At 67.5% G+C, this 57671-nt stretch carries 47 protein-coding genes and 3 pseudogenes (1 of these 50 running past the window's edge); 25 read left to right on the top strand and 25 right to left on the bottom strand.

Going from position 1 to position 57671, the window contains the following annotated elements; genetic code table 11:
* Positions 1 to 125: the 5' end (the start) of a tyrosine-type recombinase/integrase gene (locus tag ACIBF5_RS02850; protein ID WP_396808251.1), read on the bottom strand. It extends 313 nt beyond the left edge of the window; only the first 125 of its 438 coding nucleotides appear in the window; it begins with the start codon at positions 123 to 125; the stop codon falls past the left edge of the window.
* Between the two features lie 130 nt (positions 126 to 255).
* The gene (locus ACIBF5_RS02845) at positions 256 to 1491 is read right to left on the bottom strand and encodes an IS256 family transposase (RefSeq protein ID WP_396808249.1); all 1236 of its coding nucleotides are present in this window, start codon (positions 1489 to 1491) and stop codon (positions 256 to 258) included.
* A 165-nt stretch (positions 1492 to 1656) separates the two neighbouring features.
* Here ACIBF5_RS02845 and ACIBF5_RS02840 point away from each other — a divergent pair, with 165 nt between their 5' ends.
* From ACIBF5_RS02840 to ACIBF5_RS02810, 7 genes and pseudogenes are all read left to right on the top strand, one after another.
* Positions 1657 to 2409 carry a hypothetical protein gene (locus ACIBF5_RS02840; RefSeq protein WP_396807470.1) on the top strand — a complete coding sequence of 251 codons (753 nt, stop codon included), beginning with the start codon at positions 1657 to 1659 and terminating at the stop codon, positions 2407 to 2409.
* Complete coding sequence (locus ACIBF5_RS02835; protein ID WP_396807468.1) at positions 2402 to 2848, top strand: hypothetical protein; 447 nt, start codon at positions 2402 to 2404, stop codon at positions 2846 to 2848. The genes ACIBF5_RS02840 and ACIBF5_RS02835 overlap by 8 nt, the downstream gene beginning before the upstream one ends.
* 394 nt (positions 2849 to 3242) lie before the next feature.
* Positions 3243 to 4985: a DUF4365 domain-containing protein gene (locus tag ACIBF5_RS02830; RefSeq protein ID WP_396807466.1), complete on the top strand. Its 1743-nt coding sequence runs from the start codon at positions 3243 to 3245 to the stop codon at positions 4983 to 4985.
* Positions 4986 to 5153: 168 nt separating this feature from the next.
* Complete coding sequence (locus ACIBF5_RS02825) at positions 5154 to 5969, top strand: tetratricopeptide repeat protein (protein ID WP_396807464.1); 816 nt, start codon at positions 5154 to 5156, stop codon at positions 5967 to 5969.
* Positions 5970 to 6098: 129 nt separating this feature from the next.
* Positions 6099 to 6566, top strand: a complete 468-nt coding sequence (locus tag ACIBF5_RS02820) for a winged helix-turn-helix domain-containing protein (protein ID WP_396807462.1) — start codon at positions 6099 to 6101, stop codon at positions 6564 to 6566.
* Positions 6545 to 7150 carry a transposase gene (locus tag ACIBF5_RS02815; RefSeq protein WP_396807460.1) on the top strand — a complete coding sequence of 202 codons (606 nt, stop codon included), beginning with the start codon at positions 6545 to 6547 and terminating at the stop codon, positions 7148 to 7150. The genes ACIBF5_RS02820 and ACIBF5_RS02815 overlap by 22 nt, the downstream gene beginning before the upstream one ends.
* A gap of 821 nt (positions 7151 to 7971) precedes the next feature.
* Positions 7972 to 8115: pseudogene (locus tag ACIBF5_RS02810) on the top strand (transposase); the annotation flags it as partial.
* Between the two features lie 254 nt (positions 8116 to 8369).
* Here the strand turns inward: ACIBF5_RS02810 and ACIBF5_RS02805 are convergent.
* From ACIBF5_RS02805 to ACIBF5_RS02790, 4 genes are all read right to left on the bottom strand, one after another.
* Positions 8370 to 9389: an endonuclease NucS domain-containing protein gene (locus tag ACIBF5_RS02805; protein WP_396807458.1), complete on the bottom strand. Its 1020-nt coding sequence runs from the start codon at positions 9387 to 9389 to the stop codon at positions 8370 to 8372.
* A 961-nt stretch (positions 9390 to 10350) separates the two neighbouring features.
* Positions 10351 to 12678: a hypothetical protein gene (locus ACIBF5_RS02800; RefSeq protein WP_396807457.1), complete on the bottom strand. Its 2328-nt coding sequence runs from the start codon at positions 12676 to 12678 to the stop codon at positions 10351 to 10353.
* Positions 12675 to 13334 carry an ABC transporter ATP-binding protein gene (locus tag ACIBF5_RS02795; RefSeq protein ID WP_396807456.1) on the bottom strand — a complete coding sequence of 220 codons (660 nt, stop codon included), beginning with the start codon at positions 13332 to 13334 and terminating at the stop codon, positions 12675 to 12677. Before ACIBF5_RS02795 ends, ACIBF5_RS02800 begins: the two co-directional genes overlap by 4 nt.
* A 122-nt stretch (positions 13335 to 13456) precedes the next feature.
* The gene (locus tag ACIBF5_RS02790) at positions 13457 to 13801 is read right to left on the bottom strand and encodes a hypothetical protein (protein WP_396807454.1); all 345 of its coding nucleotides are present in this window, start codon (positions 13799 to 13801) and stop codon (positions 13457 to 13459) included.
* Positions 13802 to 14084: 283 nt separating this feature from the next.
* On the opposite strand from ACIBF5_RS02790, the gene ACIBF5_RS02785 reads away from it, so the two are divergent.
* Positions 14085 to 14618 carry a hypothetical protein gene (locus tag ACIBF5_RS02785; protein ID WP_396807453.1) on the top strand — a complete coding sequence of 178 codons (534 nt, stop codon included), beginning with the start codon at positions 14085 to 14087 and terminating at the stop codon, positions 14616 to 14618.
* A gap of 218 nt (positions 14619 to 14836) precedes the next feature.
* Positions 14837 to 15157, top strand: a complete 321-nt coding sequence (locus ACIBF5_RS02780) for a hypothetical protein (RefSeq protein ID WP_396807451.1) — start codon at positions 14837 to 14839, stop codon at positions 15155 to 15157.
* Positions 15158 to 15243: 86 nt separating this feature from the next.
* On the opposite strand, the gene ACIBF5_RS02775 is transcribed toward ACIBF5_RS02780, so the two are convergent.
* Together ACIBF5_RS02775 and ACIBF5_RS02770 are read right to left on the bottom strand one after the other, a co-directional pair.
* Positions 15244 to 15606 (bottom strand): hypothetical protein, encoded by a 363-nt coding sequence (locus ACIBF5_RS02775; protein WP_396807449.1) that lies wholly within the window; start codon positions 15604 to 15606, stop codon positions 15244 to 15246.
* Positions 15607 to 16002: 396 nt separating this feature from the next.
* Positions 16003 to 16934 (bottom strand): annotated as a pseudogene (locus ACIBF5_RS02770) (transposase); the annotation flags it as partial.
* Positions 16935 to 17701: 767 nt separating this feature from the next.
* On the opposite strand from ACIBF5_RS02770, the pseudogene ACIBF5_RS02765 reads away from it, so the two are divergent.
* Positions 17702 to 18723 (top strand): annotated as a pseudogene (locus ACIBF5_RS02765) (SDR family oxidoreductase).
* A gap of 42 nt (positions 18724 to 18765) precedes the next feature.
* On the opposite strand, the gene ACIBF5_RS02760 reads toward ACIBF5_RS02765, so the two are convergent.
* From ACIBF5_RS02760 to ACIBF5_RS02730, 7 genes are read right to left on the bottom strand one after another with little or no spacing between them, the layout of a single operon-like run.
* A complete protein-coding gene (locus ACIBF5_RS02760; RefSeq protein ID WP_396807447.1) occupies positions 18766 to 19767 on the bottom strand; it encodes a phosphotransferase family protein in 1002 nt (333 codons plus the stop codon).
* A 22-nt stretch (positions 19768 to 19789) separates the two neighbouring features.
* Positions 19790 to 20722, bottom strand: a complete 933-nt coding sequence (locus tag ACIBF5_RS02755) for an LnmK family bifunctional acyltransferase/decarboxylase (RefSeq protein ID WP_396807445.1) — start codon at positions 20720 to 20722, stop codon at positions 19790 to 19792.
* Positions 20719 to 21975: a beta-ketoacyl-[acyl-carrier-protein] synthase family protein gene (locus ACIBF5_RS02750; protein WP_396807443.1), complete on the bottom strand. Its 1257-nt coding sequence runs from the start codon at positions 21973 to 21975 to the stop codon at positions 20719 to 20721. Before ACIBF5_RS02750 ends, ACIBF5_RS02755 begins: the two co-directional genes overlap by 4 nt.
* Entirely contained in the window at positions 21972 to 22229 is a 258-nt protein-coding gene (locus tag ACIBF5_RS02745) for an acyl carrier protein (RefSeq protein WP_396807441.1), read from the bottom strand. The genes ACIBF5_RS02750 and ACIBF5_RS02745 overlap by 4 nt, the downstream gene beginning before the upstream one ends.
* Before the next feature lie 35 nt (positions 22230 to 22264).
* Entirely contained in the window at positions 22265 to 23218 is a 954-nt protein-coding gene (locus ACIBF5_RS02740) for a ketoacyl-ACP synthase III (protein WP_396807439.1), read from the bottom strand.
* Entirely contained in the window at positions 23215 to 24489 is a 1275-nt protein-coding gene (locus ACIBF5_RS02735; protein WP_396807437.1) for a beta-ketoacyl-[acyl-carrier-protein] synthase family protein, read from the bottom strand. Before ACIBF5_RS02735 ends, ACIBF5_RS02740 begins: the two co-directional genes overlap by 4 nt.
* The gene (locus ACIBF5_RS02730; RefSeq protein ID WP_396807436.1) at positions 24486 to 26246 is read right to left on the bottom strand and encodes a CoA-transferase; all 1761 of its coding nucleotides are present in this window, start codon (positions 26244 to 26246) and stop codon (positions 24486 to 24488) included. Before ACIBF5_RS02730 ends, ACIBF5_RS02735 begins: the two co-directional genes overlap by 4 nt.
* A gap of 712 nt (positions 26247 to 26958) precedes the next feature.
* On the opposite strand from ACIBF5_RS02730, the gene ACIBF5_RS02725 reads away from it, so the two are divergent.
* Both ACIBF5_RS02725 and ACIBF5_RS02720 read left to right on the top strand, forming a co-directional pair.
* Entirely contained in the window at positions 26959 to 28224 is a 1266-nt protein-coding gene (locus ACIBF5_RS02725; RefSeq protein ID WP_396807434.1) for an acyl-CoA dehydrogenase family protein, read from the top strand.
* Between the two features lie 465 nt (positions 28225 to 28689).
* On the top strand, positions 28690 to 30237 hold the full coding sequence (locus ACIBF5_RS02720) for an IMP dehydrogenase (protein ID WP_396807432.1): 1548 nt from the start codon (positions 28690 to 28692) through the stop codon (positions 30235 to 30237).
* A 97-nt stretch (positions 30238 to 30334) separates the two neighbouring features.
* Here the strand turns inward: ACIBF5_RS02720 and ACIBF5_RS02715 are convergent, their stop codons facing one another.
* The 3 genes from ACIBF5_RS02715 to ACIBF5_RS02705 form a co-directional block, all read right to left on the bottom strand.
* Entirely contained in the window at positions 30335 to 30775 is a 441-nt protein-coding gene (locus tag ACIBF5_RS02715) for a carboxypeptidase-like regulatory domain-containing protein (protein ID WP_396807430.1), read from the bottom strand.
* A gap of 511 nt (positions 30776 to 31286) precedes the next feature.
* The gene (locus ACIBF5_RS02710) at positions 31287 to 32282 is read right to left on the bottom strand and encodes a glycoside hydrolase family 11 protein (RefSeq protein ID WP_396807428.1); all 996 of its coding nucleotides are present in this window, start codon (positions 32280 to 32282) and stop codon (positions 31287 to 31289) included.
* Positions 32283 to 32737: 455 nt separating this feature from the next.
* Positions 32738 to 33409 carry a hypothetical protein gene (locus ACIBF5_RS02705; protein WP_396807426.1) on the bottom strand — a complete coding sequence of 224 codons (672 nt, stop codon included), beginning with the start codon at positions 33407 to 33409 and terminating at the stop codon, positions 32738 to 32740.
* 154 nt (positions 33410 to 33563) lie between these two features.
* Between ACIBF5_RS02705 and ACIBF5_RS02700 the strand changes: the two genes are divergently transcribed.
* From ACIBF5_RS02700 to ACIBF5_RS02685, 4 genes are all read left to right on the top strand, one after another.
* The gene (locus ACIBF5_RS02700; protein ID WP_396807424.1) at positions 33564 to 34808 is read left to right on the top strand and encodes a HupE/UreJ family protein; all 1245 of its coding nucleotides are present in this window, start codon (positions 33564 to 33566) and stop codon (positions 34806 to 34808) included.
* 147 nt (positions 34809 to 34955) lie between these two features.
* Positions 34956 to 36881 (top strand): fibronectin type III domain-containing protein, encoded by a 1926-nt coding sequence (locus ACIBF5_RS02695; RefSeq protein WP_396807422.1) that lies wholly within the window; start codon positions 34956 to 34958, stop codon positions 36879 to 36881.
* A gap of 93 nt (positions 36882 to 36974) precedes the next feature.
* Complete coding sequence (locus ACIBF5_RS02690) at positions 36975 to 38054, top strand: WxL protein peptidoglycan domain-containing protein (protein WP_396807420.1); 1080 nt, start codon at positions 36975 to 36977, stop codon at positions 38052 to 38054.
* A 137-nt stretch (positions 38055 to 38191) separates the two neighbouring features.
* Positions 38192 to 39205 carry a D-cysteine desulfhydrase family protein gene (locus tag ACIBF5_RS02685; protein ID WP_396807418.1) on the top strand — a complete coding sequence of 338 codons (1014 nt, stop codon included), beginning with the start codon at positions 38192 to 38194 and terminating at the stop codon, positions 39203 to 39205.
* A gap of 2 nt (positions 39206 to 39207) precedes the next feature.
* On the opposite strand, the gene rho is transcribed toward ACIBF5_RS02685, so the two are convergent.
* Positions 39208 to 40587 (bottom strand): transcription termination factor Rho, encoded by a 1380-nt coding sequence (gene rho / locus ACIBF5_RS02680; protein WP_396807416.1) that lies wholly within the window; start codon positions 40585 to 40587, stop codon positions 39208 to 39210.
* A gap of 464 nt (positions 40588 to 41051) precedes the next feature.
* Between rho and ACIBF5_RS02675 the strand changes: the two genes are divergently transcribed.
* Complete coding sequence (locus ACIBF5_RS02675; protein WP_396807414.1) at positions 41052 to 41975, top strand: DUF6282 family protein; 924 nt, start codon at positions 41052 to 41054, stop codon at positions 41973 to 41975.
* Here the strand turns inward: ACIBF5_RS02675 and ACIBF5_RS02670 are convergent.
* Positions 41951 to 42904, bottom strand: a complete 954-nt coding sequence (locus ACIBF5_RS02670; protein WP_396807412.1) for a LysR family transcriptional regulator — start codon at positions 42902 to 42904, stop codon at positions 41951 to 41953. The two genes, ACIBF5_RS02675 and ACIBF5_RS02670, sit on opposite strands and share 25 nt — an antisense overlap.
* Before the next feature lie 77 nt (positions 42905 to 42981).
* Here ACIBF5_RS02670 and ACIBF5_RS02665 point away from each other — a divergent pair, with 77 nt between their 5' ends.
* From ACIBF5_RS02665 to ACIBF5_RS02655, 3 genes are all read left to right on the top strand, one after another.
* The gene (locus ACIBF5_RS02665) at positions 42982 to 43902 is read left to right on the top strand and encodes an EamA family transporter (RefSeq protein ID WP_396808247.1); all 921 of its coding nucleotides are present in this window, start codon (positions 42982 to 42984) and stop codon (positions 43900 to 43902) included.
* 139 nt (positions 43903 to 44041) lie between these two features.
* Entirely contained in the window at positions 44042 to 45169 is a 1128-nt protein-coding gene (locus tag ACIBF5_RS02660; protein WP_396807410.1) for an LLM class flavin-dependent oxidoreductase, read from the top strand.
* The gene (locus tag ACIBF5_RS02655) at positions 45166 to 45780 is read left to right on the top strand and encodes an FMN reductase (protein WP_396807408.1); all 615 of its coding nucleotides are present in this window, start codon (positions 45166 to 45168) and stop codon (positions 45778 to 45780) included. The genes ACIBF5_RS02660 and ACIBF5_RS02655 overlap by 4 nt, the downstream gene beginning before the upstream one ends.
* A gap of 68 nt (positions 45781 to 45848) precedes the next feature.
* On the opposite strand, the gene ACIBF5_RS02650 is transcribed toward ACIBF5_RS02655, so the two are convergent.
* On the bottom strand, positions 45849 to 47168 hold the full coding sequence (locus tag ACIBF5_RS02650) for a multidrug effflux MFS transporter (RefSeq protein ID WP_396807406.1): 1320 nt from the start codon (positions 47166 to 47168) through the stop codon (positions 45849 to 45851).
* Between the two features lie 275 nt (positions 47169 to 47443).
* On the opposite strand from ACIBF5_RS02650, the gene ACIBF5_RS02645 reads away from it, so the two are divergent.
* The 3 genes from ACIBF5_RS02645 to ACIBF5_RS02635 all read left to right on the top strand — a co-directional run bounded on the left by ACIBF5_RS02645 (position 47444) and on the right by ACIBF5_RS02635 (position 51357).
* Positions 47444 to 47812 carry a TcmI family type II polyketide cyclase gene (locus ACIBF5_RS02645; protein ID WP_396807405.1) on the top strand — a complete coding sequence of 123 codons (369 nt, stop codon included), beginning with the start codon at positions 47444 to 47446 and terminating at the stop codon, positions 47810 to 47812.
* Between the two features lie 7 nt (positions 47813 to 47819).
* The gene (locus ACIBF5_RS02640; RefSeq protein ID WP_396807403.1) at positions 47820 to 49175 is read left to right on the top strand and encodes an FAD-dependent oxidoreductase; all 1356 of its coding nucleotides are present in this window, start codon (positions 47820 to 47822) and stop codon (positions 49173 to 49175) included.
* A 64-nt stretch (positions 49176 to 49239) separates the two neighbouring features.
* A complete protein-coding gene (locus ACIBF5_RS02635) occupies positions 49240 to 51357 on the top strand; it encodes a prolyl oligopeptidase family protein (RefSeq protein WP_396807401.1) in 2118 nt (705 codons plus the stop codon).
* A 75-nt stretch (positions 51358 to 51432) separates the two neighbouring features.
* On the opposite strand, the gene ACIBF5_RS02630 is transcribed toward ACIBF5_RS02635, so the two are convergent.
* From ACIBF5_RS02630 to rfbB, 4 genes are all read right to left on the bottom strand, one after another.
* Complete coding sequence (locus ACIBF5_RS02630) at positions 51433 to 53697, bottom strand: heavy metal translocating P-type ATPase (protein WP_396807399.1); 2265 nt, start codon at positions 53695 to 53697, stop codon at positions 51433 to 51435.
* Positions 53698 to 53708: 11 nt separating this feature from the next.
* Entirely contained in the window at positions 53709 to 54683 is a 975-nt protein-coding gene (locus ACIBF5_RS02625; RefSeq protein WP_396807397.1) for a hypothetical protein, read from the bottom strand.
* 6 nt (positions 54684 to 54689) lie between these two features.
* Positions 54690 to 54893, bottom strand: a complete 204-nt coding sequence (locus ACIBF5_RS02620) for a heavy-metal-associated domain-containing protein (protein WP_396807395.1) — start codon at positions 54891 to 54893, stop codon at positions 54690 to 54692.
* A gap of 192 nt (positions 54894 to 55085) precedes the next feature.
* Positions 55086 to 56078, bottom strand: coding sequence for a dTDP-glucose 4,6-dehydratase (gene rfbB, locus ACIBF5_RS02615; RefSeq protein ID WP_396807393.1), 993 nt, complete (start codon positions 56076 to 56078; stop codon positions 55086 to 55088).
* A gap of 288 nt (positions 56079 to 56366) precedes the next feature.
* Between rfbB and ACIBF5_RS02610 the strand changes: the two genes are divergently transcribed.
* Together ACIBF5_RS02610 and ACIBF5_RS02605 are read left to right on the top strand one after the other, a co-directional pair.
* On the top strand, positions 56367 to 56747 hold the full coding sequence (locus tag ACIBF5_RS02610; protein ID WP_396807391.1) for a hypothetical protein: 381 nt from the start codon (positions 56367 to 56369) through the stop codon (positions 56745 to 56747).
* Between the two features lie 156 nt (positions 56748 to 56903).
* On the top strand, positions 56904 to 57158 hold the full coding sequence (locus tag ACIBF5_RS02605; protein WP_396808246.1) for an SCO4848 family membrane protein: 255 nt from the start codon (positions 56904 to 56906) through the stop codon (positions 57156 to 57158).
* The last annotated feature ends 513 nt before the right edge of the window (positions 57159 to 57671 follow it).

The raw sequence follows: 57671 nt of genomic DNA, 5'->3' as shown, positions 1-57671 counted from the left end.
AGTCGAATAGGTGGCAATTGCGACCTTTTGATGAGAATTCCCAAGCGATGTGTGAAGTACCCGGGGTGGTAGGGCTGGCCGTCCGGTCGGGTGAAGACGTAGCCGGTGTCGTAGTACGCCTGCAGGGTCTCGACCCGCCAGCTGCGAGTCCACCCGCCGCTGCTGGACCCTGAGCTACCCAGACGAAGGCTTCCACGGGCTTGTCAAGCTATCCGTGGGTGAGGGTGTAGCCGTTTCTTGGTTTGTTTGTGCTGGTCAGAGGGGTAGGCGTCCGGGGAAGTGGATGGCGAGTGCGTTGAGGGCTCGTTTCCAGCCCCAGGTGCCGGTGCCGGTGTTTCCTCCGCGTTGTCGGCTGATGTTGCGGATGCCGAGGTAGAGGAGTTTGAGGGCGGCGTCGTCGGTGGGGAAGTGTCCTCGGGTTTTGGCGATCTTCCGTAGTTGGTAGTTGATCGACTCGATCAGGTTCGTCGTGTAGATGATCTTCCGGATGTCGGTATCGAAGGTCAGGAACGGCACGAACTCGTTCCAGGCGCGTTCCCAGGCCGCGACGATGCCGGGGTACTGCCGTCCGTGGACCCGGGTGAACTCGGCCATCGCTGTCTCGGCGGCGTCGGCGTTGACCGCGGTGTAGATCGGTCGGAGCGCTGCGGCGATGGTGCGCCGGTCGTTGTAGGAGACGTAGCGCATGCTGTTGCGCAGCAGGTGAACCACACATGTTTGAACCACCGCGTCGGGCCAGTCGGCGGCGATCGCGTCGGGTAGGCCGGTCAGCCCGTCGCAGCAGACGATCAACGCGTCCCGCAGGCCACGTTGACGCAGGTCGGTCAGTACCCGTAGCCAGAACTTCGCGCCCTCGGTCTCCTGGATCCACACCCCGAGGACGTGTTTGTAGCCGTCGACGTCGATCCCGACGACGAGGTGAGCGGCCTTGTTGACCACGGTGCCGTTGTCCCGGACCTTGATCCGGATAGCGTCGACATACAGGATCGGATACACCTCGTCGACCGGCCGGTTTTGCCAGGCACGTACCTCGTCGGCGACGACGTCGGTGATGTTCGCGACCGTCTCGTGGGACACCTCGGCGCCGTAGATCTCGCCGAGGTGGTCCCGGATATCCCGGGTCGACATGCCCCGGGCATACAGGCTCAGGATCGCCTCGTCCATCTGCCCGAGCCGCCGGCGTCGTTTCGGCACGATCCTCGGCTCGAACGACGACCCACGGTCCCTCGGGACCTGGATCCGCACCGGTCCGGCCGTCGTGATCACGGTCTTGGCCGAGTGCCCGTTGCGGTGGTTGCCGACACTCACCCCGTCCGGCGCCTCGCCCCGTTCATAGCCGAGGTGTTCGGCCATCTCGGTTTCCAACGCCCGTTCAAGTACCGCGCCGATCATCTGCTGGATCAACCCACCCGGCCCGTCGACGGCCAGCCCTCGCCGGTTAGCGTCGGCCAGTAACGCGTCAACTGTCTCCGGCGGGAGCAGACCCGCCACCCGTGCCGCCGCCTCGCTATCAGCGATCACCGCCGATGGTGTTGCCGCCTCGGAGCCGATCACCGGATCCTGAGATACATCCATGATTGTCATGCGGGAGTCCCTTCTGAACAGGCAAGACACATCCTGCCTGTCCGATCAGGCCACCCCTCACCCACGGTTCATTTGACACGCCCGCTTCCCTTCCACCTCGACGTCCTGCCCACCATCCCGGACGCCGACCTGCCGCCCACCGGCATCCTGCTCATCGACAAGCAACTGCGGCTGTGGCAGCACTCCAACCCGATCGGCTACGCCACCTGGTTCCAGCAGCAGTCGCAGCTCGATCGCCGCCTCGTCGAGGCGAAGCGGCACGCGAACGTCGCCGACGTGCCCGACTGGCAGGTGCGCAGCACCCTGCAGCGGGCCGTGCAGATCCTCAAGTGGCACGCCATGCTGTACTTCGCCGACGACACCGACCACCGGCCCCCGTCGATTCTCATCACTACCCTCGCCGCCCGCGCCTACCTCGGCGAGTCCGACCTCTTCACCGCCACCCGCGCCGTCATGGACCGGATGAACGCGTACGTCGAGAACCGCCACGGCCAGTTCTGGGTGCCCAACCCGGCGCACGAGGACGAGAACTTCGCCGACAAGTGGAACGAGTATCCGGAGCGGCGCAAAGCCTTCCTCCGCTGGCACAACGACCTCGCCGTGCTGCTCGACGAATTCGTGCATCTGCAGCACAAGGGACTCCCGACCCTCGCCGCCCGGATGTCGGAAAGCTTCACCGCCGACGCCGTGCAACGCTCCTTCCAGCGGCTTGCCGAGCGCCGGACCATCGAGCTGAAGACCGGCAAGTTGCACATGGCCACCGGCGGCCTGCTCACCACGACCGCATCCGGACCGCGCGTCCCACGACACACATTCCATGGTTAGCATCCCCACCCGCGCGGTTAACCTCACCAGGCAGCTCGTCGCGATCACCACCGTGCTGCCCAACGCCGAAGGCGCCGTCCGCGGCGGCGAGCTCACCTGCACCGTCCGGCTACAGCCGTCGCCGGCCAGCCGGACCTACACCGTGCGTCTGACCTACCGGCACGGACTCCGTCCCAAGGTCACCGTCATCGACCCTCCTGTGCTCGAGTTGCACTCAGACGCGGAGGCGCTCCCGCACGTCTACCCCGGCGACGAGCTGTGCCTGTACTACCCGGGCGAGTGGAAACACCACATGCTCCTGGCGACCACGATCCTGCCCTGGACCACCGAATGGCTCCTGCACTACGAGCTGTGGCTCATCATCGGGTATTGGGCGGGCGGCGGCGACACTCACGCGACCGAAGGGGCAGTGCACTACCGACCGAACCGTGGCGCCTGACCACCGACCATGTCGGCTCTGGCTCACTTTCGGTGGTGACATTCCGTAGCGACCTCGCAGATGCGCGCGGGGACCGATGACGCTGATGTCTCGGGGTCTTCGCCGGAAGCGCGCGACCCGACTCGCTGCCCTGTTTGCCCTGGTTGCACCAATTTAAACAGCGCCGCCACCCAGCCGTTGAGATCGCTACTCTCTGCTACCACCGAAAGTGAGCCAGAGCCGAAATCTACGCAGTCCCGCCTTTAGATCCACACTTCCCCATTATCCTGCGGCGACGTTCTGGCCATCGGCTGTCGGGTGGCCGACATTTCCGCTCGGCCGCCGGAGTCGTCGTACCCGCGAGGCATACTCGCCCGGAGTCAGGTTTCGCGTCGAGCCGTGAGGATGACGGGTAGTGTCTCGAGGCAAGAAGGTCAGCCGGCAAACCCTTATCGGTGAGGCTGGCATGGCGCTGATCCATACCCGGGTGACCGCGATGGGCTTCCTCTTCGAACCACACCGGCTCGATCATGGAATTGACGGCCGCATCGAGCTCATCGATCCCGTTACTCAAGAGGCTCTCAACCTGACGCTGCTGGTGCAGAGCAAGGCCAGCACGCTGCCGTTCCCGGGCGAGACCGACACGTCCTTCCGCTACACCTGCCGCGAACGCGACCTCCACTACTGGCTGGGCGGCAACGCCACGGTCATCCTGGTCCTATCGCACCCAGACGACAACGAGGCCTGGTGGGTCGACATCCAGGCCGCCTTCGCGGATCCGGCGCGACGGGCTTCCCGTACGGTTACGATCGACAAGCGCCGGCAGGTGTTCGATGCCTCCGCTGCCCCCGAGCTCCTGCGGCGCGCGACGAAATCCTGCTATTCGTCCGGAGTGGACGAGGGCCCTGGCCGCCTGATATCCGAGGCGGGGAGCCCGTTCGCCCTCGAGGTTCACGAGGCGATCACCCCGTTCGGCGACACCACCGACCTCCCCGAGCTGCCGCCGTACGTTCCCCGCCAGCACGACGGTGATCTCGAGAAGATTGTGCAGAAGGCGGCCGCTGGCACCAGCGGAATCGCACTGCTGCTCGGCAACTCCTCGACGGGAAAGACCCGCTCGGCCTGGGAACAGATCCACCGCCTGCCGAGCCATTGGCGCCTGTGGCACCCGGCGTCGCCCGACGAACTGGTCGAGCGGTTGCCGTCGGTCGGGGCGCATACCGTGCTGTGGCTGAACGAGTTGCCTCGCTATCTGTACACCGACGACGTTCGCCGGGATGAAACGATCGCGGCCGGGTTGTCGGAAGCGCTCCGCAGCGCCGACTGCACCCCCGTACTGATCCTGGGGACGCTCTGGCACGAGTACCGGTTGCGCCTGGCCCCGGCCGAGGTCGAGATCGGCAGCGAGACCCGACCGAACGCGCGGATCCTCGTCACAGGCAACCTGGTTCCCGTCCCGGAGACCTTCGGTGCCGTCGAGTCGGGCCGACTCGCCGAGGCCGCGGTCACCGACGCCCGCCTCGCCGAGGCCCTAGCCCGGGCCGAGGAAGGGCACATCACTCAGTACCTCGCCGGCGGCCCCGCGCAGATCCAGCGGTATCGAACGGCCGACCCGGTGGCCCGAGCCGTGTTGCACGCCGCGATGGACGCCCGCCGTCTCGGTTGGGGCGAAGTCTTACCAAGGGGCTTCTTGGCCGCTGCGGCCCAGTCCTACCTGACCGACCTGCAACGTGCCACCCTGCCGATCGACTGGTTCGACCGTGCCCTTACGGACTATCTACTTCCGCTGTGTCAGGGCGCCCGGGGACCGTTGTCGCGGGCCGGCGACGACTTCCGGCTCGCCGACTACTTGGAGCAGCACGGCAAGCGCACCCGCCAGGGCAGCCGCCCACCGGACGGTTTTTGGGCGGCCGCGCTGCGCGACGACGTCACCGGCGGGGATGCGGTGGCCATGGCCAGGGCGGCGTACCGGCGCGATCGGCGGGAGATCGCCCACCGGTTGGCGTTGGAGGCGGCGGTCCGCGGTGATCGAGCCGGATTGGCCACCTTCGCAGCGATGGTGGAAGAGGACGAGGGCCGCGACGAGGCATCGCCGTACCTCGAACTCGCGGCGCAGAACGGAGATACCCGGTCGCAGCTTGTTCTTGGTCACCGATGAGAGGACTCGGGCGACTACGACGCCGCCGAAGCCTGGTATTCCCTCGCGGATGACGGCACCAACCCGCACGCCCTCGTCGGCTTGGCATCAGTGCACGCACGCCAAGGGCGGTACGAGGTCGCCGACGAGCTCTACCAGACCGCCCTGGCCAACGGCGGGGCGCGAGAGGTGGAATACCAGGCCCGCGACCTCGCCGAACGCGACGAACACGACGACGCTCTCCGGCTCGCTGAGGAGTCGTTCCAGCACGGCAACCGGGAGGCGCTCACCGGGCTGGCGTGGCGGTACACCGGCCCGGACCTGCCACGCGCCTTCGCCGTGATGCGGCGCGCGATGGCACTCGGCTTCGACGATGCGATTACCGAGATGGTCATTCTCGCCACGACGGCCAACGACCCCGCGCTCGTCACGAGGTACTGCGACCTCGCGATCGAGTCGGGCCATCCCAATGCCCAGCGTGTGGCCGGGCATGTCCTCGCGCGGTCCGGTGACGAGCGCCGAGGCGAGGCTCTGCTCTGGCGTGCCTTCAACGGCGGCCTGCACCGGTCACTGTTCGAGCTGGCAGAGCTCCGCGAGCGGCAGGGTCGCGTCCGTGCCGCGCGCCGACTCTACCGGCGGCTGACCAGCGTCGGGCAAGTCTTCGCACTGGTCAAGCTGGCCGCCTCGTACGAGCAGGCGGGCGACCAGGCCACCGCCGAGCATCTGGCCGCAAAGTACGCACGGCTGGAACACCTGGGACCGAAGGACAGCGGATGGCATTGGGTCGCCAAGGCGCGATACCGACGCGGCGACCATGCCGGCGCGAAGAGACTGTTGGGACGGCTCGCGTCCGCCGGCGACACCCACGCTCTGGTCACGATGGCCGAATGGGCCATCAAGACCGGCGATCGGCCGGAGGCCGAGGCGGCGGTGAATCGAGCCATCGACAGCGGGGCGCCCGGAGCGAAGAAGCTCCTGCTGCAACTGAGGCAGTCGTCAGAATAAGCCGAGCTGACCGGGTATCGGCTCCTCCCGGCTACAGATCTTGAATGGCCAGGTTCGTCCGATGTGGTCTGTGTGATGGGCCTTGGGCTGGGGTAGATCGATGGGATGAGGTATCCCGATGGAGGTGGGTTGTCCGCGCGGGGGCGGGCACAGCGTGAGGCGGTACGACACCAGGCGGCCGGGTGGTTCGCCCAGGATGTGTCGGTACCGGAGATCGCGGCGCGGTTGCGGGTGTCGCAGACGGCGGTGTACGGGTGGCGCAAGCGGTGGCGGGCTGGTGGTGAGCAGGCCTTGGCCTCGAAGGGGCCGGGTGGGTCTCGGTGCCGCCTGGATGAGGGCCGGCTGCGGCGGCTGGCCGATGCTCTGGAGGAGGGGCCGGCGGCGTACGGCTTCGGTAGTGATCAGCGGTGGACGCTGGCGCGGGTGTCGGACCTGATCGCCCGGATGTTCCGTATCCGGTACACGCTGCGTGGCACGGCGAACATCATGTACCGGCTGGGCTGGTCGGTGCAGGTCCCGGCGCGTCGTGCGGTCGAGCGTGACGAAGCCGCGATCACCACCTGGCGGCGGGAGACGTGGCCGGCGGGAAAACGGTAGCGGCGCAGCGGCAGGCGTGGCTGGTCTTCGAGGATGAGGCTGGTCAGACGTTGCGCCCTCCGAAGGCACGCACCTGGGGACCACGCGGGCACACCCCGGTCGTCCCGGTGTCGGGCAAAGGCTCCGGCCGCGTCTCGATCGCCGGGCTGACTTGTTACCGGCCTGGGAAGCGATCCCGGTTGATCTACCGGACGATCGCGCACCGCGGCCGGAAGAACGAGCGCCGCAGCTTCAGCGAACGCGACTACATCGCCCTGCTCGACGCCGCTCACCAGCAGCTCGGCGGCCCGATCGTGTGCGTCTGGGACAATCTGAACACCCACGTCTCCGCCGCCATGCGCAAGTTGCTCGACGCCCGGGACTGGCTGACCGTGATCCGACTACCGGCCTACGCCCCGGACCTGAACCCGACCGAGGCAGTCTGGTCGCACCTCAAACGCAGCATCGGCAACCTCGCCGTGACCGGCGTCGACCATCTCCTCGCGATCATCAAGAACCGACTCAAGACCATCCAGTACCGCACCGACCTACTCGACGGGTTCCTCGCTCACACCGGACTGACCCTCGAACCCGGCACAACCTGACCATTCAAGATCTGTAACCGTCGAGGGCGCCGTTGGAATGGGCCGGTCCGCTTCCTCGATTTCTTCGAGGCAGGCCAGCATCGGCCGGTATCGGTAGCAAACGGCTGCGCGAGCACTTGGACCGCTTGAAGTTCTACGGCAAAACGGCTACGGCCTGAAGTTCGATCAGGATCGCGCCCGCAATGTATTGGACGACTTCCGAACCGGCGGCATGTCCGACGTCGATGTCATCGTGAGCGCGCTCGCAGCGTTGCACGTTTCCGTACGGGGCAGAAGATCCGCGAACTGGCGAAGAGGCAGATGCTCCGACTCGCGTGGCAGACAGGGGCTGCACGGGGTCGTCCTGCTGCCCTTACCTAGCCCAAATGTGGTGCCAAGACCTTGTCGTCAACGTCGCGGCCGGTTTGGCGCGGTGACCCCGACGCGGCCTGTCCGGCGCTGTCGCAATGAGCGATCGGGTGCTGTGATGCCGACGGGCCGGGTGATCAGGCACCAGAGCAGCGAGATCGCCGAGGTCCGGCGGTGGTTTCGGGCTTCATGCCGCAGCTCGCCGCGAGACACCACCACATCGAGGCAAGACCATCGGGCGATGTGGTTCGGCAGAGGTTGCTACGGATCAGAAGGTTCAAGGTTCGAGTCCCATCGGATACAAAATCGAGAGATTGCCGATCTCGGGGTCGAGTTGGCCTCTACGTGCCAGCCGCGACGTCGACAAGAAGGGCGAGGGTCTGCTGCACGCGGTCTTCTGCGACAGTCCCGGTGACGCGAACGGCACGTTGCTGGTGGACCGGGCAGCAGCAGTTGGCCAAGCGAATTACGGGTCCGCGCTGGACGGTGAGATCACCGACCATGTCGGCTATGACAAGCACGGCCGCGCAGGTCGGGGCAGTGGGAACAGCCGTAACGGCAGCCGGATGAAGATGCTGCTCACCAACGTCGGGCCGGTCGAGGTCCGGGTTCCGCGGCAATGGCGTCCGTGATCTTGCCATCGCGCCGTCCTGGGGTCGTGGCGTAGCACCACGCCTTGATCAAAGACAGGACCAGGGCGGGGAATGAGGGACCGTTTCAGGAACCACGCCGAGCAGCAGGCCGCCGGCGCTGGCGAAGGCGACCGAGCCGGCCGCGAGAACGGACGGTGAAGCTGGGTTCGTTGATGTCGTAGGTCCGGGCTGCTGGCAGCCCGAACGTAAGCGGACGCGGCGTGAGAGCTCGGTTCGCGCTATGGCAGCGGCTCGGCGAGGTGGTGCAGCGTGCGTTGGTTCTGGTCGCGGAACCAACTCTGCCCCCAGACCTGGGCGTTGGGCGGCTGCCCAGTCGCGGTTTCGATGATGTGGCTGATTAGCCGGATCAGCCGCCACCGTGAACCGTCGTGCGCCCATTCAGCGGGACCGGAGCTGTCGTTGTGCCAGCGCACACGGGCACGGTCGGGGTCTGCCGCCAGCCAGGCACGGATGGTTTCGCGGTCCTGGCCGACCTGGTCGGGTACGACAATGGTCAGTTTGGTGCCATCGGGGATGGTTCCGTGGGCGATCAGCCGATCCACGGCGGAGGCCCGACGAACTTTCGCGGCCTGCGCGACGATCTGGGTGCCACTGCTCGAGCGCGGACGGACCATGTACTCCTCCGCGTCCGGAACCGGCAGGAGCTGCGCTACCGACAAGACGGTCTCTCCACCACTGGTGCGGTAGAGCTGGTAGCGGACGAGTCGAATGTCAATGCCGGACTCGTACAGGTAGAGGGCGGCGTTGGTAGCCGTTGGTCCGAAGTCGCCGGCCATGAGGATGATCCGTGGCGTTCGCAGTGTCTCGTCAGACACGCCTTCGGCCCAATCCTTCAGCTGTGCCAACGCCTCGTCGGCGGTCGTGTCGCCGCCAAGGTGAGCCGCGTGGACCTCGGCGAGACTGTCGAGGCTGAACAGGCGGGCCATAGCCGCGTAGTTGATCGCCTGCATCGTGACGGTGTCTGGGGCGCGGTCCCGCTTGAGTTCGACGACAACGAGCCGTCCGGCCCGGTCCAGACCCAACACATCGAGCCGGTCGATAGCCGGCGTGCCGCCGGCTGTCATCCAACGCCCGTATTCGAACGTGACGACCTTCATATTACCGTCGATAAGTTCGGGATGGTCGATGACCCATTGCTGCAGGTGTTGACGTTCAAGTAGGCCAGCCTCGACCAGCGAGATGCGCCGTGCTGGTACCGCGTTGACGCCATTCACCGTGAACACGATCTCGTCAGGCACGGGCGACGCCTCCTTGTGAGCTGGTCGGATGTCGTGGGTGGTTGAGCTGCCGGAGGTCCTGCCACGTGCTGAGGTAGGCCCAGCCTGTCGCGGTCCTCGCTCCGGAATGCTAATCACGCGGTCGCCGTACTCGATATCGTCGCAAGTCACAGCCCTACAACCGCCAGACGTGCCGTAGCCGGCGTTGCAGTTCCAGGCTGCGGCCCGGCGCCTGGCCTGCCGGGCCAATCTCTACGCTCTCCTGCCAGCGGTCAACCCGCCCTACATAACCCGGCCATGGTGTCATCCGAAGGCAGATGGCGCCGCCAGGGCGAAGGGACAACCGTCGCCGTCAAGACCGAGACTCTTCCGCTGTGTCAGGCGGGCCGGGCGCGGCGCGAGGACCGCGATTGCCTGCAGGACGCCGCTGAGTTGGTGGAGGCCCTGTCGGTCTGGTCGCGCCCTAGCTTGAGGCACCTGGTTCTGGCGGTGTGCGCCGACGGCTCGACGCTCTCGGTGAGGTGCCGCCGATGGCTGGTTGTGTCCAAGCGTTTCGTCCTCCCGGGGTCCACCAGGGACAGGTATCGGAATAGCATCGCCAGTACCAGTCGTCTGAGCGTCGGCGGCGCAGGTCCACCTTCGCGCCTCCGCACACGCCGCAGCGCGGCGGTGCGGCGAATTGGGCGGCGTGTTCGTGCTCGAGAAGTTTCCGGGCGAAGTGAGCACCTCGAACGGTGAGCATCACTTCGCGCGTCCAGCTCTGCGACAGTGAGTTGAGACTGCCCAGCAGTACCGTTTCCTCATCGATTATGACGGGCGGCGCGAGCCAGCGCGGTGCCGGCCGCGTTGGAGATCTCCCAGTCAGCGCGGTGTGTGGTTTTCCTTTGCCGGCGCGGTCCCAGCGGCCCGCCACACGGGCCGTCGGCACCGCGCTGCTACGCGAGGCGATGGTGCTGCGCGGGCGTGGCTCCGGTCCCGACCGTCAGTCCAGCAGCCGCCGAACAGGCCGGGCGTGATGCATTGCGACCGCCAGGACCGCCGTCATTCCGGCCACCGGAGGCAACAGCCACCACCAGCCGAACGGGCTACCGTCATGGATCCCCGACACCCAGGCCGCACTGATTGCGATGGCCCCTGACACCAGGAAACTGGCAAAGGGTGGCACCATCAGACGTACCGCCAGCAGGCGACGGTGTACCGGGCGAGCGCCGGCAGCGGCGTACATCGAGCGCTGGCGAATCTGGCTGGTGGAGATGACCGCGCCGACGCCTATCCACAACAACCCCACCGCAGCAGCGCCCACCGTCGCCGTCCAGACGCCGATCGTCAACTCCGGTAATTGTTCGTCGAGGAGTTCCGACGTCTGGGCGGTGGTGGCGAGCCGCGCCACGGTGGCGCGGAACTGCGCCCGGGACGACTCCTCCAAGGTTTCGAAGTCCAGCAGTGCGAGCAGTGTCGCGTCGGATGGTCGTAGTCCGTACCGCTTGGCGATCTCGCTGTCCGGAGCGATCACGACCCCAGGCATGTTGCCGCCCAACGTCTCGTCAATGGAAGCGGACACTACGTCGAGCGACTTGATCGCCGATGTCTCCCGATCGAAGTCGATAAGGCCGATCCGATTGCCCTCAACCAGCCCCGGGTCCGCCCACGCTTCGTCCGGGCGCAGATCGGTCGACAGGGCTACGGTGTTGACGGGGGAGGAGGTCTCCTTCGGCAGGCAGCTCAGATGATCCATCGGGTTCTGACCACCCGATGCGCGCATGCATCCGATGAGTTTCGCGCCGGATACCCGGAGGGTGTGGGTGTCCTCCACCGGAAGTTGATAGGTCGTCGTCTGGCCACCGCCCAAGCGAAGGTATTCGTCTCGAAGTGCCTCGGCTGCAGAACTGGTGACGTTGTAGACGAGAAACGAGCCTTCAGGTTGCACGGCAGGCGAAGAGCGGATGCTGGCGATCCCAGCATGGGTGATGTAGGCCGAGTAGTAGGCGGTGCCCAACGACAGCAGTGAGGCGAGCACCCCGGCCAGGGCGAACGGCGTGGTGAGTGTGAGTAGCAGACGACGTGTGGCGGGCGGCACGCCGATCGACGAGAGCGGTACGGCCAGGGCCGGCACGGCGAGGGCAAGCAAGATTCCACCAGGCATGGCCGCCTCGACCGGCAAGATGTCGACAAATGGCAGCAACATGAAAGCGAAGCCGAGCGCGGCGAGGGCTGACCCCAACCACGGCCGTGGTCGCCAGGTTGTCCCGTACCGCGGGCGGTAACGCCGAATGAACGCGGACAGTCCGGCCCCTACGCTGGCGCCGGCCACGACCACAACCAGGATGATGATCAGCGACGACCACGGGACGGTCAGCGAGGTCCACTCCTGGCCGACCAGCTTCGCTGCGCTGGACACTGAGAAGGACAGGCCGGCAAGCGCGAGGGCTGCGCCCGCGACCAGGCCGGTCACGATTGCGAGCAGGGCCATGACGAGCGGCAGCAGGTTCGCACTGGAGGGTTTCAGCCCAGCGGCGGCGAGCGCGGCCGACTCCTTGCGGGTGGCGCGTGCGACTGCCGCGAGAAGCAGGAGAGCTAACACCGCCGCGAGGATCACGATCACTCGGGACATCTGACGTACGGCCAGGAAGAGTGTCGACTCGAACTCGGTCGCCCGGTCTTCCGCGAGGATGGACGTGGTACGGGCGGCAAGGTGGCCACGTTCCACCAGCGGTTCCAGGGTCGGGTCGGAGAACGGCCGTTGATCCGTGAGCCAGAGATCGGCATCGGCGGTGGGCAAACTGGAGCTCAGAATCACGACACCGTCGTGCGAGTGGTCCTCCGGTTTTGCCACGACCCCGGTAAGTCGGACGACCTGCTGACGGGAGTCCCAGGACACGGTGACCGTGTCGCCGACCGACACCGCGAGGACCCGGGCCAGGTGCGTCGAAATCGTCGCCTCACCGTCTCGGCTGGGAAATGCGCCTTCACGAAGTACTCCGACGGGGAGTGCGTCCCGGAGCAGTCGAACCGAGGCGGTGCTCTGCCGCACCGTGGACGACACGGACCCGTCGGCGTCCCACACCGGGTGGAGGTCAGAGTTGGCGGCGAGCAGCTCGGCCGCCGATCCAGGGTTGGTCACTTGTAGGGCATACCGCTGGTTGCCGTTGTCAGCGCGTACCGAGGTTGCCACCGCGTCACGGGACGACTGGGTGAAGGTCGCGAGCGTGCTTCCGGAGGCGTTCAGCACCAGAAAGGTCAACAGCACCGCGAGTAGGAGTCCACGGTGATAGATGGCGAATCGCAGCGCCAGGCGGGCGGCCAGGCTCATACCAGGGTCTCCGCTGCGATCGCGCACCCGTCTTGGAGGACGATGGTACGGTCCATCATCTGCGCCACGTTGTGGTCGTGAGTGGCGACGACAACGCAGACGTCGTCTCGGGTCGCGAGACCCCGCAGTAACGCGGCGACGGACTCGGAGTTCGCCCGGTCGAGGGCGCCGGTTGGCTCGTCGGCCAGGACGACGGATGCCCCCACGACCAGGGCACGTGCCAGCGCTACCCGCTGCTTCTCGCCGCCGGATAGCGCCTGGGGCATACGTTTCATCTTGTCGGCGAGGCCGACCGAGGCGAGAGCTTCCTCGATGCGGTCCGGTTGGAAGGCGACACCCCGTACCTCAAGGGCGAGCCGGAGGTTGTCCCGCACCGAAAGGAAGTCGACGAGGCGGTGATCCTGATGAACGAGCGCGACTCTTGGGTCGGTGGTGCCGCGGCTCGTGCGAATCGGTGTGTCATTGATCCGGACGCTCCCCCGGTCTGGTTTTTGAAGACCGCTGAGGACCCGGAGCATTGTCGACTTGCCACTCCCACTCGGACCCATAAGGGCGACGGTTTCTCCGGCCGCGACGTCGAGGTCGACCTTGACCAGCGGCATTGACACGATGCGGCCGGCGGCATACGAAACCGCGACCGACTGGCATGACAGCATCTATTGGAGGCTCTCTGGTGGAGGTAGCAGTCTTGGGATGTGCCCGTACGGGCGGGTGAAGAGCGGGCAGGGCAGTGGCAATTGATCGCCGCTGCCCTGCCGTGAACGAATCGACTCGTGACTCAGTAGTCCCGGAGGCTGGTTCCGACGCGCTCATAATTTCCGGTGGCCCAAGCGCTGTAGTGGTTCGTGTTCGTGTTGCGGAACCACGAGGTTTCCTTGTCGCAGCAATACGCCATGTCCACGAAACCGCGCGCTTCGCTGGCGGCTCCAAGGCTGGTGCAGTTGGCGATCACCCGAACCTGGTCTGGGTACCAGGTGACGACGCGAACGTCTTTAAGTGCACTGCAGTCGCCAGATGCCGCGCTAGCGGGAGCGGTCTGACTGAACGCTACTCCGCTCGTCAACAGCGTGGCTGCGAACATGACCCTCGAAAATTGTTTGACACGTGCCCACTCCACGTTCATCCCCGCGTGCCTTCCTTCGATGGCTCGGTGTCTTCGATAAGACCGGCCGGGCCCAGCATGCCATCTAAGATCGACCATGTCTAACATTGTGATGTGGATCACGCGAACCTTTTTTGCTTGACGGATGGGATGTTGATCCCGGAACAATTGAACGGCAGTGGCTTGGTTCGGCGCGATGTCACCTGAATTCAGCATGGCGTGTTTTGCGCTGGCCTCTTGCTAATCGGTATCCAGGGAGGCGGAATATTCCGCGCTCCTCTAACCCTTCTATCGGGAGGTCTTCTTGACGGCTTCGACGGATATGGCGAAAAAGGGTTTGGGTCGGGCCAGTAGGCGGAAACTGGCCGGCGCCGCGATGATATTAGCCGCAACCGCGGCACTGGTTGCCGTGGCGACTCCGGCGTCAGCTTTGACGCCGCCCCGATCTGGTCCTGGCGCAACGAACATCATCCAGTCATTCCGGAACGGTGGTGGGTGGAACGTTCCGTTCAGGACGGGGAACAACAGTTTCGGGGAGCAGCACATCCGGATTGGCGGAAGCACCGGAAACACGGCGAATCACGAACTGAGCAGCTTCGCCAAGACCCAGTGGGGGGAGGCGATCTCAAAGCCATGGATCACCGGCCGTTTCCCCGGTGCCGAGGTCTACAGCCACCAGTACAAAACACCGGGGGGCACCAACCGGACTATGTGTGTTGTCGTCGACACGAACGACTACACCTACGCCAACAGTAATTATGGTTATAAGGGGATCATCACGGCGTTTTGGATCAACGGGCACTACTCCACCGCTACCTGCAACAGCAGCCCGGGCTGATCTTTGACGCTGTACTAGACTGAGTCGGTCGGCGCGCTGCGGATTCTTGATGAAATCCGTGGCGCGCTGGCTCCTGTCGGCGAGGAGGGCAAGCGGTGTCCCGCAGTATAACGGCGAATGTTTACTTCAGGCCGGACCGATCCATGCATCTTGTCCTGGAAGGGCCGGATGGTCTCATCGATGCCGGGACTACCCGACACTCGGGCCACCTTGGTCGGATGGCCCAGGAGGCCGCCTCCGCCGCGTACGGACCAGGGCCGATAGATGTAGCGATCCTCGTCGACCGGCCGCCTTGGCTGCAGGAAGGCGCGGTCGTCCGGCCGGATCCCGCAGCCGTTGACCCCGGTGAAGCGCCCGCGTATCCCTACGGTCAGGTCGTCGGATTCTTGCCGGTCGGTGGTGTCATCGTCGTGCACCCCGAATCCGGCTCCGCTGTGTACGCGCCCGAGGACCTGGTGGTGTGCGACCCAAGATCAATAGATCCGGCTGTTCTTGACGACATTGTGCGACGCACTGGCATTGCCACGTCCGAAGGGTGAGGTACGCGGAACCATGTGCCGTGCCTTGAACTGTAATCAGGAGCGGTGATGGATCACCGCTCCTGATTACAGTCACTGGTCCAAGGTCATTCGTCTCGTAGGTCGATTCCCACGCTCTCGTAGTTGCCCGAAGCGTACGCGCTGTAGTAGTCCTTGTTGATCGTTGTGAACCATGCAGTCTCCTTGTTGCAGCAGGGGAACATATCAACGAAACCGCGCGCCTCGGTGCCGCCGGCGATGTGCGAGCACCTGGCGATCACTCGAATCTCATCCGGCGCCCAGTCGCGAATCTTCACGTCTTTCCGGGCATCGCAGTTTCCTGCTGCAGCAGGTGCCACGTCTCTTGCGGCAGCAGGGGAGCTCTGTATCAAAACGAGCCCGCTGGTCGCAATACCGATGGCCAATGTCGCGTGGGCAAACCTTTTGGCGCGTGTCAAAATGATAACCACCCCGAGTGTTTCCTTCCGTGTGTGGAACACGTCGAATACGCGTCCCCGGCAAGGTCATCATCAATATATGACACGATGGGATGCTCGGCAAGGGATCCTGTCGTGCTTTCACGCCAGCACGCTCATGACAGCCGTCCACCCCTATGAAGGTATGCCCTTAACGCGCACCCGCTGTCGGTGCTCCGACCTGCGGAAATGTTCTCCGCGAGTGAGTATCGGGTCGTTGAAAAACACCCGCCGTCGCTGTGCATCTGCCCCGAATCCTGAAGCCACTGCTGCGCCGTGGTCAGCCCACGCAGCCGTTCGTCATCGACGCTCTGTGCTTTGTTCCCGTACCACATGACACCACGGGTCAGTCAAGGTCAACGTCCCCGGGCTGGACCACTAGCTTGATCTTCAACCCATTCGGCGTGGGCGGGGATTGGAGGACTCAGTTTTCTTTGTAGCCGGTGTCCTGATATTCATGGTGGTCGTGGTGTGGGCGTCGTGGCGCGGGGTGGGGTGGTTGTTGCGGCGGCCAGGTGGTCGCCCTGTTCTTCGCCGGGTGGGTTTGGGTGCGCCGGCGGGGTTGGGGTCGTCGCGCGTAGGTGTCGGTGTCCTCGGCGGACGCGGGCGGGTGGCCGGCGCTGCGGTGGCACGGGGTTGTCCCAGGCGAGGCGCCCGTTGGCGGCGAGGGGACGGGGCAGACGGAGTTGGGTGTAGGCGCCGAGGATCAGCCAGGTCCAGCGGTCAGCGGCCTGTGGGCTGCGGATCTTGGGGCAGGGCCCAGTCGAGGGTCTGTTCGACAGGAGGAACGTCTGTTTGATGTCGAAGCGGCGTAGGAACGTCTGCCGGAGTGGGTCGTCGGCCGGCGTGGCTTTGACGCCGGGCCACCACAGCCACACCAGCTCCGGGGTCGCGCCGCTGGGTAGATACCCGACTTCCAAGCGGATGACGGTTCTCTCGATGACCGGCAGTACCCTCGTCGAGTTGATTCAGGCGGATCGGTGGGTTAATCGTGGGTGTAGCCGGTCCCAGGCCCGAGCCCACGCTGTGCCGCAGAGGCGGGTCTCGGCGAGGGTGGCTGTCCGGCTCGCCCCACGTGGCGAGGATCACCGAAGGTGAACTCGCCGCCGTGGCGGGGTGGCTGGCCGATCATCCCGGCCAGTCGACGGGACCGCCCGACGTAGGACCCGGCATGAGTGCATCCGAGCGAGGATCTGCACGGGCAGGTCACGTAGGAGGAATGCCAGTCGGGGCGCGTCGTAGCCGGCGTCGGCGACGACCAGGATTTCCGGGTCCCCGGCCTGCGACCGCCCTGCCGCGATCATGCGCCCGACAATGTTCCGTGGGCACCGTGTGACCTAGGTTGGGTGCTCGTACGTCGGGGAACTGGCGCGAACTCGTCGGACTGAGCCGGATTCCGACCCCGGTCTCGACTGGAACAAGCATCGATATGGAGCGTTTGAATCCCGTACCTGTGATAACAAGTTCGGGCTGGGTTGGACGCGGCTGGACCAGGTTGGACAACCTTGCTCATGCATTGATGGATCCGACTACGGATCAGAAGGTTAGGGTTCGAGTCCCTTCGGGCGCACAAGATCAACAGGGGTCTGACCTGCCGAAACGGCGGTCAGGCCCCTGTTTGCTTCCGTTCCTCGTGGACGGTTGGGCGCTCGGTGGGTGCTCGTGCGACGAGCATCCGTCCTGTCCCGTGATGTTCTGTCCTGTTCAGTCTTGTTTTGATCGTGGTGCTCCGCGAGTGAGGCCAGGTCGGCCCGTTCGCCGTGACCGGGTTGGCCTGAAACCCAGACGGTAGGACGCGTTTTGTGGTCGAGGCGCTACTCTTCGTGGTCAGGTTTCGCGGTGCTAGCGGTACGTCATTTGGTTGCGGTGGAGGCCATCCCTTGGATCCGCAGTCACTCAAGGATGCGAAGCGAGCGCCCGGACGTCGGCTTGCCGGCTGGCGCAAGCGGCGTGGCCTGATCCAGGACGACGTGGCACGGTTGGTGCCCGGTCCTGTCGCCTGACCGGGGTCAACGCCCCAGACACATCCCCCGCGAACCCGGTCAGGTCATCACGCAGCCGCCGCACCTCAGGTTCGTCCATAGTGGCAATGGCGACACGGCTTTACCGAACAGCACTACTCTTCACCACGTGCGATAAAGCACTACTGGCTCAAACGGTGTTGGGTCATGGTCGGCGTACGCGACTCCCAGACCCACGCCGTGGTGAGCTTCCGCTCTCGTCGTCGGGTAGGGAAACGGATCGCGCCGGGCGACACGCGGGAAGCGAGTACGTCGTGTGCTCGCCCGCCCGGCACCGCTGGGCTAGCGTGACTTACATGATCATCTCGGATTTGGAGACGCAGCGAGACGCGCGGCCTGGACTCGACCTGGAGGGCCGGACCGCGCTTGTCACCGGCGCGAGTCGCGGGATCGGCTTCGGTATCGCGCAGGCGCTGGTCTCACGGGGGGTGCGGGTGTGCATCACCGGTCGCGATGAGCAGGCGCTGAAGGAAGCTGTGGAGAGCTGGGGCCCGATCGGGTGACCTCAGTCGCCGGGACCGTGCACGATGAGGAGCATCGGGCGGCAACGGTCGCGCATGTCATGGGTAACTTCGGCCGGCTGGATTATCTGGTGAACAATGCCTCGGCCAGCCCGCCGATGAAGCCGCTTACGGACCTGGACCTGTCAGTCGTACGCAGGATCTATGAGACGAACGTGGTCTCCGCGCTCGGGTTCACCCAGGAGGTCTGGCGTTCCTGGCAGAAGGAGAACGGCGGCGCGGTGGTCAATATCGCCTCGATCGCGGCGTTCTCGGCTAGCCCTCTCATCGGCTCGTACGGGATGAGCAAGGCGGCGCTGATCAACCTCACTCAGCAGCTCGCCAAGGAGCTGTCTCCGAGGGTGCGGGTGAACGCCATCGCCCCCGGTCTGGTCAAGACCCGGTTTTCGGCCGGTTTCTATGACGGCCAGGAGGAGCGTGTGGCGAAGACGCATCCGCTGGGCCGACTGGGCACTCCGCAGGATGTCGCCGAGGCGGCCGTGTTCCTACTGTCGGACGCGGCGAGCTGGATCACGGGGCAGACGCTGGTCGCGGACGGCGGGATCCGTCTGAACGTCAACTACACGTGAGTGCTCCGTTCGCCGGGGGATCCCTGTGAAGCTGGGCGGATCTCAGCGTCTGACCGTGGTGAGGCCGTACTCGATGAGCACGGGGATCAGCCCGGTCACCGGCGTGACCTCGGTCGAACGCCGCTGGACGCCTTCGAGGACGACGGCGAGCTTGAAAGCGGAGAAGGCGATGTACCAGGACATGGCGTCGAGATCCCGCCCGGACCGGATGGCATACCGCTTGAGGAGGTCCTCAACCGCGGGATGCCCTGGCACGGCGCTGGCGGGCCGGTCGCCCGAGGCAGAGAGTCCGGTGTGCAGGATCATCAGGCCGAGATCGGTGAGCGGGTCTCCGAGTGTGGACATCTCCCAGTCGAGCAGCGCGGTGATCTGGTCGATGCCGGTACCGCCGGCATCGTCCACCAGGACGTTGCCGAGCCGGTAGTCGCCGTGCACGATCGTGGTGCTTGAGGTCGCTGGTATGGCCCGGGTGAGTGCCTCGGACAACCTGTCGATACCCGCCGGTCGGCTGTCCGGCGCGGCGTCCAAGTGCCGGTTCCAGCGCCGCATCTGGCGTTGCAGGAAGCCGCCGACGCGTCCGTGGTCGGCGAGTCCGACCTCGGCGAAATCGACGGCGTGCAGGTCGGCCAGGGTCTCCACGAGTTGGAACATGATCCGTCTGGTGCGCACGGGGCCGACGGCCTCCAGCGTGCCGACGTGATGGTGGGCGGTTCCGTCGACGAAACCGGTGATCTGGAACGGAGCACCGAGGACAGCGGGGTCTTCGCACAGCAACACCGGCGGAGGCACCGGCACCTTCGTCCGACGTAGGGCGTCGATCACCCGGTACTCGCGCCGCATGTCGTGGGCGGTGTCCGACAGGTGCCCCATAGGCGGACGCCGTATCACCCAACGCGTTACCCCGTCGGTGACCAGATAGGTGAGGTTGGACATGCCGCCGTGGATCCGTGTGGCGCGTAGCGGGCCCTGGACCAGTTCGGGCCGAGCCCGATCCAGGTACCGCTCAAGGCTTTCGAGGTCGAGTCCGGGGAGGTCGTCGGTCATGTTCACCTTGTCGGATCGTCAGTTACAGCAGCAGACACGCCGAAGCCACGGCCAGCATGCGCGAGCTGCGCTTTTCCCGGAGGACGACCTCGGCCGTCTCGATCCGCGGGTCGCGCCGGCTGCGCCACAGCCGGGTGGTGACCTTGAGGTCCTGGTCCGCATCGGGATTGCCCAGGTAGCAGAGTCGGACGTCGGTCACGCGCCGGTTGAGGAAGGCGTGGTGGTCGCGGCCCAGCGAGCGCCAGACGCTGAGTACGGCGGTGTCGACGTGGGAGAAGTAGGAGGCGAAATGCAGCAGCCCGACGCCGTTGAGGTCGCGCGCGAGGTCGACGGCATGGGTCGTGGTCAGGTCGGGCACGACGAGATCGTGGTCGGCGACTCCTTCGGGATGGAAGGTGCCGTGACGACGGGCGGTGCCGGCCTCGCCGCGGGGTGAGTACTGGGCGGGAAGCGGGGGAAGGTTGTCGCTGCGGAAGCCCTCCGGGCTAGCGCCAATGAGCGCGTCGTTGCTGCCCGTGACGGACCTGCTGATCCATCGGTTGAGGGTCTCCACGTAGAGGCAGTCGTCGCGGGGCGTCTCGTAGAACTCGCGGAGGTCGAGGGCTGGGTCGGCCCCGGTATCGGCTTCGCCCATGGCGATCCGGTGCAGGGTCAGCACGTTTTCCTTCCCGAAGCCGAAGGAAGCTGAGCGCACGGTGAGCTGGTCGCCAAAGGTGATCGAGTGGGGGTTCATACGCGGGCCGCCGCGGACGCGGTAGTACACGAACGACAAGTACGCGGGATTGCCGTTGCAGTCCCGCGCCCGGGACACGTCGGTGGAGCACAGATCGCTCACCGTCTCCCAGGTCCAGTCGCCGATCCGGGCGTAGAGCATCGGGTTGTGCCCACACATGCTCGGAGAGACCTTTACCTGCCGTGACAGGCCGGAGAACCGATGCGGTGCGTGCGTGCTCACAGCACCTGCCCCCAGGGCCCCTGCTGGGGCGCGAAGACCAGCGCCGCATTGTGGCCACCGAAGCCAAAGGAGTTGCTCAGTATGGGGCCGCTGGGGATCGAGCGCGGCGCGGTGACAACGTCGATAGGGCAACGTTCGTCGAGCTGACTGAGGTTGACGGTCGGGTGGACCATCCGCTCGGCGAGCGTGAGGGTCGAGACGACAGCCTCGACGGCTCCTGCGGCGCCGAGGGAGTGCCCGATGACACTCTTGGTCGAGGTGACGGGGATCGTGCGAGGACCGAAGACCTCGCTGATGGCCGCGGCCTCGATGAAATCGTTGAGATCGGTCGAGGTGCCGTGGGCGTTGATGTGGGTGATCTGGTCCGGGGTGCACCCGGCGTCGTCGAGCGCGGCCCTGATGCAGGCTTTGACGCTCCGGCCTTCGGGATGAGGCGCAGTCAGATGATGGGCGTCACCGGTCCTGGCGTAGCCCGTGATCAGCCCGTAGATGTGCGCGCCGCGGGCGACGGCGAGATCCAGCCGTTCGAGCACGAGATAGGCGGCGGCCTCTGCCAGGACGAATCCGTCCCGGTCCTGGTCGAAGGGCCTGCTGGCCGAGGCGGGATCGGTGATGCGGCGAGAGAGGGCACCCAGTTTGTCGAATCCGAGCACGGTGGTCGGGGTGAGCGGCGCCTCGGTCCCGCCGGCGATCGCGAGGTCGGCCTCGCCGTGCCGGATGAGCCTGCTGGCCTCGCCGATGGCGTGGCTGCCGGCCGCGCACGCGGTGGCCACGCACAGGTTCGGGCCGGTGATCGCGTGCTTGAGGCTGATCATCGCGGCGGCCGCGTTCACCAGCAGCATCGGGACGTGCAGCGGCCCCGGCCGCCCGACGCCGGGCGGCGACCCGGCGCTGAAGGCGGCCTCATGGCTGGTGATACCGCCGAACGTCGTGCCGGACACGACCGCGATACGGTGCGGCGGGTGGTCGTGCGGGCCCGCGTCGCTGAGAGCGTCGGTGGCCGCGCACAGGCCGAGTGCCGTGGCCCGATCGGTCCTACGCTGCTCACGGGCATCGAGGTAGGTGTCGATGTCGAACTCGGGTACGGTGGCGGCGAACGTCACGGGCAGCCCGTCGGCGACGAACTCCGGCACCTGCCTGGCCAGGGTGGTCCGCGCTGTGGAGAGCGTCCGCCACACGTCCTTGGGCGTGTTGCCGGCGGGACAGCGGATGCCGAGGCCGGTGATCGCGACGGGTGACGGGAGACGGCTCATGGCGTCTGCCGCTGCATGAGGCGGTTGTGGATGAACTCGCTCAGCCCGGACGGTGTCGCGGCCTGGAAGATGTCCGCCTCAGCGACCTGGATCTGGAACGTGTTGCAGACGACCTCGGCCAGCTCGGCGATGTCGAGGGAGTCTGCCTGTAGATCCTGCTTGAAGCCGTCGGACATCTCGAATCCCCCGGCCTCGATGTTGAGGATCTTGGCGACGGTGTTCCGGACCGCGTCGTCGATGTCGGTGCGTTGCATGTTGCGTCCTTGTTTGTTTGAGGAATCGATGATGGTCAGACTCGCAGGAGCATGGCCCCGGAGAACCACCCGGCGCCCGCGGCGGTGGCCAGGACGAGGTCGCCCGGCCCGATGATCCCGTCGTTGACGCTTTCCGCGAGGGCGGTGGCGACGGAGGCGCTCGCGGCGTTGCCGTGCGTCTCGAAGTTGTCGATGACGCGCCGATCGGGCCCGAGGTGATCCCGAACCGCCCGGCGCACCTGATTGGAGCCGGGATGCGGCAGGATCCAGTCAACCTCGTCGAGATCGGTGCCCGATTCCCGCAGGATCCTGGCCATCGCAGCGATCTGGCATTCGGCGGCGAGCCCGTACAGCTTGGGGCTGGTCTGCACCCAGCCGTGCGGCGGAACGGTGATCAACGCGTCTGCGTGTTCGCCGTGGCTGAGCATGAGCGAGTGCAGCAACCCCCGACCAGGCTGGGCGTCGGTGGTCAGCACCGCCGCGCAGGCCCCGTCGCCCGCAGCGAGTGCGTCAGGGGTGCCCGGCTGCATCCGAGTGGTCATCTGCTCGGCGGCGATGACCAGTGCCCGTCGGTGCCCGCCGACGGCCAACTGCGCGGCGGCGATGTGGGTGCCGTGCAGGAAGCCCGCGCAGCCGGCCGAGACGTCGAACGCGTAGGCGCCGGTAGCGTCGAGCCGCTCGGCGATCAGCGGAGCGAGATCCGGGGTGTAGTGCCAGCGCCCGGTGCACTTCGAAAGCACCACGAGGTCGATGTCACGGCCCTGTAGACCTGCCTGCTCCAGGGCACGCCGCGCGGCGTGCACAGCCATGTCGCTCACCGTTTCCTCGTCGGCGACATGCTTGGTGCGCACTCCGAGCCGCAGAAGCTTGTGCTCGGGCAGGGTCCTGCCCGAGGGCGTGACGACGTCCGCGAGGCGAACGACCTGCTTGGGGAAGTACGTCCCGAAGCCGACGAAGCCGAGTGAGCGCCCGGTCCAGTCCACACTCACGAAATCCCCTCCGGCGAGTCGCGGCGCTGGCCGCAGGTCGGCGCACCGAGCAGGACCGCGCCAAACTGGCCACCGAGGCCGTAAGACAGGCTGAGCCCGTGCTCCAAGGTTGTTTTGCGGGCACCCTCGACGACGTGGTCGTGCGGGCAGTCCGGATCTGGGTCGACGCAGTTCGGGGTTGGCGCGAGGGTCTGCTCACGCAGCATCAGCGCGACGGCGGCGACGTTGACGAGCGAGGACATGCCAAGGCTGTGGCCGAACACGGGCTTGATCGAGCCGAGTGGCGGCGGGTCGGGCAGACCTGCGAAGACCTGGTTCACCACCCGGGATTCGGCGACGTCGTTGTACTGGGTCGCCGAGCCGTGGCCGCACACGTAGCCGATCTGCGAGCGCGGAACTTCGGACCTGCCGATGACCTCGCGGACCAGGCGCGCGGCCCGCTCCCCGGTCATGTCCATGGTCGTCGGATGGAGTGCGTCGTTGGCCGACCCTTCGGCCAGGACACGGCCGTACTGCTGGGCACCGCGGCGGCTGGCTGCCGAGGCGCGCTCCAGGCACAGGAACAGTGCTCCCTCGCCGAGCACGAACCCGGACCGGTCGCGGCTGTAGGGACGCATCGCGCCGGTCGGCGACGGATCGGGCGAGAGCACGCCCGCGCCGAGTTTGACGTAAGCGCGGACGAGTTCGGGAAGCAGTGGGAACTCGTAGGCTCCCACCACCATGGCGTCGGCCTCGCCCAACCGCAGTCGGCTCGCCGCTAGGCCGATCGCCTGGCTCCCGCCGATGCAGGCGCTCGTCAGCGTCGTCACCGGGCCCTGGATGTCCTGGTTGATGGCGATAAGGCTGGCCGGCGTGCTGGGCAGGGATCGCAGAATCGTGTCCGGGGTGGGACCGCAGGAGTCGAACAGCCGTCCGTGCTCTCTCAACGCGGGACGGGAGGAGGATGCCACGAGCCCGACCCGGGCCGCCGGCACCGAAGCCCCAGTCAGCCCCGCGTCGTCGAGGGCCTGCGCGGCCGCCGACATCGTGATGAGGATTTCCCGGTTGTACCGGTCGGCGTATTTGTCGGGCAGGTCGGGCAGGTGTGCGCGGTGATCGAAGTCGTGGATCTGCGCGCCGGACACGACGGGCAGGCCCGCCTCGACGAATCCGGCCACCCTGCCGGCTTGGACGGAACCGAGCTGTAGGTGCTTCCAGAACTCCGCGACGGAGGAGGCTCCCGGCAGGTGCAGTCCGATCCCGGTGATGACGACGTCGTCCTTCGTGGTCATGAAGGCACACCGCCGCACGCCGCGATCCGGGGTGAGGGAGCGCCGTTGTGCTTGAACGTCAGCCGACGCAGCGCGCCGAGCTCGGCGGCGGAGATCGGGGCTTCGTCTTCGAACCGCTCATCTAGCTGCGCAGGCCACGAAGTCAGTGCACGGATGGTCTTTTCAGGGTCTGCGTCTTCGTCGTCCGGACGAAGCCAGGTCTTCAACGCGAATCGGTCGCCGGAGGCCGGCTCGAAGGTGCCGAACTGGCTGACGACCGCTGCGACCCGGCGTCCCGGTGAGGTGATGAACGGCACGCGCTCGACGTAGCGGTTCGGTCTCGCGGTGGCCACGACGAGCGTGTCGGCCGTGGAGGCCACGTCGTTGGCACCGCCGGAACCGATGAGGTACGACCCGTCGGCGGTTCTGCTGGAATTGATATTGCCGTACCGGTCGATCTGCGCAGCGCCGAGGACCCCGAGGCACCGGCCGCTTCCTCCTGCGGCCATCGCGCCGAGGACCTCGGGGACTCCGGCCACGTGGTCGCAGCCCGCGATGTGGTCCTGGCTGAAGAGCTGCGGGTCGCCGCTGACAGGGTGCATGCCGACGAAGCCGAGCTCTGCGATGACCTGTACGTCCGGGCCCCCTGCACGCCGCAACAGGTCGGCCGCGAGCCAGGCGGCTAGATGTGACGCGCCGATTCCGGCCAGCACCACTTCGTATCGGCCGTGCGTCAGACGTGCGGCGATCGCCCGCGCGGCGAGCACGATCAGCCGATCGCGTTCGGTCGCGGGCCGTTCCGACATGTCCCGCGTGACGCGGGTGGGCGGCACCGACGCTGTCGACATCCGCAGCCCGTCGAGGCGTTCCGCGCCGAGCCGATTGAGGTAGCCCGCATGGCCGCTGGGTTCCGTGACCCATTCGGCATACCAGGCCGGCCCGGATTCCGCCCCGCCGGTGCGCGCGGTCACCTCGGCCTGGAAGGCATAGTCGTCCCGGTAGCCGTCGATTCCGGCCTCGGAATGACCCTGGTACCCCTGAGGGTGGGCGCCGAACGGCGCTTCGGTCAGCGCCAGAACACGCGACGCCGGAACGATCACGCAATCGCGCAGTGCCGCGAACCTGTCGTCGGAGACAACTTTTTCCACCGTGGCGACCACGCCCCTGCGCGCAGCAAGCGCACCCCACGCTCCTTCGCCGTACGGGGCCCGCAGGGCTATGTTTCCGCGAGTGTCACTGCACAGTCCGTGCAGGAGCGTCACGTCCGGGCGAAGGGCTGGCATCAGCATCGCCCTTCCCTCGTCGATCGGCATCAGCCCACTCTTGCCCACGACCAGATCACTTCCGTAGAGGCTGGAGGTGACCGCATAGGGGACTCCCATGGCTGCGGCCATAAGTCGCTGAGTGAACGACAGTAACGACCATTCCTCCAACGTGAACGGATCTCCCCAGGGGGTCCGGCTGTAGAGGCCGTTAGGACGCGGCGTGGGAAAGGTGTCCCCGGCGAAGCAGGTGACGACCCGATCGACGACGCCCGCAAGCACCAGGACGTGCGCGATGCCGCTCATCGCCGCGCTGCTCACCACAAAGCCGGGCTGGGCGCCGGCGAAGCAGCGTCCCACGGCGCGGATGAGCGCGCCGGGGCGCGCGGGCGTCGACGCCAGGTGGAGGTGGTCGCCTGGGTTGAGGTGCGCTCGGACCATCTCGTCGAGGTCCTCCGACCTCCAGCGCTTTGACGCCGGCACGAAGCGCCCTCTAAGTCCTATGTGGGCGGTCATGGTTTCGAGGATAGCGTAGTGGATCTTGAGGACATGACCCACCTGGTCTTGGACACTCGAACCTTGGATTGTGATGGTCTGGGGGGTCTGGAGTCGCTGACAGGTAACGGAACAGGTGGTCGCTTGGGCTCTGGATAACCCAGGGGTGACCGCTGGCGAGTTCGGTGAGGGCGTCCATGATGTCGCGGTGTGCGATAGCGGTGGCGATACGGGAGTCGGCGAGCGCGAATTGCTGTGCTTCGTCGAGAACGCGTAAGCTCCCGGAAGATTCTTGCCGGACCTTGACCGTGCGGATCTGCTACTCGGCGATGCTGCTGTCGAAAGGAGACCGCAGTTCGACGGCGAAGCGTGGGTGGTCGTCGACGCGGTCGCGGATCCGGCATACGAGAGCGGTCAGTTTCTGTCGGTCTTCAGCGCGTCGTGCCGGTGGTCCTTGACCGTGACCAGGGCGCCTGGCGTAACACCGGCTCGAACAGCAATCACTGATCACCTACGAGAAGAACCTCCGGCCGTCACCGGCTACGCTGGCCCCGAATAACTCCGTGTCCGGGATTAGGGGTCAAGACCCCGGAACCCCAGGCATGGCTGCTTGTCGCGGCCGAACAGAGCCGCTGTCGCCCGCCTGGAACGAGGGGGCTGACGGGGCGTGGCGGTGCGCTGGTCCTCGTCGAGCCGTCGACTATTCGCCCCATGGGGCAGAAGGTGGATTCGCGTGGATTTCGAGCTCAGCGCGGTGGCCCGCCACTACCGTTCGAGCCTGCAGGAGTTCATGAACGCCTGCGTGTATCCGGCCGAGCCCGTGTACGCCGAGCAGCGAAGCGCGCTCCGGCGCGAGGGTCGGGAGCACGATGTGCCCCCGATTGTGGAAGAGCTGAAGGACGAGGCACGCCGGCGCGGACTGTGGAACCTCTTCCTGCCCGGCGCGACGCAGCCCGCCCATGGGCTGAGCGTCACCGACTACGCCTCGCTGGCTGAGATCACCGGACGGTCACCACACCTGGCCCCCGAGGCGACCAACTGCGCGGCACCGGACAGCGGCAACATGGAGGTGCTCCACCTGTTCGGCACTCCGGACCAGCGGGAGCGGTGGCTGGCCCCGCTGTTGTCCGGGGAGATCCGAAGTTGCTTCGCCATGACCGAACCGGACGTCGCCAGTTCCGACGCCACCAACATCGCCACCCGGATCGAGCGCGACGGCGACCACTATGTGATCAACGGCAGGAAATGGTGGATCACCGGTGCCGCCGATCCGCGCTGCAAGATCATGATCGTCATGGGTCTGACGGACCCGCACGCTGCTTCCCACGCCCGGCAGTCGATGGTGCTCGTTCCGCTGGACACCCCCGGGGTGACCGTCCGCCGGTCACTGCCCGTCTTCGGGTACTCCGACCAGCACGGCCACTGCGAGATCACGCTGGACGATGTGCGGGTACCGGTCGACCATCGCATCGGGCAGGAAGGGAGCGGGTTCGCCATCGCCCAGTCCCGGCTCGGATACGGCCGCATCCACCACTGCATGCGCGCCATCGGCATGGCCGAACGGGCACTGGAACTCATGTGCCGGCGCGCCGCGTCCAGGACGGCCTTCGGTGCTCCGCTGGCCGAGCAGGGCGTCATAGGCGAATGGATCGCCGAGTCCCGGATCGCCATCGAGCAGGCCAGGCTGCTCATCCTCAAGGCCGCCTGGCTGATCGACAAGCACGGTCCGAAAGCCGCCAAAGCCGAGGTGGCGATGATCAAGGCGATCACTCCGCGGGTCGCCAGCGAGGTCGTCGACAGGGCGATCCAGACCCACGGCGCGGCCGGAGTCAGCGACGACACCCCGCTTGCCCGCATGTGGACCATGCTGCGCGCGCTGCGCCTGGCCGACGGCCCCGACCAGGTGCACCTGCGCGCCGTGGCCCGGACGGAACTCCGCAGCATCTATCCGCCCGCTACCCAGCTCGTCGAGCCCGGGTTGGCAGTGGAGGTGTCGTAAGCCGACATCGCACGAGGTCGTGTCCAGGCTCGGCCTCACATTAGGTGGGCGCCGCCGCGCCAGCGCGCCGGTTCCACGGCGGTCACCACTCCCGGGGGATCAGGACAGCGTGCTCCACGCAGCCGAACTCCACCGGGTGATCGCGAACCCGCCCCTCCGTTCGTCCCGTACCGCGTCCGTGATCCTCGCGCGTCATGGCCCGAAGCCGCCGCACGTCGCGGCGTGCGGCGGCGACGCAGAGTTGTGGCGGCAGTCACCGTGGCTGGTGACATTCAGGCCGGTCGGTCGGACCCCACCTCTTCACTTCGCCGTACCCCGGAGGGGACCGGGACCAGTGCCGACCGGGGCTCCATACCCCGCCGAGGTTTGGTGCCGGCTGTGAGCGGAGCAGCCTTTTGCTGACCGCCGACATCGATGCGTACGAAATGTGCGATTCCAGGGCGGCAAGCGAGGGCTGGTAACGTTATGCGATCAGCCCCCAAGCACCGCAAACCGGCATATCAACTGTCATGGAGTGCAGAAGTGCGGATCCTGCCCGATATCTCCCGCTCTTTCGGTGAATATCTTCTCTTGCCTAACCTCACCGACGAGAACTGCACGCCGGACAACATCGACCTCTCGACGCCCCTTGTCCGGCACCCTGTCGGAGAGCAGTCGCCGATCCGGATTGCCACTCCCCTGGTCAGCGCGATTATGGGAGCCGTCTCATCCCCGCAGCTGGCGATCGCGTTGGCTCAGGTCGGCGGTATCGCGTTCATCCACCAGAATCAGCCGATCGACAAGCAGGCCGAGATGGTCTCCGCGGTCAAGAAACACAAGGCTGGATTCCGGCACAACGATGTCAACATCAAACCGTCGGCGACCCTCGCGGAGGCCGACCAACTGCTGAAGTCGACCGGACGGGACGTGGCGGTCGTCACCGAGGACGGAACCTCGTCAGGGGCGTTCGTCGGGCTGATCACCGCCCAGGACTTCAACTTCCACCGGCACAGCGTCGACGACAGCGTCGAGACCCGGATGCGGCGAGTCAACGAGCTCGTGACCGGCTCCGCGGGAATGTCGCTGGCGACGGCGAACTCGCTGTTGTGGGACTCCCGCCAGGACGTCCTGCCGATCGTTGGTGAAGACGGCCGGGTCACTGCGCTCGTCCAGCGCCGCGACTACGAACTGCACAAGCAGTTCAGCAACGAAACCGTCGATGGCGAGAAGCAGTTCCGAGTCGGGGCCGGCGTCAACACCCACGACTACCGCGAGCGGATTCCGGCGCTGGTCGAGGCCGGCGCGGACCTGTTGTGCCTGGACTCCTCCGACGGATACTCGGTCTGGCAGAAGAACGTCCTGGAGTACGTCCGCAAGGAGTACGGCGACTCCGTCAGGATCGGCGCCGGTAACGTCGTCGACGGCCGGGGATTCCAGTACCTGGCCGATGCGGGCGCCGACTTTGTGAAGGTCGGCATCGGTGGCGGATCGATCTGCATCACCCGCGACCAGAAAGGCATCGGCCGCGGCCAGGCCTCCGCACTCGCGGAGATCGTCGCAGCACGGGACGCGTACACGCGGCAGACCGGGATGTACGTCCCGCTCTGCTCCGACGGCGGCATCATCCACGACTCGCACATGGCGATCGCCTTCGCGTTCGGCGCCGACTTCCTGATGCTCGGCCGCTACTTCGCCAGGGTCACCGAGAGCCCGGCGCCCCAGGTCAAGATCGGCGGGCAGATCCTCAAGGAGTATTGGGGCGAGGGGAGCGCACGCGCCCGTAACGCGGCCCGGTACGGACAAGGTACGGATCTTGCTTTCGAGGAAGGCGTCGACGGGTACGTTCCCCACGCCGGCAGCCTGTACGACAACGTCAAGGTCACCCTCGCCAAGCTGCGATCCACGATGATCAGCTGCGGATCCACGACCCTCAAGCAGTTCCACGACACCGCGGAACTCGTCCAGGTTTCCCAGCAGACCTTCGTGCAGAACTCCGAGGACGTCCAGCGGAACGAGCAACCCACCGTCGTGTGATGAATCAGAGTGAGCGGATGCCCCGGTCTCCTTCGTCGTGAAGGAGACCGGGCTTCGAGCAGCAGGGCGGGCCTTGTCGGGTCGGGTCGGCGGGCGGTCAGGTGAGGGTGAAGTCGACCGTTGAGGTCTGCCCGGCGGTCACCGTGGCCGGCTGCGGTGCCGCCTGGCCCGTGATCGAGGTGCCCCCGGTCCGGATGTGGAACTCGTAGCGGCCCGGCTCCAGGTTCCACTGGTAGACGCCCTTGGCGTCGGTGGTGACGACCAGTTCGGGGACGGGTTTGGCTGGGTTGTCCATCGACTTCACTTCGATTCCCACGCCGGGTACCGGCGAGCCGTCGGCGCGGGCGACCGTGCCGGTGACCATGCCCCGATTGGCTGCCCTGCTGGGATCAGCCGGCGGATGGGTCGCGGAGACGGGCGCGTCGCCGCCGGGTCCGCCGGGCAGGCCGGGCGAGGTGGACGAGGGCTGGCTGCAGGCCGACAGCGCGGCGACGGCGAAGAGCGCCGAGACGAGTACGCGAGCACGGGCTGAGCGCATCACTGCCTCCCTATGACGATCTAGGCAATCTGACGTACACGCGGTTGCCCGGTTCCGTTGCCAATACCGACAGTAAGGCAATGACTACCACCCGACGCGGGAACGGGTGGGTCGGCGTAACTCCCCCGGCCCGACTGACAAGGGAGTGGGGTCAGTGGTGGGGGTGGGAGTCGTCGGGCCGGTGTGATGGGGTGTGGTGAGCTCGTTGGCCCCATGATCGACCTTCCCGGAAGGACGCAGGTGACCTCGACCCGTGCAGCCTTCGCGCCAGGGTGCAACGGCAGCAGCGACGCGGTCGGTCTGCACCGTGTGTGGGTCCGGTGTGCTTTCCCGGTGGCTCGACGCCGGTGGTGCCGTGACCGCGAACGTTGGGCGACAGGCGATGCCCTCCTCCCGGAGGGCATGTGTCCGGGGAGGGCAGCCGGTGGGCCGCCTTCCCCGGACACGTACGAGACAACGGTGGGTCAGGGCCGTGGCGCGGGTGGCTCTGCCGGCGTCGCCGCGCGTCCGCTCAGCCGGTGGCGCAGCTTGCGGTGGGTGTGGTGTTGTTGCCGTTCTTGTAGAGCGTGATGCCGAAGTTGTTGCCGTTGCCGTTCGGGCGTGCCGTGAGGGTGCCGGTGGTCCCGCTGACCGACGCGTTCCAGCTGTTCTGGAGGGTCTGGCCGCCGTTCGTACGAATGGTGACGACCCAGTTGCTGCTACCGCTGACCGAGAAGTTCACGTTGAACCGGTCGCTCCACTCGTCGGCACGGCTCACGCTGACCGTGCAGCCGCCACCGGGCGGCGGGGTGGTGGGGTTGGGACCGGGGGTCGAGCCGCCCACCGTGATGTTGGAGCTTCCGCTGCTCTGGTATCCCTCGGTGGCCAGGATCTGGTAGTCGTGGTTGCCGAGGTTCATTCCGTAACGGGCCCACGCGTCGAAGTGGTTGCCGACGTTGATCGTGCCGCCCACCCTCTTCGACTGCCGGACGCTCCAGTACTGGTAGAACGTTCTGGTGCCGTCGATGGAGGGCGCGTTGACCCGCTGCGTCTGGTAGACGTCGTACGTACCGCCGTCGGTGGTGACCGTGCCCTTGAACGTTCCGGTGGGCCGATAGGTGCCCCAGCTGTCGACGATGTAGTACTCGATGAGCGGGTTCCTGGTCCACCCGTAGAGGGTCAGGTACGAGTTGCCGGACGGGTTGAAGGTGCCGGAGTAGCTCACCGTCCGACGTCCGCCGGGGTTCCAGCCCTTGCCGGCGACGAAGTTGTTGACGTTGCTCCACTGGGTGCTGTACTGACCGCCGTTGCCCATGGTCATGGAGACGTTGCCACTGTCTTTCCAGAAGGAATAGAAGTAGCCGTTGTGGGTTCCGGTGGAGTTCGACGTCACGGTCTGGGCGTGGGCAGGGCTGGACACGATGACCGTGGCTCCGGCCGTGACCAACGCGATGGCGCATGCCCCGCCGATGAGCATCCGGAGGCGTCCGGGCCTGTGGCTCCTCGGGTGGACGGGGGCGTCGTTCATGTAGGTGCCTTCCTTCCTCGTCACGGCTGGCGGGAGGCCGGCAGCTCGGTACGACCCGGCGAGGCTGTCGGTGGCCGGGTGGCGGCTACCGGAGGTCGGCGTCGTACCACGAGGGGTGGTTGGCCGGTCGTCCTGCACGACGACCGAAGGAGTGGGTCGTGGTGGGTGGTACCGACGCTGATCGACGGCTGTCGATGGCGAAAGTATTGGCCCCACTCTGTCGACTTGTCAACAACTTTCGGAAACCTTGTGGAAACATGTCTCGGCGTCGGATTCTCGCAGGGACGTCATCTGTCCTAGCCAATGGCGATGCCGGGCCGATCGAGGTCTGAGTCTGACCGATCGGAGACTGCGGCGAAGGGTCGAAATTCGACCTGGCGCCACCGAAAGTTTCGGGAAGCTTTCCGGACCGTGCTGCCCCGTCGGTCGGCACCAGCGTGCCAGCCGCTTCCCAGCTAGACCTGGTCGAGCCAGACCACGATCCCGGTCAGGTCGTTGAGTACGGCCGCGACGCCCGCCCTGATGGCGGCGGCACAGCGTTGCGCCGTGAACGAGTCGGGGTCGTACGTCGAGGAGGCGCCGAGCCCTTCGCCCCGGAACGAGGCACCGTTCCAGTCGACGGACGTGACGTTGTGGGTGGGCTCCGCCAGTTCCGCGCCGACCACCAGGAACTGTTGTGACAGATGGCTCGGGGTGACCGTGGCGAGCGGGTCAATGAGGTCGTTGCCCGCGCTGACGATGAGGTCCGGGCTCATGTCGAGAACCCTGGTGATGCTGGGAATGAAGTCGTGCGCATCGTGGGGGACCACCGTTCGGAGGTTGACGTCCTCCTCCTTCGCCCAGTCCTCGACCGCCTTCACGAGGGCCTTGGTCGGGCTGTCGTCACCCGATGTGAGCAGCACCACGCGAAAGTCCTTCGACGGATGGACCCCGTCCCAGGAGCCCGGTCGCGGCGTGACGGTCGCCTCCGGGGCGGGCTTGGCGGAGGGGTCGACGAACCCAGGGCCCAGAGTCCCGATGGCGCTGGGCTTGGCGTGCGGCCGTGACCAGTCGTCACCGGAACTACAACCGGTGACGAGCGCGGCGGCCGCGGCCAGCATGGCAACGGCCCGAAGCGGGGGGCGCAAGGTGTTCGTCCTTTTCGGTGGTGGCGGAAGTCCCGTGGTTCCTTGTATTCCTATCTCACCTTCTCTCCCGCTCAATCCACTGGCTGGCGTTCCGCGAGTTTGTTTTCCAGTGGTTCTCCGGCGGTCGGGCTGCTGTTAACCCGCGACATGCAACGTGCACTGGCCAGAGCGAGGGAGCCGCATGTTGAGACCCGTCCACCGTACCGTTATCGCCACCGTTGTCGGGATCGCTGCGGTGATAATTGTGTTTCTGAATGCCGGGCCGGCGCTGGCCCACGGATTTTCGTCGACCGTGTACGCGAATATCACAGCGGGAGACGAGGGTCACATAAGGACGAAGCTGGGACTCGAATACGACCTCCTTGTCGTGTCCGCGGCCGACTACGAGGACGACGACTCGCTCTTCGATGCGGGAACCGCCGCATTCGACGCAGGTGACCCAGAAGGACAGGCCGCCGCGCTGGACACCCACGCCGCGTCCGTCGCCAAGTACGTCACCGAGCGCTTCTCGGTGACTTCCCGGGGTGAGGTGTGCAAGCCGACGCAGGTCGGCGGCGTGACGATCGGCCAGCAGGAGGGCGTGCCGTACGCCGATCTGCTGCTCGACTGGACCTGCCCCGAACGGGCCGACGAACACGAGGTGCGCAGCGCGCTGTTCCCGGACGGCGAAACCTACGTCAAGGGCACCAAGACGATCGTCACCTACGAGATCGACGGTCGTTCGGGCAGCGCCGCACTGGACGCGGGCAGCCCGTCCTTCTCGACCGCCCAGGCGTGGTACGAGCGGTTCCGGGAGTTCTTCGTCCTCGGTGCCGAGCACCTGCTGACCGGGATCGACCACATTCTGTTCCTGCTGGCGCTCATCGCCGGTTCGCGGCGTCTGCGTGAGATCGTGCTCGCGGCGACGAGCTTCACCCTGGCGCACTCGGTGACGTTCATGCTCGCTGCTCTCGGCCTGGTCAACGTGCCCGCAAGCGTCGTGGAGCCGATCATCGCGCTGTCGATCGCCGTCGTCGCCGGCTGGCACCTGTGGGGGGTCTGGCGTCGCGGCGACCGCGCCACGGAGCTTGAGACGGCGGGCCGCGGCCACTTCAACCTGGATCGTGCGGGCTGGATCCGCCTCGGGGTGGTGTTCTGTTTCGGTCTCGTGCACGGCCTCGGCTTCGCGGGTGCGTTAGGGATCGACGAGGCGTGGTCCTGGACTCTGCTCTGGTCCCTGCTGGTGTTCAACGTAGGCATCGAAACTGTGCAGTTGGCGATCATCGCCGTTGTTTTCCCGCTGTTGATCCTGCTGCGACGCCGTGCGCCGAAAATCGGTCTCTGGGCGACCGGTGTCGTCTCTGCCGGCGTGTCCCTTATGGGGTTGATCTGGTTCGTGCAGCGCCTGTCGGGGTCCTGAAGATGGCGGCCCAGGTCCTTCCGAAATGCAATCAGTCGCAAGATCACGTTCATGACGGGTTCACCATGCAGGGACAGCGTGAAGTTGCTTCTCTGCGATAAGAGAAAAGCTTCTCCATATTTCCATCGGTAAAAGGAACGGAAGTCGATGACATTGAGCTACTCGACACGGGCCCCCGGGCTTGTGCGGCGCCGCATGGCCGCAGGGGCCACGGCGGCATTCCTGGGCTTGGCCGTAGCCGCCGGTAGCGGTGTGGCGACCGCCGCCAGCGCGGCCGAGTCCACCACGCTCACCGGCATCATCCTTGGTGTGGGCGCCGACGAGACCCAGCGCATCGTGACCTGGTACTCCTCGGCCGACACCGCACAGAAGGTCCAGCTGGCCCCGACCGCCGACATCGTGAACGGCGAGTTCCCCGCCAGCGCCTCCACCTTCGACGCCACTGGTGGAGCGAACATCGCCACCAGCGGCGGCTTCAACCGCCACGCGACCATCACCAGCCTGAAGGAGCACGTGGCGTACTCGTACCGCGTTGGCTCCGAGGGCAACTGGTCCCCGACGTACTCCTTCAAGACGCAGGACTTCGAGGGCGACTACGACTTCCTGTTCTTCGGCGACCCGCAGATCGGTTCCTCCGGCAACGTCGCGAACGACCAGGCCGGCTGGCAGGACACCCTGAACGTCGCGCTCGCCGCCAACCCGAACATCGAGATGCTGGTGTCGGGCGGTGACCACGTCGAGAGCGCCAACACCGAGACTCAGTGGAACGCCTTCCTCGCGCCCGACCAGCTGCGTCAGGTCCCCGTCGCCGCGACCATCGGTAACCACGATGTCGGCGGCAAGGCGTGGGAGCAGCACCACTTCACCCCGAACACCGACCGGTCGGCCGCGTACTACTCCAACGGGAACCCGGCTTCCAACACGTCGGGCGGTGACTACTGGTACATCTACAAGGACGTACTGTTCATCGACCTGAACAGCAACAGCTACGCCACCTCCCAGGGCGGCGGCGGCGACGAGGCGCACACCGCGTACGTCACCGACGTGATCAACCAGCACGGTGACGAGGCCAAGTGGAAGGTGCTCGTCTACCACCACTCGATCTACTCGCCGGCCAGCCACGCCAAGGACGGCGACAACAAGGCGCGTCGGGTCGACTTCCCGACCACCTTCTCCAAGCTCGGCGTGGACATGGTCCTCCAGGGCCACGACCACAGCTACTCCCGTAGCTACCTGATCAAGAACGGCGAGAAGGCCGACCCGAACGAGCAGCCCGGCGCGGACGACGTGGTCGCCGGCCCCGGCGGTGTGCTCTACGTGACGGCGAACTCGGCCTCGGGCTCGAAGTACTACGACATCACCAAGCCGGACAGCAGCGGCACGAGCGGTGCCGGCAACGGTGCGGACCCGCTGAACTCGGCCAACTACTGGTACAACTCGGTGCAGAACCAGGAGCACGTCCGGACCTACATGAAGATCCAGGTGCGCAGCGACAAGCTCGTCGTCGAGAACATCCGCAGCGCCGCCTACGGCGACCAGGGCGTCGGCTCGATCGTGGACAAGGTCTCCGTGCACCCGTACCACGCCTCTGGCCAGGACATCCAGGTTGACGTTCCGAACCCGGCTCCGGGCGAGTTCGGCTGGACGATCGACGGCTACAACGGCCTGGTGGACCTCGGTACCGCGCAGGAGCGCAACGGTACGTACTTCGAGGCGAACGGCAAGATCAACCCGATTCTCGTGTCGGACAGCCGCCGTTCGCTCGCCCCGTGGTCGCTCTCGGCCAGCGTGGGTGACTTCAAGGACGGCGACAAGACGTTCTCCGGTGCCTACCTCGGTTGGACCCCGTACGTCCTGGACGCCGGTGCCGGAGCGGAGGCCGGTGCCCAGGTTCTGTCGTCCTTCGACGACCAGGGCAAGGGTCTCTCGGTCTCCAGTGGCCTCGCCGCCGCCGTGCAGGGTCACCCCCGGGGCGGCGCCAAGCTCGGTGCTGACCTGGACCTGAAGTTCCCGGACAGCGTCGCGAAGGGTAGCTACCGCGCCACCCTCACGATCACCGCGCTGAGCAGCTGATCGAACCCGCGTTACCCGGCGGGGTGAGCGCCTTTGGGTGCTTGCCCCGCCGTTCGCTCCAGACCCGCACCAGAAACGCCTGAGGACCTTGAGATGCATGCGCTCGTAACGCGCCGAAAGACCACGGTCGCCGCCCTTCTTCGTACCGCCGCACTGGCGCTGCTCGCCACCCTCGCGGTCTCCTGGCTGGCCGTTGGCCCCGCTCGGGCGGCCGACGGCGATGTCGCCTGGACGGTCAGGACGGCGTCCAACGGCTTCGGCGCCGATCGGTCCAGCTTCAGTTACGGGGTCAACCCGGGCGCGACGGTCGAGGACGCCATGGTCGTTGCGAACCGAGGCCCGGTGCCGCTCGACCTGGCCGTCTACGCCGCCGACGGCTTCACCACCGACGCGGGACAGCTCGACCTGCTGGCCAAGGACGGGAAGTCCGTCGGAATCGGCGCCTGGGTCCACGCCGCCGGCGGCAGCGTCACGATCCAACCCGGGAAGTCCGCCGAGGTTCCCTTCAAGGTCACCGTCCCGGGCAACGCCACGCCTGGCGACTACGTAGGCGGCATCGTCACGTCGCTCACGCAGGCCGACACGGCGGAGGGCATCAACGTCGATCGGCGCCTCGGTATCCGGATCAAGCTGCGGGTGGGCGGCGAACTCAAGCCGAGCCTCGTGATCGAGGATCTCCACGTTGACTACGCCGGCTCGTCGAACCCGTTCTCCAAGGGCGACGCCACCGTCACCTACAAGATTCACAACAACGGCAACGCCACCCTGTCGGCTCAGCAGACGGTGTCGGTCTCGGGCCCGTTCGGATGGCTGAAGGTCGACGCGGGCAAGATCGCGTCACCGCCGGAACTGCTCCCCGGGGAGAGTCGCAACGTGACGGTGCCCGTCCACGGTGTGTCGCCCGCGCTCCGACTGGCCGCGACCGCGACCCTGACCCCCCTGCTCACCGACCCGTCCGGCTCCATCACCTCGCTCGATCCGGTCCGTGCCACGGCACACGGTTGGGCCGCACCGTGGCCGATGCTGGTGCTGATCGTCGTGCTGATCGTTGTCGTCGCCGGGGCGGTCATCCTCGCTCGCCGCCGCCGCGTACGGAGCAAGGCACGTGAGGACGCCCGCGTACGGGAGGCCGTCGAGAAGGCGGTCCGCGACAAGGGGCAGCAGGGGCGCTGACCGGCCACCGGACCGGCGGGATCGCGGACGAGCCACTCCGCCTCGGTGTCCGCTGCCCGTCGACCGGTTGGTGGTGCGGTTTCTCCTGCTGACAGGCTGGGCGGGGTGGGTCACCCCGTAGAGCCGAAGGAGTTCCGATGGCAGACAGTGCCGCCGTACCAGCGCCGGATCAGCACGTCCGGCTCGGAAGCTGGCCCACGCTGGTTGAACCCGCACCCCGGCTGGCGCAGGCGATCGGCCTCGACCGCGACGCGCTCTGGATCAAGCGGGACGACCTCGGTGGCCTGGGCGGTGGCGGGAACAAGGTCCGCAAGTTGGAGTGGACGGTCGGTGCGGCGATCGCTGCCGGCGCGGACACCCTGGTCACGACCGGCGCACCGCAGAGCAACCATGCCCGGCTCACCGCCGCCGCCGGCGCGCGACTCGGCCTGCGGGTGGTGCTCGTGCTCCGGGGACACGCCGGTGACTCCCGATCCGGAAACCTCGCGCTCGACGGCCTGTTCGGTGCCCGGGTCCACTGGGCCGGCGACGTCGACCAGCGGCGCCTCGACGAGATCACCGGCGGGATCGTCGAGCGGCTGCGCCGGGACGGGGCGCGCCCCACGCTGATCCCGTTCGGTGGCTCCAACGCGGTCGGGGCGTACGGCTACGTCCGGGCCGGAATGGAGTTGCTCGACCAGGTGCCCGACCTCGGCCTGGTGGTGGTGGCGCTCGGTTCCGGCGCCACGATGGCCGGGCTGGTCGTGGCCCTGGGCGCGGAGCGGGTTCTGGGTGTACACACCGGTGCCCTGGCCGATCCGGGAGCGGTCGTCGCCGACCTTGCCAGCCAGGTTGGCCGGACCGGGATCACCGCAGCGCGGCTGCGCATTCGGAACGACCAGGTCGGGGCGGGTTACCCCCACCTCACCGAGCCGGCCGCCGAGGCGTTGGAACTGGCCGCCCGTAGTGAGGGAGTCGTCCTCGATCCGATTTACACCGGTCGGGCGATGGCGGGCCTGATCGCCGCCGTTCGTGAGGGTGCGATCGACCGGGGAACCAGGACGGTCTTCTTGCACACCGGAGGGCTGCCGGGGCTGTTCGGTCATCCGGCCGCCGTCGAGCGGGCCGAGCTGGCGCTCGACGCGTACCCGGCCGCCGAGTCGGAGCGTTGAGGCTACCGACCGCGTGTCCCGCCCGGGGCGGCGGCGGCGATTCGGGCGAGGAACTCGACGTTGCTCCCGCTCCGGCGTAGCTGGTCGAGCAGGTATTCCAGAGACTGCTGCGTGCCCTGCCCGGCAAGCGCCCGGCGCAACCGGGCGACCACAGCCGCCTCCTCCGGCGCGAGCAGAACCTCGTCCATCCGGGTGCCGGAGGCGAGAACGTCCACCGCAGGGAAGATCCGCCGCTCGGCGGCCTTCCGGTCCAGGCGCAGTTCCGCGTTACCGGTGCTCTTGAACTCCTCGAAGATCACCGTATCCATCAGCGAACCGGTGTCGACCAGCGCCGTGGCGATGATGGTGAGCGACCCGCCGTTCTCGATGTTCCGGGCCGCGCCGAGGAACCGTTTCGGCGGATACAACGCGGTCGAGTCGATACCGCCGGACATGCTCCGACCGTTCGACGGTGCCGCCAGGTTGTACGCGCGGGCCAGTCGGGTCAGCGAGTCCAGCACCACGACCACGTCCATGCCCTGCTCCACCAGGCGTTTCGCCCGCTCGATCGCGAGTTCGGTGACCGCGATGTGCTCCTGCGGCGGCCGGTCGAACGTCGACGCGACCACCTCGCCTCGGACCGACCGCTCCATGTCGGTCACCTCCTCGGGGCGTTCGTCCACCAGCAGCACCATCACGTGGCACTCCGGGTTGTTCCGGCCGATCGCGTCCACGATCGCCTGGGTGACCATCGTCTTGCCCGCCTTTGGTGGTGACACCACCAGTGCCCGCTGCCCCTTGCCGATCGGCATCACCAGGTCGATCACCCGGGTGGTGAGCAGGTGCGGCTCGGTCTCCAGGAACAACCGTTCCTGCGGATACAGCGGGGTCAACTGATGGAACTCCGGACGTCGCCGGGCCTCCGGCGGCGCGAGGCCGTTGACCGTGTCCAGCCGGACCAGCCGCCGGAGCGGCTCCCGCCGCTGCTCGTCGCCCCGGCCAGCCCGCGCGGTACCGGTCAACAGGTCGCCACGGCGCAAGCCGTACTCCCGGACCTGTGCCGGGGAGACCTGCACGTCGTCCGGTCCGGGCCGGTAACCGGCGGTACGGATGACCGCTCGGTTGTCCCGCAGGTCGAGCAGCCCGGTCACGGGCAGGGCCGTCTCGTCACCACGAGCGGTCTCCTCACCACGAGCGGTTTTGTCACCGCTCCCGGCCGACCGGTCGGTGGCCGTACGGGCGACGTGACCGGTGTCGGTGCCGCGAATCGCGCGGGCCGGTGTCCCGGACGGGCGCCGGGTCCGGCGGTCGACGGCCCGCCGCCGAGGTTCGTCGAGCCGACCGGAGTCGTCGGTGCGGGCGCTGATTGTCCGCTGGTCGACCAGCGGCTGAGTAGGAGGCATTTCTCTCCTCGAAGGTGTGTGGGTCGCCGCGCCCGGCGCGCCGACCCGACGGGTCGGTGGCGGTCGTCGGGCCGAACGGCCCGGTGAGAGGCGGGGCGGTATTGAGCGGTGGTGGTCTGGTGACGGTCACCGCGACGGGCACCGGGCTCAACGGAGATGGTTCCGTCGGCCCGGCTGGAAATGGATCCACCGGCGCCTGGAGAGCCGAGTGCGAGAGTAAGAATCGTGCTCCCGGTCGGGCTGCTTCACCGACGCGTCGAGTGGGAACTGAACTCAACGTAGCGCGGCTGACCGGCGTTGGCAACCACCACCGACAGGTGGGGCCGGTTACGGGAACACCGCTCGGTCTCCGTCGACTCGTTCCGAATGTACCGATCGTGCTGGTGGAGCACGGCCCGGACATTGTTGTCCATCGTCGTCCGACGGGATGGAATAGGGGCACGTACGGCGGCCGAAGGAGTGCCATGCCCGACCATCCCGTTCCGTCGGCCAGTGCCCGCGCGCTGGTCACCGGGGCCTACGACATCCACGTACACGTGGCGCCGGACGTGATGCCGCGCCGGATCGACGACCTTGACCTGGCCCGGCGGTTCGCCGCCGTGGGGCTTGCCGGGTTCGTGCTGAAGTCCCACTACGTGGCCACCGCCGAACGGGCGGCGGTGGTACGCAAGGTGGTGCCAACGGTCGATGTGCTGGGCGCGGTGACGTTGAACGGCGCGATGGGCGGCATCAACCCCACCGCCGTCGAGATCGCCGGGCGGCAGGGGGCGCGGATCGTCTGGCTGCCCACCGTCGACGCGCGCAACCAGCGGGACTCCGCAGCCCACGATCCACCCGGTGCCACGCCGCCGATGTGGCGCGCGGTCCAGGCCGACCTCCACGCCCGGGGCATCACCACCGAACCCGTCGACGTGCTGGACGACCGGGGCCTAGTCCTGGACCGGGTACGTCAGGTGCTGCGGGTCGTCGCCGCGCACGATCTCGTCCTCGCCACCGGGCACCTCTCCGGAACGGAGATCCTGGCCGTGACCCGGGCGGCGGGCGAGGAGGGGGTACGCCGAATCGTCGTCACCCACCCGGAGTTCACCAGTCAGCGGCTGCCGGTGTCACAGCAGCGGGAACTCGCCGCTTCCGGCGCCCTGCTGGAGCGCTGCTTCACCACCGCGTACACCGGGAAGGTGGACTGGCAGGAGCTGTTCGACAACATCCGGGCGGTGGGGACGGAACACTCGGTGCTCTCCAGCGACCTCGGTCAGCCGTTCAACCCGCCGGTCGAGGACGGCATCGCTCTCCTCGCCGACCGGCTGCTCGCCGCCGGTTTCGGAGCTGACGAGGTACGCACCATGGCGGTCACCAACTCCCGTCATCTCGCCGCGCCCAGTGTGTGATCAGCGGCCGGACGGGGCGCGTCGGACGGGGTCGGCAGCGGTGTGGCGGTCAACGCCCGGAGCAGGGCGTCGATCGCCGGTCGCAGCGGTGCCGTACCCCTGATCCGGGTCACCGCGAAGATCTGCCGACCGGTGACGGGCTCGTCGAGCGGCCGTACGTCCACCCCGGCGGGCACGTTGCGCAGGGCCAGCCCGGGTACGAGCGCGGCACCCAGGCCGGCGGCGACGAGGTCGAGGGTGAGGGCGAAGTCGATGGCCCGGTGGCGGATGTCCGGCTCGAACCCGGCGAGGTGACAGGCGCGCAGCGTGGAACGGCCGCACGGGGTGTGTTCGGCGCTGGCCACCCAGGGCACGTCGGGCAGGTCGGCCAGTCGACGGGTGGCCCGCCCCCAGCGACTAGGCGTGATCAGGTGCATCGGGTCGGTGGTGATCGGATGCCGTTCGAGTCCGCTGAACCGGGCCGCCGGCACGTGGTCGTACTCCTGGAGGACGGCGATGTCGATGGTGGCCGAGCGGAGGTCGAGCTGGCTCTGCTGGTCCTCCGCCTCGATCACCCGTACGTCCAGATCGGGGTGTTCCGCCATGGCCCGCGCCGCGGCCGGGGCGACCAGGGCGCCGGCGGCGGAGGGGAACGAGGCCACCCGTACGGTCCCGTCGACCTGTTGCCGCATCGCGGCGAGACCGGCGACCGCGTGTTCGACCGCGCCGAGGATGCGTTCGGCGTGTCCGGCGAGGAGCTGGCCGGCGGCGGTGAGTACGACACCGCGTCCGGAGCGTTCGACGAGTTCGCAGCCCGCCTCCCGGGAGAGCTGTACGAGTTGCTGGGAGACCGCCGACGGGGTGACGTGCAGGGCGGTCGCGGCGGCGGTCACCCCGCCGCGTAGGGCCACCTCGTGCAGAACCCGAAGCCGTCGTACGTCCAAATCCATGAAGGCACGCTACAACAACACTTAAGATCTCTGAACTAGACCTTAACGGTTTCGTCCGGGACGGTGGAGCGGTGAGAATGACCCACCGGCTCCAGGCCCTGCTCGTCGCCGCCATCTGGGGCGTGAACTTCGTCGTGATCGAGATCGGCCTGCGTGACCTGCCCCCGCTGGTCTTGACCGCACTCCGGTTCGTCGTCGCCGCGGTGCCACTCGTCCTGCTGGTACCCCGACCCACCGCCCGGTTGCGCTACGTCGTCGGTTACGGGCTGGTGCTCGGCGTACTGAAGTTCGGGGTGCTCTTCACCGCCATGGACGCCGGCATGCCGGCCGGACTCGCCTCGCTGGTGCTACAGGCCCAGGCTCTGGTGTCGGTGCTGCTCGCGGCGGTGCTGCTGCGGGAACGGCCCAGCGGTTGGCAATTGGGCGGAGTGTTTGTCGGCTCCGCCGGGATAGGGATGCTCGCGCTCGGCAACGGCCATGCCACTGTCGTCGGGTTCGCGCTCACCCTCGCCGCGGCGGCGAGCTGGGCGGTCGCGAACGTGGTGGTACGCGCGAGCGGCGAGACCCGTCCGCTGTCGCTGCTGGTCTGGTCCAGCCTGGTGCCGCCGATTCCGCTGCTCGGTCTCGCCTCGGTGGCGGACGGACCCGGCGCGGTGCTCGACGCGATCACCGGGCTCTCCTGGCGTGGCATCCTCGCCGTCCTGTACGTCGCCTACGTCTCCACGCTGGTCGGGTTCGGCGTCTGGAACCGGCTCATCGCCACCTACTCGGTGGCCCGGATAGCTCCGTTCAGCCTGGTCGTGCCGGTCTTCGGGCTCGCCGCGTCCTGGCTGTTCCTGGGTGAGCCGGTCGGCGTACGGGAGGGGGTGGCCGCCCTGGTCATCCTCACCGGCCTGGCGTTGGTGCTGCGCCCGGCCCGACCGGTGCCGGCCGGTCGGGGGTCGGCGGAGATGGGCGATCTTGCGCTCGTTCGGCTCACCGGGCGTGGTGGCGAATAGTCGACCATCCGTACCGAAGTGGGGGTGCCAGGGGTAGACAACTCGTCCCGGGGAACCGGAATAAGGGCGGACGACACCGGGTTCTAGGGTGTAGTTCAAACTTGAAAGAATTCTGGTCGAGACGAGGCGGGCAGCAGACATGCAGTTCGGGATCTTCACCGTTGGTGACGTGACCACCGACCCCACCACGGGACGCACACCTTCCGAGGCTGAGCGGATCAAGGCGATGGTGGCGATCGCGTCGAAGGCCGAAGAGGTGGGGCTGGATGTGGTCGCCATGGGCGAGCACCACAATCCGCCCTTCGTGCCGTCGTCACCGACCACCATGCTCGGCTACGTCGCGGCCCGGACGAACCGGATCATCCTGTCGACCGCCACGACGTTGATCACCACCAACGACCCGGTGAAGATCGCCGAGGACTACGCGATGTTGCAGCATCTCGCCGACGGCCGGGTGGACCTGATGATGGGGCGCGGCAACACCGGCCCCGTCTACCCCTGGTTCGGCAAGGACATCCGGGCCGGCATCCCGCTCGCGGTCGAGAACTACGGGCTGCTGCACCGGTTGTGGCGCGAGGAGGTCGTCGACTGGAAGGGCAAGTACCGTACGCCGCTGCAGTCGTTCACCTCGACCCCGCGCCCGCTGGACGGCGTACCGCCGTTCGTGTGGCACGGCTCGATCCGGAGCCCGGAGATCGCGGAGCAGGCCGCCTACTACGGCGACGGGTTCTTCCACAACAACATCTTCTGGCCCATGGAACACACCAAGCGGATGGTCGAGCTCTACCGCAAGCGGTTCGAGTTCTACGGCCACGGCAAGGCCGACCAGGCCATCGTCGGTCTGGGCGGGCAGGTGTTCATGCGGAAGAACTCCCAGGACGCGGTCCGCGAGTTCCGCCCGTACTTCGACAACGCACCGGTCTACGGCCACGGCCCGTCGCTGGAGGACTTCAGCACCGAGACCCCGCTCACCGTGGGCAGCCCGCAACAGGTGATCGACCGGTACCTGACCTTCCGCGAGCACGTCGGCGACTACCAGCGGCAGCTCTTCCTCATGGACCACGCCGGCCTGCCGCTCAAGACCGTGCTGGAGCAGCTCGACCTGCTCGGCGAGGAGGTCGTCCCGGTGCTGCGGCGGGAACTTGACGCGCTGCGGCCGGCCCACGTACCGGACGCGCCGACCCACGCCAGCCTCAGGGCCGCCCGGGACGTCGCTGCGACCGGGGCCGAGGTCGAAGGTGACGCGGTGGCTGGAGCCGGACGATGAAGCATCGTCAACTGGTGGTGATCTCCGCCGGCCTGAGCCAGCCCTCGTCGACCCGACTGCTCGCCGACCGGCTCGCCGCCGCCACCCGACAGCAGGCCGAGGAGCGCGGCATCCAGCTCGACGTGCACACCGTCGAGCTGCGTGACCACGCGCACGACCTGATGAACAACATGCTCGCCGGCTTTCCACCGGCGGCGCTGAGGCAGACGCTCGACCAGGTCGCCGCCGCTGACGGCCTGGTCGCGGTCACGCCGATCTTCAACGCGTCGTACAGCGGGCTCTTCAAGCTCTTCTTCGACGTGCTCGACGACGCCACCCTGGTGGACAAGCCCGTGCTGATCGGTGCCACCGGCGGCACCGCCCGGCACTCGCTGGCGCTCGAACACGCGATCCGGCCGATGTTCGCCTACCTACGCGCGGTCGTGGTCCCGACCGGCGTGTTCGCCGCGTCGGAGGACTGGGGTGGCGGGTCCGCCCAGGATGGCCTGGCCAAGCGGATCAACCGGGCCGCCGTCGAGTTGGCACACCAGATCGACCAGCGCCAGCCCGCCCAAATCGCCGACCCCTACGCCAACCCCACCCCCTTCACCGACCTCCTCGCCAGCGACTGAGGTGTAAGGAGGGGCCCCTTGTTAACGCTATGCGTTAACAAGGGGCCCCTCCTTACACCCGGAGAGGGTTAGTGGGTGGGGGCGGCGGGCGCGGCGGAGTCGATGTCGGTGAGTTCCTCCGCTCGGGTGAGCAGCAACAGCGCGACGACCGCCGCCAGCATGCCGCCGGCCATCACCACCGCCATCGCCGTACTGCCGGTGCCGAACAGGCCGACCAGCGGAGCGGCGAGCGCGCCGACCCCGAACTGCACCGCGCCGAGCAGCGCCGCGGCCGTACCGGCGGCCTTCCCCTGCCGGGCCATGGCCAGGGCCGGAGCGTTCGGCATCGCCAGCCCGACAGCGGCGAGCACCGCCCAGAGCAACACCAGTACGCCGGCGAGGCCCCCGAACCCGGTCGCCGCGACCGCGAGCAGACCGAATCCGAGTACGGTGCCGCCGATCAGTGCACCCCGCAGGATCTGGAACGGGGTGTACCGGCGCAGCAGCCGCACGTTCAACTGGGTCGCCCCGATCAGGCCCACCGCACCCGCGCCGAAGATCACCGCGAACACCTGCTCGTCCAGGCCGTACTGGTCCTGGAAGACGAAGGAGGAGCCGGAGACGTACGCGAACAGGGCGGCCATCGCCAGCCCGGCGACCAGCGCCAGCCCGACGTACGTCCGGTCCCGCAGCAGCGATCCGTAGACCCGCAGGGTGCCGGCGACCCCGTCGCGGCGACGGTGTTCCGGCGGCAGCGATTCGCGGAGCCCGAACACGGTCACCGCGATGAGTGCCAGCCCGAAGATCATGAGTGCGACGAAGACGCCGCGCCAGTCCGTCCAGCGCAACAGCGCGCCGCCGAGGGTCGGGGCCAGCACGGGAGCGACCCCCATCACCAGCATCAGCCGGGAGAAGAGCCGGGCCACGGCGGAGCCACGGAACAGGTCACGGACCACGGCCAAGGCGATCACCGAGGCCGCCGCCGCGCCCAGCCCCTGGAGTACGCGCAACGTGCCCAGCACGGCGACGTTCGGCGCGACGACACAGAGCAGCGAGGCGAGTACGTGCAGCGCCATGCCGGCGATGAGCGGCTTCTTCCGGCCGACCGCGTCCGAGACCGGGCCGATCAGCAACTGCCCGAGGGCGAGTCCGGCGAGCGTCCCGGTGAGGGTGAGCTGCACCGCCGCGTCGGTGGTACGCAAGTCGGTCGAGATGGTCGGCAGGGCCGGCAGGTACATGTCGATGGTCAGCGGGCCCAGCGCGATCAGCGATCCCAGGACCAGCACCAGCCGCCGTTGCTGACGGCGGTCCGGTTCGCCGTCCGTCGCCGGGATCCTGGCAGCGCTCTCCACTGCGGTTCCGACAGCGGTTTCGGCTGCGGCGTCGGCCCGTGGTTCGACCGTGGTCATGTGGCCCCTTCCGGGGTGTCTAGGGCGGGGCGACGGTGCGGGGGCCCCGCGGCCCGGCGGGAGCAACCACCACAAGACTCGCCGATCGCGATGACATTCCCGTGTCGGCCAAGCGTGCCGAGGCTCACAACACGGCACGGGCCGTCAACGGGAGTGCGGTTCGGCCGGGCATCGGTGACGCGGGAGTGACGCGCCGACCAGCAGGGTGATCGAGGGTGAGCCGTCGGACCGCCAGCGGGACCGGTCGGCACAGTGTCTGTGGAGGGAGAGCTTCGATGGACCGTCTACTGATCGTCGGCCGGATGGCGCCAGGACCCGAGAACCGGGTGGAGCCGGGTGCTGAGGAGCGGATCGCGCAGATTTTCGCGGAATCGGACCAGACCGAACTACCCGCTATCACCGGTGCCCGACACCGGTCTCTCTACTGCCTCGGTGACCTGTACCTCCACCTGGTCGAACTGGACGGGACCAGTGCGGCGGGATTGCCGGCCGCCGCCACGCACCCCCTGTTCATACAGCTCAACCAGCGGTTGTCGAGCTGCACCACGCCGTACCTGTCGACCTGGCGTTCACCGCGCGACGCCATGGCCCGGTGCTTCTACACCTGGGACGCGGCGGTTCCGGTGCAGCGGAGCGGGCAGTGAGCAGCTGATGTCCGCCAGCGCGCCGGAGGTGATCATCATCGGTGCCGGCACCGGCGGAATGTGCCTGGCACACGGACTACGACGGGCGGGCATCGGGGTCCAGGTCTACGAGCGGTACCGCACGCGTGGCGACGGTCTGCACGGCTACCGGGTCGGCATCGGGCCGACGGGGAACCGAGCCCTGCGGGAGTGCCTGTCGCCGGAGCTCTTCGCGACCTACATGGCCACCTGCGCGCGTTCGCCCCGGTACTTCAACGTACTGACCGAGAAGATGCGCGAGACCGCCTCGTTTCCCCTGCGGCCGGAGACCGAGACCGACCCGGTGGAGAGCGACCGGGCGGTCTCCCGGATGACCCTGCGCCAGGTCCTGCTCACCGGCATGGAAGACGTGGTGCATTTCGACAAGACGTTCACGCACTACGAGCAGCACCCGTTCGGTCGGGTCACCGCGTACTTCGCCGATGGCACCAAGGCGACGGCCGATCTGCTGGTCGCGGCGGACGGCACCCACTCGGCCACCCGGAGGCAGTATCTCCCGCACGCGCGAATCCAGGACGCCGGCAGCATCAACATCGCCACCAAGATTCCGCTGACCGATCACACCCGGGGACTCCTCACCGACCGCGTACGGGACGGGATCTCATTGATCTTCGGCGCCGGTGGGCTGATGGGCGTACTCCACGTGATGGAGTTCAACTGGGACAAGCACGGCGTACCAAAGGTGGGTATCGGCGGCAGCGAGGCGAGGCTGATCGAACGCTGGCCCGGACTGCTGTACGACAACACCCGTGACTACATCAACCTGATCATCTGGAGTGCGCATCACCGATTCCCGCCGGACGTGATGCGGATGCGGGGGGAGGCACTCGTACAACTCGCACTGGACCTGACCCCCAACTGGCACCCGAACCTGCGTGAACTCTTCGTCCGCAGCGACCCGAACAGCTGCATCCCCGTCAAGGTCGCCACCTCCGAGCCGATCCAGCCGTGGCAGCCGAGCAACGTCACGCTGATCGGTGACGCCATCCACACCATGACCCCCGGGCGGGGCGTCGGTGCGAACACCGCGCTCCGCGACGCCGCCCTGCTCTGCCGCCAGCTTGTCGCCGCCGTCGCCGGGGAGAAAAACCTGCTCCGCGCGGTCGCCGACTACGAGGCGGAGATGCTGCCGTACGGCTTCGCCCGGGTCGCCGACTCGTTGGCGAACAACGGAACCAGCGGCAACGACCCGCTCTACCGCCCGGTGGTCGGCCGATTCGCCCTGATGGCGGCCCGCGGCTACTTCAGCCTGACCAGTCGGGTGCCGCCGTTACGTCGCCGGTTCGTCGACGAGATCTATGCCCGTCGGGGGGCGCACGGCTGACCCGGAACCCCCTAACCTTCCCTTCGGCGGCGGTCCGACGCCGAGGTAGGGGAAGGGGTGCCGGATGGCCGACATCGACGGCGAAGAGCACGACGAGGACCGTTACCGCTGGCTCGAAGAACTGGACAGTGAGGCGGCCACCGGCTGGGTGGCAGACCGGAACGCGGCCACCCTCGCCGCCCTGACCAGCGTCGACTCGTACGAGCCACGTCGCGACGAACTGCGCCAGGTGCTCGACGCCGAGGACCGGATCGCCTACCCGGGCTGGCGCGGCGAGCTGCTCTACAACCTGTGGCAGGACGCGGCCCACCCGCGGGGGCTGTGGCGCCGTACGACGCTGGAACGGTACCGGCAGCCGGAGCCGGAGTGGGAGATCCTGCTGGACCTGGATGAGCTGGCCCGCCAGGAGGGTGAGAACTGGGTCTGGCAGGGCGCTGCCGTGCTCCGTCCGGACTATCGGCGCGCCCTGGTCAGCCTCTCCCGGGGCGGCTCCGACGCGGTGGTGGTACGCGAGTTCGACCTCGCCGAGCGGATTTTCGTCACGGACGGGTTCACTCTGCCGGAGGCGAAGAGCGACGTCGACTGGATCGACGCCGACCACATCTACGTCGGCACCGACTTCGGTCCCGGGTCACTCACCGACTCCGGCCACCCCCGGATGGTGAAGCGGTGGCGGCGCGGTACGCCGTTGAGTGCGGCGGAGACCGTCTACGAGGGCGACCGTACCGACGTTGCCGTCGGTGCCGGACACGATCCGACGCCCGGCTTCGAGCGCGACTTCGTCAGTCGCATGATTGATTTCTACCGTTCCGAACAGTTCCTCCTGACCGAGTCGGGGGAGCTGGTCCGGATCGACGTGCCGGACGACGCGTGGATCGACATCCACCGGGAGTGGATGTTGATCCGGCTTCGGTCGGAATGGGCGGTCGACGGGGTCACGTATCCGGAGGGGGCGGTGCTGGTCGCCCGGCTCGATGACTTCCTCGGCGGTGACCGGAAACTGACCCCGGTCTTCGAACCCGGCCCCACCACCTCGTTCAGGTACCACAGCTGGACCCGCAACCACCTGATCCTGGCCGTGCTCGACGACGTACGCCAGCGACTGGAGGTGCTCACCCCGCAGGACGGGGGTTGGCGGCGGGCCGTACTGGACCAGGCGCCCGGATTCCAGCACACCGACGTCGTCGACACGAATCCCGAGCACAGCGACGAGTTCCTCCTCGTCACCGACGGCTTTCTCCAGCCGGCGACGCTGCGGCACGGGCGGTTCGATGCGGAGGGCGGCGTCGCTGGCGGGTCCGACGTGGAGGAGAGCACGTTCGGCGCGGAGGACAGTGCGTCCGGTACGTTCGGCACCGGGATCGGCATTCTCAAGCAGGCGCCGGCCTTCTTCGACCCGACCGGTCTGTCGGTCCGGCAGCTCTTCGCCGTCTCGGCCGACGGAACCCGGGTGCCGTACTTCGTGGTGGGTCCACCCGACGGCGCTGCCGGGCCGACGCTGCTGACCGGGTACGGCGGCTTCGAGGTGTCGATGACGCCGGGATACGACGGTATCGTCGGCCGGGGTTGGCTGGCTCGGGGCGGCACCTACGTGGTGGCGAACATCCGGGGTGGTGGCGAGTACGGCCCGCGCTGGCATCTGGCCGCGATGCGGGAGAACCGGCTCCGGGCGTACGAGGATTTTGCCGCCGTGGCGACAGACCTGGTGGCTCGGGGCATCACCGATCCCGGCCGGCTGGGCATCGAGGGCGGTAGCAACGGTGGCCTGCTGATGGGCGTGATGCTTACCCGCTACCCGGAGCTGTTCGGCGCGATTGTCGCCACGGTGCCCCTGCTCGACCTGCGGCGGTACCACAGGTTGCTGGCCGGGGCGTCGTGGATGGCCGAGTACGGTGACCCGGACCGGGAGGCGGACTGGGCGTACCTGCGTGGGTTCTCGCCGTACCACAACGTGCGGCCGGGTCGGCCGTACCCTCCGATCCTGTTGGTGACCTCGACCCGCGACGACCGGGTCCATCCCGGTCATGCCCGCAAGATGGTGGCCCGGTTGGAGGAGTACGGATACGACGTCTCCTACTACGAGAACGTCGAGGGCGGCCATGGCGCGGCGGCGAACAACGCCCAGCGGGCGGTCAAGTGGGCCCTGATCCTGGAGTTCCTCTGGCGCCGCCTGACCCCCTGACCGCCCGCAGCCTGACCGCTCCGGCCCCTGACCGCCCGCAGCCTGACCGCCCGCAGCCTGACCGTCCGTCGCTGGTCAACGTAGTGGGCGGAAACCGCGCAGACGCAGGCTGTTGGCGACCACGAAGACCGAGGAGAACGCCATCGCGGCACCGGCGATCATCGGGTTGAGCAGGCCCGCCGCCGCCAGTGGGAGGGCCGCGACGTTGTAGCCGAACGCCCAGAACAGGTTGCTCTTGATGATCCGCAGAGTGCGCCGGGAGAGCCTGATCGCGTCTGCGGCGGCGATCAGGTCGTCCCGTACCAGGGTCAGGTCGGCGGCCTCGATCGCCACGTCGGTGCCGGTGCCCATGGCGATGCCGAGGTCGGCCTGGGCCAGTGCGGCGGCGTCGTTCACACCGTCGCCGACCATCGCCACCACCCGGCCCTGGTCCTGTAGCCGCCTGACGACGTCGACCTTCTCCGCCGGCAGCACCTCCGCGATCACCTCGTCGATGCCCAGCTCGCCTGCGACCGACCGGGCGACCCCGGTGTTGTCCCCGGTGAGCAGCACCGGGGTGAGACCGAGCCGGCGCAGTGCGGCGACCGCGTCGACGCTCGTCGGTCGGACCACGTCCGCGACCACGAAGACCGCCCGTGCCCGGCCGTCCCAACCGGCGAAGACCGCGGTACGACCAGCCTCCTCCGCCTCGGCGCGAGCCGCCGCCAGCGAGTCGGGCAGTTCCAGTCCCCGGTCGCGGAGCAGCCGCTCCCGTCCGACGACGAGTTCACGTCCGTCGACCGTGCCGGTGACGCCGAGCCCACCGAGTCCGGCGAAGTCGCCCACGGTGGGCAGCGTGCCGATCCGTTCGGCCGCGCCGGCGGCGATGGCCCGCGCGATCGGGTGTTCGGAACCGGCCTCGACCGCGCCGACCAGGCGCAGCGCCTCGTCGGGGTCCTCTGCCTCGGCGGCGACGATGTCGACCAGGGTCATCTGACCGGTGGTGACGGTGCCGGTCTTGTCCAGCACCACCGTGTCCACCGTGCGGGTCGATTCGAGCACCTGCGGACCCTTGATCAGGATGCCGAGTTGCGCGCCCCGGCCGGTGCCGACCAGCAGGGCGGTCGGTGTCGCCAGGCCCAGCGCGCAGGGACAGGCGATGATCAGTACGGCGACGGCGGCGGTGAACGCGGCGGTCCCGCCCGCGCCGGTGCCGAGCCAGTAGCCCAGGGTCGCGACCGCCAGTGCGATGACCACCGGTACGAACACCCCGGAGATCCGGTCAGCGAGCCGTTGCACCTGCGCCTTGCCGGTCTGCGCCTGTTCCACCAGCTTCGCCATCTGGGCGAGTTGGGTGTCCGAGCCGATCCGGGTGGCGCGGACCACCAGCCGTCCGCCGGCGTTGACGGTCGCGCCGACCACCGGTTCACCCGGCCCCACCTCTACCGGTACGGACTCGCCGGTGAGCAGGCTCGCGTCGACCGCCGAGGTGCCGTCTTCGACCACGCCGTCGGTGGCGATCTTCTCCCCGGGCCGGACCACGAACCGGTCGCCGACGGTGAGCTGCTCGACCGGTATCCGTACCTCGGTGTTGCCGTGCAGCACCGCGACGTCCCGGGCGCCCAGTTCGAGCAGGGCACGGAGGGCTGCCCCGGCCCGCCGCTTGGACCTGGCCTCGAAGTAGCGGCCGGCGAGGATGAACAGGGTCACCCCGGCGGCGGCCTCCAGGTAGATGTTGCCGCTGCCGTCGGAGCGGCTGATGGCGAAGCTGAACGGGTGGACCATGCCGGGGGTGCCGGCGGTGCCGAGGAAGAGCGCCCAGAGCGACCAGCCGAAAGCGGCGGCGGTGCCGAGCGAGACCAGGGTGTCCATGGTCGCCGCCCCGTGCCGCAGGTTCACCACCGCCGCGCGGTGGAAGGGCAGGCCGCCGTAGACGACGACCGGGGCGGCCAGGGTCAGCGACAGCCACTGCCAGTAGGTGAACTGGAGCGCCGGGACCATCGCCAGCGCGATCACCGGCACGGTCAGGACCAGCGAAACCCACAATCGCGTACGGAGACCGCGCAGCTCGTCGACTGGTCTCCCGTCGCTCTCGGTCTCCCCGGCGGGCCGGGGCGGTGGTGGGACCGCAGCGGTGTAACCGGTCTTCTCCACCGTGGCGATCAGCTCGGCCACGGTGACGGTGTCGTCGGTCAGTGTGACGCTGGCCTTCTCCGTGGCGTAGTTGACCGTCGCACTCACCCCGTCGATCCGGTTCAGCTTCTTCTCGATGCGGGAGGCGCAGGAGGCGCAGGTCATGCCGCCGATGGTCAGTTCGATCGGTGTGGCGGCCAGGGGCAGGGATCGGCCGGCGGTGGTCATCGGTGATCTCCTTAACCGTGGCTGTCGCCGTGGACACCGGCGAGCACGGTGAATTCGGCGGTGCGTACCGCGCCCAGGTGTTGGAAGTCCAGGTAGAGGCGGTAGGCCCCGGCGCTCGGCACCTCGACCTGGAACGTGACGGCCGGTCCGGACGGGGTCCGTCCGTCGCCGGGTCCGCCGTCTGGATGTACGTGTAGGTAGGCCAGGTCGCCGTCGCGTAGGGCCACCAGGTGACCGTACGCCGCGAGGTAGGGCTCCAGGTCGGTGACGGGGGTGCCGTACCTGCTCACGGTCAGGGTGAGGGTCGACGACGTGCCGGGTTCGAGGTCGCCGTCGAGGGTGACCGTGTAGCCGTCTCCCGCCGACGCGCTCCGGCCCGTGGCGGGCAGCGGCACCGGCCGGTAGTCACCGGGGGCGGGTATGTCCACGCCGAGCGTGACGTTGTCGGAACGTGCGGCTGGTTGGAAGTCGGCGATCAGGCGCATTGGCCCGGCCGAGGCGATGGTGAGCGGCACCGACCAGGTTCCGTCGACGGCCATCTGTGGATGTACGTGCTGGAACCCGGAGAGGTCGCGTCGGACCACGATCAGGTGCAGGTTCTTGTCGTGGGTCGGCGTGTACGCGGTGACCGGGCTGCCGTCCGGTCCCAGCACCCGGAACGAGAACGGATTGGCCGGGCCGGTGGCGAGGGTGGTGGTGAGGGGAACGAGCCGGTAGCCGTCCTGGGCGACCGCGAGCCCGCCCGGTGTACGTGTCGCCCCGCCACCCCGGGCGGGGTTACCGGTTCCGGTGCTGTTCTTTCCCGGCTGCGCGGTTGCGGAGTCGGAGGTGTGGCCGGAGTCGGGGGTGCCGTGGCCGTGACCGGGCTGTTCGGTGCTGGTGGAGGGCGCAGCCGGGCCACCGGCTACCTGGCCGACGCCGAGTGCGGCGGTGAAGACCGCCGCCAGCCCGGCCAGGTAGCCACCGATCTTGTATCCGGTTCTCATCGGTGGTTAGCCGACCAGGTTGTAGCCGGCCTCGTCGACGGCGGCGCGGACGGCCGTCTCGTCGAGGGGTTGGTCGCTGCTGACGGTTACGGCGCCGGTGGCGAGGTCGACCCGCACCTCGTGGACGCCGGGCAGGGCGCCGACCTCGGTCTGCACCGATGCGACGCAGTGGCCGCAGGTCATTCCGGTTACCTGGTAGGTCGTTTCCACGGTAGGGACTCCTGGTTTCTGAGGTGGTCGGCCGTGCCGGGCGGCACGGTCCCTGCTCCCGTCACCATACCCCTACCCCCCAGGGGTATCAAGGAACGTGCCGACCGGTTCGGTGGTAGTGACCAGCTAAACGACGAACGCGCTGCTCACGGCGGTGAGCAGCGCGTTCGGAAGAATCGTGGGCGGTCCGGGTCAGCGGCCCATCTCGCGGTACTTCGCCTCGGTCGCTTCCTTCTTCGGGCGCCACCAGCTCTCGTTCTGCTGGTACCACTCGATGGTCTGGGCGAGACCGTCGCGGAAGTTCAGGTACTGCGGCTTCCAGCCCAGCTCCGCCTGGAGCTTGCTGGAGTCGATCGCGTAACGCAGATCGTGCCCGGGGCGGTCACCCACCATGTCGAACCAGTCGTCCGGCCGACCCATGAGGCGGAGGATCTCCTGGACCACCACGATGTTGTTGAGTTCGCACTCGGCACCGATCAGGTACGTCTGCCCGATCCGTCCGCGTTCCAAGATCGCGTTGACCGCGGTGTTGTGGTCGTGCACGTGGATCCAGTCCCGGACGTTCTGCCCGGAGCCGTAGACCTTCGGGCGAACACCGTCGATCACATTCGTGATCTGCCGGGGAATGAACTTCTCGATGTGGTGGAACGGCCCGTAGTTGTTCGAGCAGTGCGAGATGGTCGCGCGTACGCCGAACGAGCGGATCCAGCCGCGCACCATCAGGTCCGAGCCGGCCTTGGTGGAGGAGTACGGACTCGACGGGTCGAACGCACTCTCCTCGGTGAACCGGCGATCCTCGTCCAGCTCCAGGTCCCCGAAGACCTCGTCGGTGGAGATGTGGTGCAGCCGCTTGTCGTGCCGCCGCACGCTCTCCAGGATGTTGAACGTCCCGATGAGATTCGTCTGCACGAATGGGCTCGGATCCATCACCGAGTTGTCGTTGTGCGACTCCGCCGCGAAATGCACCACCGTGTCGGCCTGCCGTACCAGCTCGTCGACGGTGGCGGCGTCGGTCACGGAGCCGTGCACGAAGTTGATCCGGTGTTCCACCTCGGCAAGGCTGCTCCGGTCGCCCGCGTACGTGAGGGCGTCCAGGACGTCGACCTGGCAATCGAGTGCGTCCAGTGCCTGACGGACGAAATTCGAACCGATGAAACCCGCACCGCCGGTGACCAGTAAGCGCATGGGCGCCATAGTAACAGCGCGGAGAATCACATAAATCTAGGCGAAGTCCCAGGTCGATCGGGTCGGACACCGCCGGAACACGGCGGTACGGACATGGACCGCCCGCCGTTGCCACCGCCGTCACCCGTCATGGGAACCGCCTGACTGTTTGCCCCGAAACAAGATAATTTCTCGCTATCGTCACCAGGGAAGCGGGCGTACGGGGACGACTCCCCGTCACCCGCACGTGGGCGGGCACAGCTCCCGCTCACCAGCTCTACCGGCGCTGGTCGCGGAGGGGGTACCACGATGGTCGTCCGTCGGAAGGGCCGGCGCGCGGAGCGCCGTGGCCCGGTTCTGGTCAGCACGCTCGTCGTTGGCGCGGCGTTGGTCCTGGGTCTCGGCATCGGTGGTCCCGCGACCGCTGGTTCACGCCTGCCGTCCAGTGCTGTCGCGCCAGGGCCAGCCACTCCCACCCCTGGCGGAGTCAGCTTCGAGGTGCTCCCGGTGCAACCCAGCGGAACCCCGACCGGCCACCCCACCCCCAGCCCCACCAGATCGGGTGATCTTCCGGTGACCGGCGGCGACGCGGCCTCTCCCGGCTGGCTACTTGCCGGGGGTGCGCTGCTGCTCCTGATCGGCGCACTGATCGTGGCCACGTCCAGGGGAGTACGCCGACTCCGGGCCTGATCCCGTCCGACGTGTTGACGGGCCGTTGGTTGCGGCGGCACCGGTGCGCCTACCTCCCCGCCGGGCGAAATTCCGCCCGCGGCCATAGCGCCAGCCGAAACCCCTTCGACGCAGGTCGTGGCTGACCGACTCGTCCTGGGAGACTTACCGCTCGTGATGCTTTCGCGAGGTTGGGCGTTGTTTCTGTCCGGGGTCGGGGTCTGGACCTGGGTGATCTGGCCCCGGTTCGGTCTGGCGATCTGGCGGGATCCGCGATCCTGGACCGATGGAGACGTGGCCCAGGGAGCCCCAACGGGATTCCTCTGGATACACGCGCTGCTGATTGTCGTCTCACTGGTGCTCGGTACGGCCGTCGGTCTGCTCGGTCTCCGTGCCTGGTTGTCGGTGAGGAGGGTGGGCCGTGGGCAGTGACGTCGCGAGGTCCCCACGGGGTTCGAAACCCAGTTGTGTTGATCGATTTGGCGTTGAACCAGTCATCCGGTAACTTTTTCGGAGTCAGCGGGGCACCGGACAAGATCCACTGGGTAAGACCGGGGGATACGGACGGCCCGCGAATCCTTCTGATCGGGCATGGTGTAGGTTGCTGTGTGTGTTTGGGAGGGGCCCGGTTGTGGTTTGAATCGGGGAGATGACAAACCGGGAAACGCCGGTTTGACTCGGCGGAAACGACCGGGTAGCGTAGTTAAAGCGCCGGGCGGGAACGCCGGGTGTGAATGGAAGTGGGAGTTAAGCCCCGGGTTGTGGGCCCCTTGTGTGGGGTTTGTGGTCTGGTGTGTGGTTGTTCTTTGAGAACTCAACAGGGTGCTTGATAAGCCAGTGCCAATTATGTTTTTTTCCCGGGCCGGCTTGCCTTTCTCTTTGGGGATTGGTTGGTTGGTTTGGATTCCTTTGGCAACTTTTTGTTGTCGGGACATTTTTTCCACA

The sequence above is a fragment of the Micromonospora sp. NPDC050417 genome, assembly GCF_044458865.1.
In the GTDB taxonomy this organism is placed as follows: Bacteria; Actinomycetota; Actinomycetes; order Mycobacteriales; family Micromonosporaceae; genus Micromonospora_G.
This window is presented reverse-complemented; position numbering and strand designations above follow the sequence as displayed.

What these genes read in the sequence shown, in the direction of transcription:
- ACIBF5_RS02670 (WP_396807412.1), bottom strand. Translation starts at nt 42,904, where the DNA reads ATGGATTTGGACGTACGACGGCTTCGGGTTCTGCACGAGGTGGCCCTA.
- ACIBF5_RS02655 (WP_396807408.1), top strand. Translation starts at nt 45,166, where the DNA reads ATGAAGCATCGTCAACTGGTGGTGATCTCCGCCGGCCTGAGCCAGCCC.
- ACIBF5_RS02735 (WP_396807437.1), bottom strand. Translation starts at nt 24,489, where the DNA reads ATGACCACGAAGGACGACGTCGTCATCACCGGGATCGGACTGCACCTG.
- ACIBF5_RS02750 (WP_396807443.1), bottom strand. Translation starts at nt 21,975, where the DNA reads ATGAGCCGTCTCCCGTCACCCGTCGCGATCACCGGCCTCGGCATCCGC.
- ACIBF5_RS02625 (WP_396807397.1), bottom strand. Translation starts at nt 54,683, where the DNA reads ATGAGAACCGGATACAAGATCGGTGGCTACCTGGCCGGGCTGGCGGCG.
- ACIBF5_RS02695 (WP_396807422.1), top strand. Translation starts at nt 34,956, where the DNA reads ATGACATTGAGCTACTCGACACGGGCCCCCGGGCTTGTGCGGCGCCGC.
- ACIBF5_RS02795 (WP_396807456.1), bottom strand. Translation starts at nt 13,334, where the DNA reads ATGCTGTCATGCCAGTCGGTCGCGGTTTCGTATGCCGCCGGCCGCATC.
- ACIBF5_RS02640 (WP_396807403.1), top strand. Translation starts at nt 47,820, where the DNA reads ATGTCCGCCAGCGCGCCGGAGGTGATCATCATCGGTGCCGGCACCGGC.
- ACIBF5_RS02665 (WP_396808247.1), top strand. Translation starts at nt 42,982, where the DNA reads ATGACCCACCGGCTCCAGGCCCTGCTCGTCGCCGCCATCTGGGGCGTG.
- ACIBF5_RS02610 (WP_396807391.1), top strand. Translation starts at nt 56,367, where the DNA reads ATGGTCGTCCGTCGGAAGGGCCGGCGCGCGGAGCGCCGTGGCCCGGTT.
- rfbB (WP_396807393.1), bottom strand. Translation starts at nt 56,078, where the DNA reads ATGCGCTTACTGGTCACCGGCGGTGCGGGTTTCATCGGTTCGAATTTC.
- ACIBF5_RS02630 (WP_396807399.1), bottom strand. Translation starts at nt 53,697, where the DNA reads ATGACCACCGCCGGCCGATCCCTGCCCCTGGCCGCCACACCGATCGAA.
- ACIBF5_RS02715 (WP_396807430.1), bottom strand. Translation starts at nt 30,775, where the DNA reads ATGCGCTCAGCCCGTGCTCGCGTACTCGTCTCGGCGCTCTTCGCCGTC.
- rho (WP_396807416.1), bottom strand. Translation starts at nt 40,587, where the DNA reads ATGCCTCCTACTCAGCCGCTGGTCGACCAGCGGACAATCAGCGCCCGC.
- ACIBF5_RS02720 (WP_396807432.1), top strand. Translation starts at nt 28,690, where the DNA reads ATGCGATCAGCCCCCAAGCACCGCAAACCGGCATATCAACTGTCATGG.
- ACIBF5_RS02710 (WP_396807428.1), bottom strand. Translation starts at nt 32,282, where the DNA reads ATGAACGACGCCCCCGTCCACCCGAGGAGCCACAGGCCCGGACGCCTC.
- ACIBF5_RS02685 (WP_396807418.1), top strand. Translation starts at nt 38,192, where the DNA reads ATGGCAGACAGTGCCGCCGTACCAGCGCCGGATCAGCACGTCCGGCTC.
- ACIBF5_RS02645 (WP_396807405.1), top strand. Translation starts at nt 47,444, where the DNA reads ATGGACCGTCTACTGATCGTCGGCCGGATGGCGCCAGGACCCGAGAAC.
- ACIBF5_RS02780 (WP_396807451.1), top strand. Translation starts at nt 14,837, where the DNA reads ATGGCCCAGGAGGCCGCCTCCGCCGCGTACGGACCAGGGCCGATAGAT.
- ACIBF5_RS02800 (WP_396807457.1), bottom strand. Translation starts at nt 12,678, where the DNA reads ATGAGCCTGGCCGCCCGCCTGGCGCTGCGATTCGCCATCTATCACCGT.
- ACIBF5_RS02650 (WP_396807406.1), bottom strand. Translation starts at nt 47,168, where the DNA reads ATGACCACGGTCGAACCACGGGCCGACGCCGCAGCCGAAACCGCTGTC.
- ACIBF5_RS02760 (WP_396807447.1), bottom strand. Translation starts at nt 19,767, where the DNA reads ATGACCGACGACCTCCCCGGACTCGACCTCGAAAGCCTTGAGCGGTAC.
- ACIBF5_RS02660 (WP_396807410.1), top strand. Translation starts at nt 44,042, where the DNA reads ATGCAGTTCGGGATCTTCACCGTTGGTGACGTGACCACCGACCCCACC.
- ACIBF5_RS02835 (WP_396807468.1), top strand. Translation starts at nt 2,402, where the DNA reads ATGGTTAGCATCCCCACCCGCGCGGTTAACCTCACCAGGCAGCTCGTC.
- ACIBF5_RS02675 (WP_396807414.1), top strand. Translation starts at nt 41,052, where the DNA reads ATGCCCGACCATCCCGTTCCGTCGGCCAGTGCCCGCGCGCTGGTCACC.
- ACIBF5_RS02605 (WP_396808246.1), top strand. Translation starts at nt 56,904, where the DNA reads ATGCTTTCGCGAGGTTGGGCGTTGTTTCTGTCCGGGGTCGGGGTCTGG.
- ACIBF5_RS02790 (WP_396807454.1), bottom strand. Translation starts at nt 13,801, where the DNA reads ATGAACGTGGAGTGGGCACGTGTCAAACAATTTTCGAGGGTCATGTTC.
- ACIBF5_RS02730 (WP_396807436.1), bottom strand. Translation starts at nt 26,246, where the DNA reads ATGACCGCCCACATAGGACTTAGAGGGCGCTTCGTGCCGGCGTCAAAG.
- ACIBF5_RS02690 (WP_396807420.1), top strand. Translation starts at nt 36,975, where the DNA reads ATGCATGCGCTCGTAACGCGCCGAAAGACCACGGTCGCCGCCCTTCTT.
- ACIBF5_RS02635 (WP_396807401.1), top strand. Translation starts at nt 49,240, where the DNA reads ATGGCCGACATCGACGGCGAAGAGCACGACGAGGACCGTTACCGCTGG.
- ACIBF5_RS02745 (WP_396807441.1), bottom strand. Translation starts at nt 22,229, where the DNA reads ATGCAACGCACCGACATCGACGACGCGGTCCGGAACACCGTCGCCAAG.